General features: G+C 50.3%; 45 protein-coding genes (1 of these 45 running past the window's edge). 36 read left to right on the top strand and 9 right to left on the bottom strand.

Features of this window, described 5'->3' with window-relative positions; translation table 11 throughout:
* The 4 genes from HMPREF9412_RS23285 to HMPREF9412_RS23270 all read left to right on the top strand — a co-directional run.
* Positions 1-801, top strand: the end of a protein-coding gene (locus tag HMPREF9412_RS23285; protein WP_009594245.1) for an IPT/TIG domain-containing protein. 2094 nt of this gene lie to the left of the window's left edge; the window shows 801 of its 2895 coding nt (coding positions 2095-2895); its start codon lies off the left edge, out of view; it ends in the stop codon at positions 799-801.
* Between the two features lie 195 nt (positions 802-996).
* Positions 997-2253, top strand: coding sequence for a flagellin lysine-N-methylase (gene fliB / locus HMPREF9412_RS23280; protein ID WP_036673247.1), 1257 nt, complete (start codon positions 997-999; stop codon positions 2251-2253).
* Positions 2254-2371: 118 nt separating this feature from the next.
* Entirely contained in the window at positions 2372-3469 is a 1098-nt protein-coding gene (locus HMPREF9412_RS23275) for a glycosyltransferase family 2 protein (protein WP_009594288.1), read from the top strand.
* A 35-nt stretch (positions 3470-3504) separates the two neighbouring features.
* A complete protein-coding gene (locus HMPREF9412_RS23270) occupies positions 3505-4497 on the top strand; it encodes a CatB-related O-acetyltransferase (RefSeq protein ID WP_009594215.1) in 993 nt (330 codons plus the stop codon).
* Between the two features lie 32 nt (positions 4498-4529).
* Here HMPREF9412_RS23270 and HMPREF9412_RS31795 read toward each other — a convergent pair whose 3' ends face one another.
* A complete protein-coding gene (locus HMPREF9412_RS31795) occupies positions 4530-6272 on the bottom strand; it encodes a methyltransferase domain-containing protein (protein ID WP_050802847.1) in 1743 nt (580 codons plus the stop codon).
* An 8-nt stretch (positions 6273-6280) separates the two neighbouring features.
* Positions 6281-8248, bottom strand: coding sequence for a glycosyltransferase (locus HMPREF9412_RS23260; protein WP_009594241.1), 1968 nt, complete (start codon positions 8246-8248; stop codon positions 6281-6283).
* A 195-nt stretch (positions 8249-8443) separates the two neighbouring features.
* Between HMPREF9412_RS23260 and HMPREF9412_RS31790 the strand changes: the two genes are divergently transcribed.
* The 7 genes from HMPREF9412_RS31790 (at position 8444) to HMPREF9412_RS23225 (ending at position 17847) form a co-directional block, all read left to right on the top strand.
* Complete coding sequence (locus HMPREF9412_RS31790; RefSeq protein WP_009594282.1) at positions 8444-9754, top strand: class I SAM-dependent methyltransferase; 1311 nt, start codon at positions 8444-8446, stop codon at positions 9752-9754.
* A 7-nt stretch (positions 9755-9761) separates the two neighbouring features.
* Complete coding sequence (locus HMPREF9412_RS23250) at positions 9762-11093, top strand: UDP-glucose dehydrogenase family protein (protein ID WP_009594281.1); 1332 nt, start codon at positions 9762-9764, stop codon at positions 11091-11093.
* A gap of 233 nt (positions 11094-11326) precedes the next feature.
* On the top strand, positions 11327-11524 hold the full coding sequence (locus tag HMPREF9412_RS23245) for a cold shock domain-containing protein (protein WP_009594275.1): 198 nt from the start codon (positions 11327-11329) through the stop codon (positions 11522-11524).
* A gap of 197 nt (positions 11525-11721) precedes the next feature.
* Entirely contained in the window at positions 11722-12288 is a 567-nt protein-coding gene (gene hpf, locus HMPREF9412_RS23240; RefSeq protein WP_009594286.1) for a ribosome hibernation-promoting factor, HPF/YfiA family, read from the top strand.
* Between the two features lie 724 nt (positions 12289-13012).
* Positions 13013-15526 carry a preprotein translocase subunit SecA gene (gene secA, locus HMPREF9412_RS23235; RefSeq protein ID WP_009594271.1) on the top strand — a complete coding sequence of 838 codons (2514 nt, stop codon included), beginning with the start codon at positions 13013-13015 and terminating at the stop codon, positions 15524-15526.
* A 274-nt stretch (positions 15527-15800) separates the two neighbouring features.
* Positions 15801-16914, top strand: a protein-coding gene (gene prfB, locus HMPREF9412_RS23230) for a peptide chain release factor 2 (RefSeq protein WP_139084064.1) whose coding sequence is annotated in 2 segments (ribosomal slippage) — positions 15801-15872 and positions 15874-16914 — 1113 coding nt in all. Because the reading frame shifts where the segments join, the coding sequence is not laid out codon by codon here.
* A gap of 27 nt (positions 16915-16941) precedes the next feature.
* Entirely contained in the window at positions 16942-17847 is a 906-nt protein-coding gene (locus HMPREF9412_RS23225; RefSeq protein WP_009594247.1) for a YitT family protein, read from the top strand.
* A 102-nt stretch (positions 17848-17949) separates the two neighbouring features.
* Here the strand turns inward: HMPREF9412_RS23225 and HMPREF9412_RS23220 are convergent, their stop codons facing one another.
* Entirely contained in the window at positions 17950-18492 is a 543-nt protein-coding gene (locus HMPREF9412_RS23220; RefSeq protein ID WP_009594218.1) for a hypothetical protein, read from the bottom strand.
* 152 nt (positions 18493-18644) lie between these two features.
* Here HMPREF9412_RS23220 and HMPREF9412_RS23215 point away from each other — a divergent pair, with 152 nt between their 5' ends.
* The 8 genes from HMPREF9412_RS23215 (at position 18645) to argH (ending at position 28002) form a co-directional block, all read left to right on the top strand.
* Positions 18645-19214 (top strand): GNAT family N-acetyltransferase, encoded by a 570-nt coding sequence (locus HMPREF9412_RS23215; protein WP_009594244.1) that lies wholly within the window; start codon positions 18645-18647, stop codon positions 19212-19214.
* Between the two features lie 238 nt (positions 19215-19452).
* Positions 19453-20508 carry an N-acetyl-gamma-glutamyl-phosphate reductase gene (gene argC / locus HMPREF9412_RS23210; protein WP_036673269.1) on the top strand — a complete coding sequence of 352 codons (1056 nt, stop codon included), beginning with the start codon at positions 19453-19455 and terminating at the stop codon, positions 20506-20508.
* A 19-nt stretch (positions 20509-20527) separates the two neighbouring features.
* Complete coding sequence (gene argJ / locus HMPREF9412_RS23205) at positions 20528-21754, top strand: bifunctional glutamate N-acetyltransferase/amino-acid acetyltransferase ArgJ (RefSeq protein ID WP_009594216.1); 1227 nt, start codon at positions 20528-20530, stop codon at positions 21752-21754.
* A gap of 32 nt (positions 21755-21786) precedes the next feature.
* Entirely contained in the window at positions 21787-22623 is an 837-nt protein-coding gene (argB, locus tag HMPREF9412_RS23200) for an acetylglutamate kinase (protein ID WP_009594268.1), read from the top strand.
* A 260-nt stretch (positions 22624-22883) separates the two neighbouring features.
* Positions 22884-24101, top strand: a complete 1218-nt coding sequence (locus HMPREF9412_RS23195; RefSeq protein WP_009594252.1) for an acetylornithine transaminase — start codon at positions 22884-22886, stop codon at positions 24099-24101.
* 58 nt (positions 24102-24159) lie between these two features.
* The gene (gene argF, locus HMPREF9412_RS23190) at positions 24160-25116 is read left to right on the top strand and encodes an ornithine carbamoyltransferase (protein WP_009594235.1); all 957 of its coding nucleotides are present in this window, start codon (positions 24160-24162) and stop codon (positions 25114-25116) included.
* Positions 25117-25222: 106 nt separating this feature from the next.
* A complete protein-coding gene (locus tag HMPREF9412_RS23185; protein ID WP_009594207.1) occupies positions 25223-26455 on the top strand; it encodes an argininosuccinate synthase in 1233 nt (410 codons plus the stop codon).
* A gap of 131 nt (positions 26456-26586) precedes the next feature.
* Positions 26587-28002 (top strand): argininosuccinate lyase, encoded by a 1416-nt coding sequence (gene argH, locus HMPREF9412_RS23180; protein WP_009594251.1) that lies wholly within the window; start codon positions 26587-26589, stop codon positions 28000-28002.
* 203 nt (positions 28003-28205) lie between these two features.
* Here argH and HMPREF9412_RS23175 read toward each other — a convergent pair whose 3' ends face one another.
* Entirely contained in the window at positions 28206-28979 is a 774-nt protein-coding gene (locus HMPREF9412_RS23175; protein ID WP_009594263.1) for an alpha/beta hydrolase, read from the bottom strand.
* Positions 28980-29395: 416 nt separating this feature from the next.
* Here HMPREF9412_RS23175 and HMPREF9412_RS23170 point away from each other — a divergent pair, with 416 nt between their 5' ends.
* Together HMPREF9412_RS23170 and HMPREF9412_RS23165 are read left to right on the top strand one after the other, a co-directional pair.
* Entirely contained in the window at positions 29396-30124 is a 729-nt protein-coding gene (locus tag HMPREF9412_RS23170; RefSeq protein WP_009594270.1) for a polymer-forming cytoskeletal protein, read from the top strand.
* Between the two features lie 59 nt (positions 30125-30183).
* Positions 30184-30924, top strand: a complete 741-nt coding sequence (locus HMPREF9412_RS23165) for a hypothetical protein (RefSeq protein ID WP_009594273.1) — start codon at positions 30184-30186, stop codon at positions 30922-30924.
* Positions 30925-30997: 73 nt separating this feature from the next.
* On the opposite strand, the gene HMPREF9412_RS23160 is transcribed toward HMPREF9412_RS23165, so the two are convergent.
* On the bottom strand, positions 30998-32434 hold the full coding sequence (locus HMPREF9412_RS23160; RefSeq protein WP_009594227.1) for a VanW family protein: 1437 nt from the start codon (positions 32432-32434) through the stop codon (positions 30998-31000).
* 206 nt (positions 32435-32640) lie between these two features.
* Here HMPREF9412_RS23160 and ftsE point away from each other — a divergent pair, with 206 nt between their 5' ends.
* The 5 genes from ftsE (at position 32641) to HMPREF9412_RS23135 (ending at position 38538) form a co-directional block, all read left to right on the top strand.
* Complete coding sequence (ftsE, locus tag HMPREF9412_RS23155; protein WP_015737694.1) at positions 32641-33327, top strand: cell division ATP-binding protein FtsE; 687 nt, start codon at positions 32641-32643, stop codon at positions 33325-33327.
* A complete protein-coding gene (gene ftsX, locus HMPREF9412_RS23150) occupies positions 33317-34225 on the top strand; it encodes a permease-like cell division protein FtsX (RefSeq protein WP_009594209.1) in 909 nt (302 codons plus the stop codon). The genes ftsE and ftsX overlap by 11 nt, the downstream gene beginning before the upstream one ends.
* A 27-nt stretch (positions 34226-34252) precedes the next feature.
* Positions 34253-35521, top strand: coding sequence for a murein hydrolase activator EnvC family protein (locus HMPREF9412_RS23145; protein ID WP_009594217.1), 1269 nt, complete (start codon positions 34253-34255; stop codon positions 35519-35521).
* A 130-nt stretch (positions 35522-35651) separates the two neighbouring features.
* Positions 35652-37124, top strand: a complete 1473-nt coding sequence (locus HMPREF9412_RS23140) for a S41 family peptidase (protein ID WP_009594249.1) — start codon at positions 35652-35654, stop codon at positions 37122-37124.
* Between the two features lie 91 nt (positions 37125-37215).
* Positions 37216-38538 carry a PDZ domain-containing protein gene (locus HMPREF9412_RS23135; protein WP_009594260.1) on the top strand — a complete coding sequence of 441 codons (1323 nt, stop codon included), beginning with the start codon at positions 37216-37218 and terminating at the stop codon, positions 38536-38538.
* Positions 38539-38618: 80 nt separating this feature from the next.
* Here HMPREF9412_RS23135 and HMPREF9412_RS23130 read toward each other — a convergent pair whose 3' ends face one another.
* On the bottom strand, positions 38619-39269 hold the full coding sequence (locus HMPREF9412_RS23130) for a response regulator (protein WP_009594224.1): 651 nt from the start codon (positions 39267-39269) through the stop codon (positions 38619-38621).
* Between the two features lie 48 nt (positions 39270-39317).
* Positions 39318-40478, bottom strand: a complete 1161-nt coding sequence (locus tag HMPREF9412_RS23125) for a sensor histidine kinase (protein ID WP_254664103.1) — start codon at positions 40476-40478, stop codon at positions 39318-39320.
* Between the two features lie 182 nt (positions 40479-40660).
* Here HMPREF9412_RS23125 and HMPREF9412_RS23120 point away from each other — a divergent pair, with 182 nt between their 5' ends.
* The 3 genes from HMPREF9412_RS23120 to HMPREF9412_RS23110 are packed head-to-tail and all read left to right on the top strand — an operon-like array spanning position 40661 to position 43993.
* Complete coding sequence (locus tag HMPREF9412_RS23120) at positions 40661-41608, top strand: ABC transporter ATP-binding protein (RefSeq protein WP_083829992.1); 948 nt, start codon at positions 40661-40663, stop codon at positions 41606-41608.
* Between the two features lie 47 nt (positions 41609-41655).
* Positions 41656-42837 (top strand): ABC transporter permease, encoded by a 1182-nt coding sequence (locus HMPREF9412_RS23115; RefSeq protein WP_009594243.1) that lies wholly within the window; start codon positions 41656-41658, stop codon positions 42835-42837.
* Entirely contained in the window at positions 42830-43993 is a 1164-nt protein-coding gene (locus HMPREF9412_RS23110) for an ABC transporter permease (protein WP_009594248.1), read from the top strand. Before HMPREF9412_RS23115 ends, HMPREF9412_RS23110 begins: the two co-directional genes overlap by 8 nt.
* A gap of 261 nt (positions 43994-44254) precedes the next feature.
* Here HMPREF9412_RS23110 and HMPREF9412_RS23105 read toward each other — a convergent pair whose 3' ends face one another.
* Together HMPREF9412_RS23105 and HMPREF9412_RS23100 are read right to left on the bottom strand one after the other, a co-directional pair.
* Positions 44255-45070 (bottom strand): OmpA/MotB family protein, encoded by an 816-nt coding sequence (locus tag HMPREF9412_RS23105; protein WP_009594278.1) that lies wholly within the window; start codon positions 45068-45070, stop codon positions 44255-44257.
* Positions 45054-45848, bottom strand: a complete 795-nt coding sequence (locus tag HMPREF9412_RS23100) for a flagellar motor protein (RefSeq protein ID WP_009594287.1) — start codon at positions 45846-45848, stop codon at positions 45054-45056. The genes HMPREF9412_RS23105 and HMPREF9412_RS23100 overlap by 17 nt, the downstream gene beginning before the upstream one ends.
* Before the next feature lie 303 nt (positions 45849-46151).
* On the opposite strand from HMPREF9412_RS23100, the gene uvrB reads away from it, so the two are divergent.
* The 7 genes from uvrB to HMPREF9412_RS23065 form a co-directional block, all read left to right on the top strand.
* Positions 46152-48143, top strand: coding sequence for an excinuclease ABC subunit UvrB (uvrB, locus tag HMPREF9412_RS23095; RefSeq protein WP_009594250.1), 1992 nt, complete (start codon positions 46152-46154; stop codon positions 48141-48143).
* 100 nt (positions 48144-48243) lie between these two features.
* Positions 48244-51111, top strand: coding sequence for an excinuclease ABC subunit UvrA (gene uvrA, locus HMPREF9412_RS23090; RefSeq protein ID WP_009594289.1), 2868 nt, complete (start codon positions 48244-48246; stop codon positions 51109-51111).
* A 334-nt stretch (positions 51112-51445) separates the two neighbouring features.
* Positions 51446-53023 (top strand): S-layer homology domain-containing protein, encoded by a 1578-nt coding sequence (locus HMPREF9412_RS23085; RefSeq protein WP_009594234.1) that lies wholly within the window; start codon positions 51446-51448, stop codon positions 53021-53023.
* A 218-nt stretch (positions 53024-53241) separates the two neighbouring features.
* Complete coding sequence (locus tag HMPREF9412_RS23080; protein WP_009594213.1) at positions 53242-53451, top strand: hypothetical protein; 210 nt, start codon at positions 53242-53244, stop codon at positions 53449-53451.
* A gap of 244 nt (positions 53452-53695) precedes the next feature.
* Positions 53696-54772, top strand: coding sequence for a S1C family serine protease (locus HMPREF9412_RS23075; RefSeq protein ID WP_009594283.1), 1077 nt, complete (start codon positions 53696-53698; stop codon positions 54770-54772).
* On the top strand, positions 54772-56703 hold the full coding sequence (locus HMPREF9412_RS23070; RefSeq protein ID WP_009594274.1) for a stalk domain-containing protein: 1932 nt from the start codon (positions 54772-54774) through the stop codon (positions 56701-56703). The genes HMPREF9412_RS23075 and HMPREF9412_RS23070 overlap by 1 nt, the downstream gene beginning before the upstream one ends.
* Positions 56704-56950: 247 nt before the next feature.
* Positions 56951-57671: GTP-binding protein (locus HMPREF9412_RS23065; protein ID WP_009594277.1), on the top strand; the 721-nt coding region annotated here is incomplete at its 3' end.

Below are 57671 nucleotides of genomic sequence, written 5' to 3'. Positions count from 1 at the left end.
CCTCCACCAAAGGCGCCGCCAACAATTACAGCTATTACTCCTAATAGTGGTCCGTTCACCGGAGGTACATTGGTATATATTGAAGGAACTGGTATCGACAATGGAGCAATAATTCATATTGGAGATACCCCAGTTGCGATTACCAATTATTATAGTGCTTCTAAGATTCGAGTAGTAGCACCTTCATCCAATGGGTTTATTGGGTCAGTGAATGTAAGTATTACAAATTCTGATGATCAAGAGGCTACTTTAATTGATGGATACACGTACCTGGAACTGACACCTACAATAACGGGAATTACACCTAATAATGGAGCATTAGCAGGTGGGGAAATTATTTATGTAACAGGAACAAATTTTGATCCGACTATGACACTTACTGTCGATGGAGCTGAAGTCGCTATAAATCAATTCTACAGTAACACTCGCTTTAGATTTGTCGTACCGTCAAGAAGTACACCAGGAGTAGTTCCTATTGAAGTTACTCTTCAATCAGGCACACGTGCTTCTACAACTTATACCTATAATGCGCCACCAGCAGCAGCAGCGCCAGTCATTACAGCTATTAGTCCAGCATATGGCCCGCTTAAGGGTGGAACAATAGTCTATCTCGATGGTACTGGTTTTACAGCTACTTCTAAAATTATGCTTGGTACTAGTGAAGTGGCAATTAACAAGCTTTACTCAGCAAATAGATTAAGATTTGTTGTTCCTGCTGGGAATGCGATAGGTTCAGTTGACCTCAAAGTAACTAATGCTGATGGGCAAGAGAGTAATATTGTTACTTACGAGTACCGATAATAAATAATGGCCGAAAAACAGGGTGTTTTAAAAAGACACCCTGTTTTTCATTTTCATGAGAACTAATTTAACTGTTTTTTGTAATATCATCTCCCAAGGTATTCATCTTATCCCGAAGTATGTCGATAAATAAAATGATATGAGAGCTATAGGTTTGTTCTTCAAAATTATAAAATGGACTGGAATGGTAGACGAATGAAGGAAAGAGTGCTTTTGCCATCATATATGAAGACATTTTCTTGTGTTGGAAGTGCATGTGAGGATAGCTGTTGTGTAGGCTGGACTGTGGAATTAGATAAGAGGATATATAAAAAATACAAAAATATTAAACATGCGGAACTAACGAGCAAATTAAACAAAGGGATGAAACGAATAAAAGACGCTTCAGCGAGTAATTCTAAATATGCCTATTTTGTAATGGATCAACAGAAGCGTTGCCCTATGTTGAATGAGGAGAACCTATGTAGTATTCAACTGAATCTAGGTGAGGAAATGCTATCTCCTGTATGTACGACTTATCCTAAAATCCTAAATAGGAAAGGTACAGAATTTGAATTGTCTGCCAAATTGTCTTGTCCCGAAGTCACACGATTAGCTCTATTGAATCCGACAGGAATTGAGTTTGAACAATCTGAGTACGATCTTAATCCTTCATGGGCAATTAATTCTGTGAATGGTGCTCAATCAATAGGTGGAAGTGATATATCCTGGAACTTGCGTGAGTTCTCAATAGATATTATCCAATGTAGAAACCTCTCTGTCAGCGACAGAATGATTTTCTTAGGCCTTTTTATGAACAGACTTCAAGTCCTAGTAGACAAGAAACAATATGAAAGTATCCAGCTATTAATTGATGAATACAGAAGTAAGTTAGGAAACAAGAATTACATTTCGAGCTTGGAGAATATCGCTGATAATCTCCCAATGCAAATTAAAACTCTACTTGAATTAATCATGCTGAGAAGAAAATTGGGGATTAGTAACCAAAGATATTTAGATTGTTTTGAAAGTATGCTTAAAGGACTTGATCTAGATCGTAGTCAAGAAATCGAAATCAGAGATATAGAGGAAAAGTATCTATTTAACTATCAAGAATACTTCGTACCGTTTTTTAGTGATCATGAATATATTTTCGAAAATTATTTAGTTAATTATATCTTCGAAAGTATGTTTCCGAAAATGGATACAAATCAAATTTTTGAACAGTACATTAAAATGTCGGTGATTTACGCTATGTTAAAGATGCATTTTGTTGGAATTTCTGGTCAAGATAAAGGTATTACAATAGATCTTGCAATTAAGCTAATCCAATCCTTCACCCGAGTTATTGATCATTATCCTTCCTATTTAAAAGGATTGGTTGAAATAATTACAAACCATGGTTTTGATACAGTAGCACATATAGCAGCCTTATTAAAGGATAGGAATGTGACTAGCGAAAGAATTCATTAAATGAAGAATAAATAGAATCATGATCTGTCAATGTATAAGGTTGTCTATAGGCAACCTTTTTTAATATACGATTGAACTGAGAGAACACATATAAACTGATGGTGAGGATTTAAATATTATGATAACTAAGTTGCCTATATCTGTCTGCATGATTGTTAAGAATGAAGAGGAATGTGTTGCAAGGTGTGTCCGTTCGTTGAAGTCTGTAGTAAATGAAATTAATGTGGTTGATACAGGATCCACTGATCGCACAATTGCAATAGCTATTGAAGAAGAAGTGAAAATTCATCATTATCAATGGAATGATAACTTTTCGGAAGCCAGAAACTATGCAATGAGTGTTGCCACTCAGCCTTATATATTAATCATGGATGCAGACGAAACATTGGATCATACTACATTAAAGTCTCTGGAACAATATATAAAAAGTTCATCTAATGAACCGGCTACTGTTACTATCCGGAGCGTTATAAATGATCAAACAATAGTGAATTCAAGGCTCACCCGCTTATTTCCTAATTGCTTAGATTATCAATACCATGGGATGATTCATGAGCAATTAACGTATAAAGGCAAGCCTATTGAAATAGTTCAGAATACGAATGTTGTTATACACCATGCTGGATATCAAGAGAATGAAATACAAAAAAAGAACAAAATAGACAGGAATTTAGAGCTGCTTAGAAAACAACAACAACTAGAACCTAACTCGTGCTATTTAAATTTTCAAATTGGACAGACCCTATACGTAAATAGGAATTATGAAGAGGCTATCCAGACTTTTGATGAAACTCTTCAAATGGCTTCGGAGTTGGACTCATTACCACCTTATATATCTACAATATTTTTATCATACGGCTATTGCTTACTCAAAACAGCTCAATTTAATATATTGGACAATCTTATTAATGATGCGATTGAATTCTATCCGGACTTTACAGATTTATATTTTTTATATGGTGTTTCATTAATCGAAAGAAAAGAAATCCAGAAATTTGCAGAAATCAAGGAAATATTTGAATATTGTCTTTACCTAGGAGAAGTTGCGAATCCTTCGTATGAATCGGTTGAAGGAGTTGGCTCTTATAGAGCCCTATATAACCTGGGGGTTTATTACGATGTTATGAACAATAAAGAAGAAGCGCATAGATGTTATTCAAAAAGCGCGGAGTATCAATTTAAACCGGCACTAGCCAAAATACAATCGTATAAATGAGAGAGAACTGCATCATAAGAGGGGGAAAGCCTAAAGTGATAAGGGTAGCAGCGCAGAATGAGCCTCAGACAATCAAACTAAGAAACGGATCTAAAAATCAATTTCCCTTTCTAACAATTGGTATTCAAAGCTATATTAACGAATTAAATATACAACTGGCTGAAAATAATGAAGTGATTAATGTACATATAGGCAATTTTAGTTCAATCGCCTATGGTGTACAATTTCTTGTTGATCGCAATCATGATTATAAATCAATATCTACCTCACCATATTTAGAAGTTGATCGAAAGATACCCAGAAAAGGACAAATCATCATTGGTCACGACGTTTGGATAGGAAATAATGTAACTATTTTATCAGGCGTTGTTATTGGAAATGGTGCTGTCATCGCAGCCAATACAATAGTAACAAAGGATATTCCTCCCTATGCAGTTGTAGGTGGCAATCCGATGAAAGTCATTAAATATAGATTTTCTGATGATCAGATTCAAGAATTACTAAACATTAGATGGTGGGATTGGACATTAGAGAAGATTGATCAAATTAAATCAGATTTTGGAAAAGGAATTGATCAATTTATAGCCAAGTTCAAGATAGAGAAACAACCAAAGAAGCATTCAGTTAGGATGCTTAATGCGAAGTCAACCAGAGTCTTATGTTTTCCTGATTATTTAGAACCCTATAGTATTTGGAAAAAAATCATTAAGGAATATATCGAAAGTTTCGACCGAGATGATGATATCACTCTCATTTTACGCATGGAAGATGGATTGTTCTTTAATGAATTCATCAGAGATATTTTAGAATCCTTTGAAGATATTGATGATAAAGCGGATATATTAATAGTCAATGAACCCCTTGATGAGCAAGACCTATTTAATGAGACTGATTACTATATATCTACTCGTAGTTTATCTACATTTCAGCATATATATTATGCTGAACAAAATAATGTAACTATATTGTCCGGTGTTGATATCCCTATATTTAAGTCAATGAATATAAATAGTAAGCAGGCCGACTAAGGTAAACCCTTGGCCGGCCTGCTTTTTTTGTGCTATATATTAGTCTTTATAAGAGCCTGATTATTTTTTATGTTATAGCATATGGCCATCATATTAGTTGATTTATTTGTAACTCCATCTAATATCTCATAATTTTCTGAAGAGTAAAAATGAATACTATTAAAATAATTTTTGAGAATATCTTGAAATTCGGAATGTGTATATTCTTTTATATGATATGGATTGTTAATGTGTCTTCTATTCTCTACATTCGGTGTGCTTATGATCATTTTTCCCCCGGGCTTTATCACTCGAAGTGCTTCTCTAAAATATTGATCAAGAAGAACTAAGGGTAAATGTTCGATCGTCTCGAAGGACACATATATATCAATGGTAGAATCTTCGACGGGTAGCTTTGTTACATCCCCTTCCATCCATTTAATGTTATTGAACCCGTAAGCACTCTTACCAAATGTAATATTATCGTGTGCGAGATCGACAGCAATAACCTCCGAGGCTATTCTTGAGAAAAAGGCACTACCGTAACCAAAACCACATGCGGCATCAAGCACTACATCTCCCTCACTGATGTACTCAGCAGCTTTATTATATCTTTCAATAATCCTTAAGTAACCGACTGAAGTCATGAATTGGGTTGCCGGTATCCCTCGTTCCCAGCCATAAACGGCAGCATTCCTTTTTACATCTTCCTGCAAGTCAGGATCTAAAATATATCCCCCTATATGATTACGATAATTTAGATTGAACCTAAGAATATAGTTCCTGATTAAGGAAATGAAAATATCCTGTTTACTAGAGCGGTTCAAATAATCCGGTAGAATTAATTCCTCTGTTTTCTTATTAAACCAAATGTTGAAAAGGATAAGTTTATCACCGTTCTTGTTTTGAATAATACATTCAATTAGATCGAGGTCGATTGTAATTTGTTCCCTCTTTCCAATCATAATGAGAATATCTTCAAGGATATAATTCTCAGTAAATTCAACCTGAAACGGAATAAATTCATTAAAACGTTGCTTAAGATAATCTGTCGAAACGCCATTGAAGCTATTCGCATTATAATTTTTATCTTTTTGTTCTACAGATGATAACAGTTCCTTAGTTTTTAGAATTTGTTTATCTAAGGAGTAATTGCTTTGAATATAGTAACGGTACTCAGAAGATTGGTAATTGTTCGTTGTGATGGATCTTACAGCTTCCTCAATCGTGTTGAACAGATACTTTTGAGGCCATATCTCTTTACTATATGGAAAATTATGAATGACCGGCTTTATTCCCATAGCCATTGCTTCAGCAATACCGTATCCAAAACTTTCATGCATTGTAGTGGCAACGATATAGTCTTTATCATCGAGCCATTCCTTCATATTTGTTTGGAACCCATGGAAGAACACATTATTTTCTAGCTGTAACTCTTTTATCTGATAGTTCCAATACAACCTTAACATCTCGTCCTGAAAGTCACCTGCGATAAATATTTTGTATTTTGGATTCTTTTTCGTTAATTCTTTCGCAATTTGAAGAAGTAACATAGGGTTTTTTCTAGAAATCATATATCCAACGAAAGCAATATTATAACCGCGATTTCTATCCTTATAGGGAAAGTGGCTAAGATTAACACCATTATGAATGGTAGAAACCTCGACACGATCCTCTAAATTTGGAACCTGCATTTTAATCAGAGTTTTTAAATGATCGGTAACGACAATTAAATGATCAACATTTTCCCACACAACCAGCTTAGGATGTTCAGTAAACACCTCATATCTATGCAAACGGCATACTACTTTTTACTTCTGGCAATGGATAGATTACTAGCATGAACAATCAATTTATCACACCATTCAAACCAACAAATATCGGCCCACTCCATTGCTGGTTCAATTTGAGAAACATCGGTGATAATAAATTTACGAATATTGTAAAGTGAAGATAAATGGTCAATGATATCATGTAGGAATTTATCGCCATCTTTTATGGAAAAGAATGCGAGTCTTGTTTTAGTGTTAGTTTGCTGTACTGAATCGAGAACTTTCTCGAAGGTGGATGCCAAATTTTTAGTCAGTTCTCTACGTTCAAATTTTACTATTGTCTCATCTAATTTGAATTTTGGTAATTCTTCACGCAACCATCTTTTATAAAAATCTTCTATTATTCTCTCAATTTCAGCAATATCATTAAAATCCGCATTTTTTCCTCGCCCTGTCTCCGTGAGTAATGCTTCGACACCACTATTTATTGGGGAAAGAGAAATAATGGGTTTATTTAAGCGGAAATACTCAAATATTTTTCCAGGATACATTGATTTATTTTTTTCACCTGGACCAACGATAAGGAGAAGTGCTGTTGAAGCTAATGCTTTATTCAAACTCTCTTGATGTGACAAGTAACCGTAAAATTCTATTTGGTCAATCAATCCGAGATCGTTGGCGTACTTACGCCACAGTTCATCATTCTCAGTCCAAGAGAAACCAATATGCAAATGTTCTTTATTAATTAATCCGCGACTAACAAGATTATGAATTGCTTTTAGAAACGTAATTGGTGTACGAATTGAATAAAGTAAGCCATTATGAAATATTGAGAACTTATTAGAAGTTTGTTGTAAGTGAATCAGACCATTAAAGTCGTCTTCATCATATCCGTTTGTAATCGTACTAATTTTATTCGGGTTAACATGGAAGTTTTGAATGTAGTTGTTTGTAGTCAAAGGCGTTGTTGTAACTAAATGATCTGCATATTTCGTAATGTTCTTTTCCATTAGGTACTCAATTTTATAGCGGCTACTTTGAGGGTCATATTCAGCATAAGGGTTGTTTGTCCACTCATCCCTAAAATCGGCAACCCAGGGTTTGTTGAATTCTTTTTTTAGCATATAACCAATTAAATGATCCGAGTAAGGGCCTGAGGTCGTATAAATGATGTCGATATCACTCATATCGACATCATTTTTAATTTTTCTAATTACATGAACTGCCCAATAAATATACGGGTCAGGTGCTACTACAGACAGTTGTTTAGTATTAATTTCACTGATATATTCATCGATAATCTCTTTATTGTTAACTACAGTGTTATACACATTTAATAGTTCTTGTTTGTCCGTTTGTGTGAGATTTGTAGGCTCATTAATACGATGGATAGTAAGGTTTTCGGGTACTTCGCTTAAAAGAGATTGATCGATTAATGGATAACTACTGTCTCCAGTTGTTACTATTATAGGTTTCCATTGAAATTCAGTAAGATATTTAGTGAATTTTAACGTTCTTTGGACGCCTGAACCACCTAGTGGGGGGAAAATATGTGCAATAATTAATACTTTTTTTCTATCTGGTCCTTCATGGGTGTCCATAAGAGGGTGGAACTCTAAATCTGTTAGTATAGTTTCGAGTTCATTTAGTAGTTCCATATCTTCAGTACTGTCTTTAGCTCGTTGATAGTAACGATATGCATTGGGGATATCGTTTAGCCCTTTATAAACCTCTGCCAGATTATATAAAAGGTCGGAATTGCCCGAATCGATAGCTAATCCTGCTTTGAACTCTTTAATGGCCATTTCCTTGTCTTCTTCATACAAGGAGATAATGCCTTTAAACGAGTAAATTTCGGCATCAAGCGGAATATATTTTTCAATGCTTTGAAGAATTAGTTTAGCCTCAGCTAGTTCATTATTCACAATATGTTGTTGCACCTTGCCTTTTAGTTGAGCTGATAACTGATTAAATTCATCTTTATCACTAGTGAAATTCATTGTTGTCCCACTCCTAGCTCGATGATTGATGTTGCAGTAATATTTTGCATTTAATATATTATATCGGTCATTTTTTGTTTGCAGTTAGATTTAGTTTCAACACAAGCGCTCATCCCATTAATCAATTTCTTGCAGTATGCCGATTATGTATTATATAAACAATTATTAGATCTGATGTGAATAGGGGTTTATAGTGTGGACAAAATAACAACTGAAGAAATTAGAGATCTAGTTATATTAATAATTGAAGCTAAAGACTTCCTTGAACTGAAACATGATAATGATGGAAATATCCGAAAAAATATATACTTGCTAAATGATATTAAGGATGCCGTGGAGGTGGTCTTAAATACCATCACTCAAGATAAGTCAAGTTATTTTTTCGCTCTCACTCAGAGATTGATTCAAAAATTGGAGATAGTTTTTAGTGAAGATGATGATTTTAGAATACTCGTTAAACTCTGTGACGAATGGATTGAAATGGCAACATTCGAAATTGCAGAGAAATACTACAGTGAGAAGAACTATAACAAAGCAGCCCATGAATACGATAAATTAATTTCTGCATCATCCAATGAACTTAAAGCCATTTCATTTCATCGATTAGGACAAGTTTACAGCTCGACGAACCCAATGGAGGCATATCATTATTATAAAGAATCATTTAGGGTTAACGATCAAGTAGTCAAGTATTTTGTCGCTAGTGATCATCCATCGTATCATTACGTATATGGTGAGGTAGATGAGAGTTACCAAGAAGTCTGTCATTTTTGCGGAATTGAGTCTAAACCATACTTTTGTGCTGAATCATACAGAGGACTTAGCTTCAATAAAATATATAGTCCAGTCAAGGTATGGATGCGTTGTGAATCTTGTGACCATATTTTCTCTCTCAATAATCCAACTTCTCTAAGACAATTGAAGTACGAGGGTGTTAACTTTCGAATGATGCCCCCCAAGTATGCTTTCCTACCAACAATAGGTGAGATATTAATCCGTTTACAACAATATAGTAAAGGCCAAAAACTTTTGGATGTAGGAATTGGAGGAGGTGAGCTCCTTGCGGTGGCTAAGGAGCTTCAGTTCGATGTTGAAGGGTTAGAAATTGTTGAATTACAAGCAAAGCATGTCTCAACTATTTTGAATATTGAAGTACACGCTTGTGATTTTTTGGAGTATATGACGAATAAAAGATATAATTTGATAACTCTAGGCGATGTTATTGAACATATTGAAGATCCGGTTAAGACAATTCAAAAAGCTTATGAGTTACTTGATGATCAAGGAGTATTTTGGATATCTACGCCTAATTATAATAGCGCTTTTGCTTCATTTGTTAAATTCGAGGATGCGATGTGGAAAGAAGCGGGACATCTACATTATTTTTCGTATACCAGTCTTAGAATGGTTTTGGAAAATAACGGATTTGAAGTGATAGGTTATAATCTATCGAAGAATTACAAGGGATCAATGGAAGTAACAGCATTGAAAAAGACCCGGAGCTGAGATAGAAATGAAAATAGCAGTAATTGGTGCAGGCTATGTAGGTTTGGTAACTGGTGTATGCCTGGCGGAGATTGGTCATGTAGTGACTTGTGTAGATGTTGATGCCGAAAAGATTGCATTACTAAATGCGGGTAAGTCTCCTATATATGAACCAGGATTGCAAGAGCTTATCGTAAAAAATATGAAAGAGGACAGACTTGAATTTACTAACTTATATAATAAAAGTATATCAGGAGCCAAGATAGTATACCTTGCAGTAGGGACACCTTCTAACGAGAATGGGTCAGCAGACCTTACTGCTTTAAGTGAAGCTGCAATCTCTATTGCTAAATTTATAACAGAATATACTGTAATCGTAATAAAAAGTACTGTTCCTGTCGGAACAAACGAGGAAATCCAACAAATTATTCAAAGGAATCTAGTGAAAAACATTGAATTCGACATGGTCTCTAATCCTGAGTTTTTACGTGAGGGAGCTGCTATTAATGATACTTTTCATGGGGATCGAATTGTTATAGGTTCGAGCAATGAAAAGGCTGGTGATTTATTAGAGGAAGTGACAAAACCCTTTAACATTCCAGTTTATAGAACTTCAATTCGTAGTGCTGAACTAATCAAGTATGCATCTAATGCCTTTCTTGCTACAAAAATTAGCTTCATTAATGAAATATCGAATTTATGTGAAAAGTTAGATGCAGATATTGAAGAAGTAGCTTATGGAATGGGGATGGATCAAAGAATTGGTCAGCACTTTTTAAACGCAGGGATTGGATATGGTGGTTCTTGTTTCCCTAAGGATACCAAGGCATTAATGCAAATTGCTGGAAATGCAAATCATGAGTTTAATCTACTGGAGTCTGTCATCGAAGTAAACAGTAAGCAGCAAGGAAAGTTAATTGATAAGGCATTAAAACGATTTGGTTCATTACATGGTTTGAAGGTAGCCGTTCTTGGACTATCATTTAAGCCGAATACAGATGATATGAGAGAAGCGGCGTCGTTGACAGTGGTTACTTCATTAATACAACTAGGAGCTAATGTTACAGCATATGATCCAGTATCAATAGAGAATGCAAGAAAGCTACTGCCTAGTAAAGTTGAATATTCTCATTCAATAGATGAAGCAATTAAGGGAGCCGATTGTGTCTTCATTTTGACGGAATGGAAATCAATCATTGAGTTTCCACTAGATCAATACGTCCTCAATATGAACAAACCTGTTATTTTTGATGGACGTAATTGCTTTAATGTAACAGAAGTATTGAAACATAATATAGAATATCATTCGATAGGAAGACCTACTGTCTATCTCAAGGAAAACTCTCAATTACAAAATTAATAAATAGAGTGTTTCACCCCCTCCCTCCCTGGTTAAATAACCATAAACCTATTTTGTCCGCAAACTATTTTCGCCCGCCAACTCAGTCGTGAAGCCAAGTCGACATTTTTCCCGGTTTTCTGCAAAAGAAAACCTTTTCCTTGGTAATTGACACTGGATAAGTCGGGTGCTATAGTCGGAAATGTGGACAATTAGTGTCACACTTTATTTGACAATGAAGGGAATGTTAGTGCATGCAAGGTAAAGTGAAATGGTTCAACGCAGAGAAAGGTTATGGCTTCATCGAGACTGAGGACGGCGGCGACGTATTCGTACATTTCTCCGCGATCCAATCCGAGGGCTTCAAGACTCTGGAAGAAGGACAATCCGTAGAATTCGAGATCGTTGAAGGCGCTCGTGGCCCGCAAGCAGCTAACGTAATCAAATTATAATCATCCCGGCATAGCCGACCTACATAAACGGTAATCGATGGTTAACAATTGGAGATTCGCTAGCCCAAGACTCCGGAACTTCCGGGGTCTTTTTTTTGTATCCGACCTCCGAAAAATATTGTGCTAAAATTCACAATTCTGTCTTTTACATAGCCATAACAAAATGGTATAATGAGGGTGCAAAGGAGGAGTGCCCAATGCAATTCACTATCCGAGGTCAACAAATTGAAGTGACCGATGCTTTGAAAGACTATGTTGACAAGAAACTCAGCAGGCTAGATAAGTATTTTGATGCACCCCCCACCTCCGAAGGATACGTCACCCTGAGTGTCATTCGAGGATTGCACACGGTGGAAGTGACCATTCCGCTTACCGGTGTGGTACTTCGTGCGGAAGACCGAAGCGATGATATGTACGCTTCCATTGACGCCGTTGTGGACAAGTTGGAACGTCAGATTCGCAAGCACAAAACCAAGCTGAACCGCAAGATCAAGCAAGAGGGCGGACTGAAGACGCTCATTGCGGAGAACGGCGCAGCGGCCACCAGTCAGGTGGATGCAGAGCAAGTGGAGTATGACGAGGACGAATACGAAGTCGTCCGTACGAAACGTTTTACCATGAAGCCGATGGACGTGGAAGAAGCGATCCTGCAGATGAACATGGTAGGCCATAATTTCTTTGTATTTTCCAACATTGACACACAAGAAGTAAATGTCGTCTACAAGCGTGATGACGGCAAGTACGGATTGATCGAGCGGGACTGAGTTTTAAGCGGCAGCATTCCTAAGGGAATGCGGAGGCAGCTGGCCCGGTTCGAATTTTAAAATGAAATCGAAATGTAAGATGAGCCTTCATCCGTGCAAGCGGGTGGGGCTCTTTATTTGGATATACGGCTTCGAGACGCGTAAGGATCGTAAAAAGGATGGCATTTGATGGTAACCGCATCGGAGTATGCCGAATAGTGCAACCTTTTTATCGATGAAATGGGTTCGTAAGGAATTTCATCGGTCCTTCTTACAACAGCCTCAGATGACACAAAGACAGGACTTCCTATATAGCCGGATCGAGGCCCATCTAGCCGCTTATTTAACGCTGGCTTCAGCCGGTGGCTCCAGGCTTCATCCTCAGCTTATTCCCTACAATGGACATCGTTGCTTCTGTCCTCATTAGATGTAGAATTTCACTTCGAGGATGAAGATAATTCCATTGCTGCGCGCTGGGGAAATGCTCCACGCAACTTTTTTGGGCCTCTCCGCGTCTCATAGAGTAAGGCTTCGCGTAACAGACACCTCTTGTAATAGCACATATTGTTGCGGCATCCCTTACAAACTGTTACAATTTATGCAAACCCTCATTTTATGGGACGGGCTTTTTGGCCTGCATGAAATGGGACCATCATAAGGAATCAATGAATCGATTTCATCATTTAACCCTTTGGCATTTAATGAAGTTGATTCTATCACTTGTTTTGCACGAAAGGGGTTAACCATGCTAGGACTTGTCAAAAAGATTTTCGGCGACACCAACGAGCGTGATGTCAAACGTCTCATGAAGACGGTCGATGTAATCAACAAAATGGAACCGGATTTTGAGAAGCTCTCCGATGAGCAGCTGCAAGCCAAAACCGAGGAGTTCCGTGCGCGGATCGAGAAAGGTGAGACGCTGGAGGAATTGCTTCCCGAAGCGTTCGCGACAGTTCGTGAAGCTTCCAGACGGACACTCGGCAAGCGTCACTATGACGTGCAGTTGATCGGGGGAATGGCCCTCCACGAAGGCAGAATTGCAGAGATGAAGACCGGTGAAGGTAAAACCCTTGTAGGTACGCTGCCGGTTTACTTAAATGCCCTGCTTGGCAAAGGGGTTCACGTTGTAACGGTCAATGATTATCTGGCACAGCGTGACAGCCAAGAGATGGCGCAGATATATAACTTCCTGGGAATGACGGTCGGGGTTAACCTGAGCGGTATGGAGCACCCGGATAAACAGCAGGCCTATGCTTGCGATATTACGTATGGAACGAACAATGAGTTCGGCTTTGACTATCTGCGGGACAACATGGTCCTCTACAAAGAGCAGATGGTTCAGCGTCCGCTTTATTTCTGTATCATTGATGAAGTGGATTCGATTCTGGTTGACGAAGCGCGTACACCGCTCATCATCTCGGGACAAGCTCAGAAATCGACCGAGCTGTATTTTGCAGCCGACCGGTTCGTGAAGCGTCTGACGGCAGAAGAGGATTATACGGTAGACATTAAGGTCAAATCCGTAGCCTTGACGGAGAAAGGCGTGGCGCTGGCGGAGCGTTCCTTCGGGATCGAAAACCTGTATGACCACAATCATGTAACATTAAACCACCACATTGTACAAGCGCTGAAAGCGAACGTGATCATGCGCCGCGATGTGGATTATGTTGTTACCGACGATGAAGTGGTCATCGTTGACGAATTTACGGGTCGTCTGATGGCTGGACGCCGCTACAGCGACGGTCTCCACCAGGCGATCGAAGCGAAGGAAGGCATTGAGGTTCAGAACGAGAGCATGACTCTCGCGACGATTACCTTCCAGAACTACTTCCGGATGTATCGCAAGCTGGCGGGCATGACCGGTACGGCGAAGACGGAGGAAGAAGAATTCAAGAAGATCTATGGTCTTGAAGTGCTTCAAATTCCTACGAACAAACCGAATCAGCGTGTCGACATGCCGGATGTGGTTTACAAGAGCGAAGATGGCAAGTTTAAGGCAGTAGTAGCCGAGATCGTGGAACGCCATAAGAAGAACCAGCCGATTCTGGTGGGTACGGTTTCCATCGAGAACTCCGAGCGTTTGTCTGAAATGCTGAAACGCAAAGGCGTCCAGCATAAAGTACTGAATGCGAAATACCATGCGGAGGAAGCGGAAATCATCTCGCGCGCCGGACAGCCGGGATCGGTAACGATCGCGACGAACATGGCGGGACGCGGTACGGATATTTTGCTTGGCGAAGGCGTACAGGATATTGGCGGACTTCACATTATCGGTACGGAGCGTCACGAATCGCGCCGGATCGATAACCAGCTGCGCGGCCGTGCCGGTCGTCAGGGTGACCCGGGGTCTACCCAGTTCTACCTGTCCCTCGGCGATGAGCTGATGAAGCGTTTTGGTACGGACAACGTGCTGAACATGATGGAACGTCTTGGTTTTGAAGAAGACCAGCCGATCGAGAGTAAAATGATTACCCGTGCGGTTGAATCCGCGCAGAAGCGGGTAGAAGGCAACAACTTCGACATGCGTAAAGTCGTTCTCCAATACGATGACGTCATGAACCAGCAGCGCGAAATCATCTACAAGCAGCGCCGCGAGATCTTGGAATCCCAAGACATCAAGCAAATCGTGGTAGAGATGATCAAGCCGGTCATTGACCGCGTCGTGCAGGCGCACTGCAGCGATGACATTCCGGAGAACTGGGAACTGCAGGAAGTGGCAGACTACGTGAACAGCAAGCTGCTGGACGAGGGTGCCGTCACCCGCGAGGATCTGTGGGGCAAAGAAGCCGAAGAGCTTACTGAGTATCTCTTCGATCGCGTGATGAAGAAATATGAAGAGCGCGAGCAAGCCATCGGCGAGGAAATGGTACGCGAGTTCGAGAAGGTTATCGTGCTGCGCGCGGTAGACAGCAAGTGGATGGATCACATCGATGCGATGGACCAGCTGCGTCAAGGTATCCACCTCCGTGCATACGGCGGTACCGATCCGCTTCGCGAATACCAGTTCGAAGGCTTCGAAATGTTTAATGCGATGATCGCTACGATCCAGGAAGAAGTGGCGACGTACATCATGAAGGCTCAAATCGCAACGAACCAGGAGCGTCAAGCGGTTGTGGACGAGAACAAAGTCTCCACGAACAGCAGCAGCGAACCTGCCGAGAAGCGACCGGTCCAGGTGGCTGAACAGATCGGCCGGAACGATCCATGCCCTTGCGGCAGCGGCAAGAAGTACAAGCATTGCCATGGACAGAACGCGTAAGCGATCCGACCCAAAGGCGATGAATCGAATAGAATAGCCCGTCCAGGTGATGGGCGCGGATTTTTCTGGCTCCCTTAAGAGCGGCAGATGAACCGGGTGATGGTGGTCTTTTCCACGGTGATCCGAATACCCCTGCTGCGCTTAAGGGAGTTTATCTGAATAAACAGCGAAATTCCTGGTACAGCAACGTAAAATTCTCTTGAAATGGAACGTTTTCCATGGAGGAGAGGGTATACTGAAATTATTACGTGTAGATAAGAAAGGACGAGGACTCATGATCGATCCAAGTGTGAAGCAGGACCTGCGTGAAATCAGCAAGAAACTAACCAATCTTAGGGGGTCTCTTTGACTTAGATCTCAAACAGGAAATGATTGAGAATTTTGAGGAGAAGATGGCGGCTCCGGATTTCTGGGACGATAATGAGAAGGCTCAGGCGCTAATCGCCGAAATGAATTCCGTGAAGTCATCCGTGGATCAATATCAGAAGCTGCAGGCGGATTACGATGATGCCGTCGTGATGATTGAGCTGGCGGATGAAGAGGGCGATGACTCCCTTGCGGGAGAGATCGGTGAGACGATTAAGGACCTGGTTGGGCGTGTGGAGGAATTTGAGCTTCAGCTGCTGCTGAACCAGCCTTACGATAAAATGAATGCGATTCTTGAGCTGCATCCCGGCGCGGGTGGTACCGAGTCGCAAGACTGGGGCCAAATGCTGCACCGCATGTACACGCGATGGGCCGAGAAGCGCGGCTTCAAGGTGGAGACGCTGGATTATCTCCCTGGCGATGAAGCGGGAATCAAAAGCGTAACCCTGTTGATCAAAGGCTTTAATGCCTACGGATACTTGAAGGCGGAAAAAGGGGTTCATCGACTGGTTCGGATCTCTCCGTTCGATTCTTCGGGCAGACGGCATACGTCCTTCGTGTCCTGTGACGTCGTTCCTGAGATTAACGATGAGGTTGAACTGGACATCCGCACGGAGGACCTGAAGATTGATACTTACCGTGCGAGCGGTGCCGGCGGTCAGCATATCAATACGACGGACTCGGCCGTACGGATCACTCACCTGCCAACGGGTGTGGTCGTAACCTGTCAGAATGAACGGTCCCAGATCAAGAACCGTGAGCGTGCAATGACCATGCTTCGTTCCAAGCTCTATGAGCGCAAGATCGAAGAGCAGCAGAAGGAATTGGCGGAAATCCGCGGCGAGCAGTCCGACATCGCATGGGGCAGCCAGATTCGTTCGTATGTTTTCCATCCGTACAGCATGGTTAAAGACCATCGTACACAGGTGGAGACCGGTAATATTGGAGCCGTCATGGACGGGGATCTGGATGGATTTATCGACGGGTACTTGCGCAGCCAGATCAAGCAAGAAGTCGAGTAAGGACGTTGAGGAGAGATTTATAGAACTATGGCGCAATCCGCTGGCAATCCATCGATCAACAAACGAAAAAGAGAACCCTTGATTCCGATCAACGGTCCGCTTCGGCAGACGGTGGACGCAATCTTTATTATCGTCGGCTCCTTTATTATGGCGCTGTCGTTCAATCTGTTTTTCCTGCCCAATCACATCGCCTCGGGCGGCGTGTCGGGTTTGTCCGTTCTTGCGCAAGCGTGGCTCGGCATTGAACCGGCCTTTACGCAGTGGGCGCTGAACATTCCGTTGTTCGTGCTTGGCTTTTGGCTGCTTGGGCGCGACTACGGCATCCGCTCCCTGCTGGGAAGCGTGATTTTGCCGCTGTTCGTCTTTTTGACCAAGGACTGGCCGATTCCAACCTCTAACCCGCTTCTGGCTTCCATCTATGGCGGTATCGGCGTCGGTATCGGCATGGGGCTGGTCTATCGGGGCAGGGGGTCAACCGGCGGGTTGACCATCGTGGCGCAGCTCCTGCAAAAATACAGCGGTCTGAGCTTTTCCGTCTGCGTCGTACTGCTGGATGCGATCGTAATCTCTTCGGCAGCCCTCGTATTGTCGCTGGAGCAGGCGCTATACGCGCTGATTGGATTGTACGTAACAGGCAAGGTGATTGATGCCATTGAGCTGGGCTTTAGCTTTACCAAGGTGGCCTACATTATATCCGATCATACGGAGCCGATTACCAAGGCCATTCTCGAGGACCTTGACCGCGGTTTAACCAAGCTTACCGCAGAGGGAGGCTATACGGGCGAACACCGGACGGTCCTGATGGTTGTCGTCGGACAGAGCGAAATTCCCCGTCTCAAAACGGTGGTCCAATCGGTGGATCCGAATGCCTTCGTCATCATTAGCAATGCCCATGAGGTATTGGGCGAAGGATTCCGCAATATTAAGGCGTAGTCTCGCGGCTCGTCAGCATACTCTCTATAAAAAAGAAGTAACCCATTCGTCAGACGGCGTAGTCTGAACATGGGTTACTTCTTTTTTTATGTAATGGGATCGTTACCGACTGATCTGAACCAGCGTAATCTTTGCCTTGGCGGTGTCCGCCATGAAGGAGATGCGGGTCTTGCCGAAAGTGTAGACCATCTCGTACGCCTCTTCCATGTCGTTATAATACATTTCGTAGGCGCTGCCTAAATGCTTTTTGACGTCTGCAAAGGTTTGGTTCGGCAAGCCTTCTTTACCTATTAACAAACACCACATGCCGTTAGAGCCTGTATAAGGGTTTTCGAAATTAAATCCGGCATACGAAATATTTTTGAATTTCCAAAACTCGCCGCCGTAGTGGTAGAATGAACTCACAGGTTTTCCCAATTTGGAGGCGATCTGATTTTGGGTCATGCCGAATTGGACGCCGCCAAAGCCTGGAATGACTCCCTTTTTCAAATAAGCCGCCGTGTTTTTATTGAGGATTAACATTGGCGCAGGTTTGGTTTTGGCTTGGGTGGTTGAAGCGGCAGCGAAACTGGGATGAGGAGCCTGCCACGTTAGGCACATCAGCAAGAGAAGACATAATAGGCCCGTCGTTCTTTTGAATATCATGGTTTTACCTCCAGGAATCTAAGTTGTAGGAACATATTTCCTAAAGAGGATTATATCAAAGCATAGTTTAGGTCGATAGCCATATTTATTAGGTTAAAAGTAATAGGGAGCGTGAAGTCTTAGTTTATAGAACAAGTAAGGGGGACTTACGAATGGAAATCGAACAGATCTACGGCAGTTTGCCGGTGCTGGAAACCGACCGCTTGCGCCTTCGCAGAGTATCGATGCAGGATGCCGATCAGATGTATGCCTATGCCTCAGATGACGAGGTGGCGAAATACGTCACTTGGGAGACCCATCGCTCGATCGATGACAGCAAGCGGTTTATTCAATTCATACTGGCTCAGTATGCCAAGCATGATATTGCCCCGTGGGGGATCGAGCTGAAGGAGAGCGGGCGACTGGTCGGGACGGTTGATTTTGTATGGTGGAAGCCCGAGCAGCAGGCCGCGGAGATCGGTTATGTGCTGGCACGGGATTGTTGGGGGCAAGGCATCATGACCGAGGCGGCCTCTGCGCTGCTCAAGCTTGGTTTCGGACGTATGGAGCTTGTACGCGTGCAGGCTCGATGTTTGGTGGAGAATATCGGCTCTCAGCGCGTAATGGAGAAGATCGGCATGTCCTATGAGGGGACGGTGAGGAAGGGGATCAAGGTTAAGGGACAGCATTGGGACCTCAAGCTCTATTCCATTCTGAAAGAAGAATTCGATCCATCTCGATAGACATTGCCTCGGAGCTCGTTAGCAGTTTGGACCAAATTTGAATAATCCATTGTATTTATATGAATACGGTCGTATAATAATACATATTTATGAGACGGATAAAGTCAATGAATACCTTGGAAGCACATATCGCTTTTGACGCAGGAAACGGATGAGCATGGGAATAGAGATGAAGGATGGATGAATGGGACCTTTGCATAAGGTCCTTCAGCTGTTCCTTGGGGAGAGGGATGAGGATATGACGGACACAAATACAGTAAGAGTTGCTATTGTTGGATCTACCGGCTACGGTGGCGTGGAACTGATCCGCTTGCTGCAAGCGCACCCGCGCGTTGAGATTACATCGGTAATCTCTTCATCGACGGCAGGCGTACCGATATCGGACGGATTTCCGCATTTGACCAATATCATCACACGCAACCTGGATGGCGTAAACCCGGCGGAAATCGCCGAGGTGGCCGACTTGGTATTTGCGGCTACGCCTTCGGGCGTCAGTGCCAAGCTGGTACCGGAGCTGCTGGATGCAGGCTTGAAGGTCATTGATCTCTCGGGCGATTTTCGCTTGAAAGATGGAGCCGTATATGAACAGTGGTATAAACACACGGCTCCGAGCGCGGAGCTGTTGGAAAAGGCCGTATACGGCCTTTGCGAAGTGTTTGGCGAAGAGGTCCGCGATGTGGATTTCATCTCCAATCCGGGCTGTTATCCGACCGCGACGCTGCTGGGCCTGATTCCGGCCATCAGCGCGGGCTGGATCGATGCTTCATCCCTTATAATCGACGCCAAATCCGGCGTGTCCGGTGCAGGACGGGGAACGAGCCTGATGACGCATTATGCCGAAATCAACGAGAACTTCAAAGCCTACAAGGTGAATAAGCATCAGCATATTCCCGAGGTCGAGCAGGTATTGACGCAGGTAGCGGGCGAACCGATCACGGTCACCTTTACGACGCATCTGGTACCGATGACGAGGGGGATCATGAGCACCATGTATGCTACGCTGAACGGTCCTTACACGGAAGAGGATTTCATTGAACTGTACCGCCAGTATTTCAAGGATCGTAAATTTGTGAGAATCCGCGACCTGGGCGTATGGCCTGCAACAAAAGAAGTCAGCGGGTCGAACTTCTGCGATATCGGATTTGCGGTGGATGCGCGTACGAACAGAGTGACCATTATATCGGTCATTGATAATGTGGTGAAGGGTGCGGCCGGGCAGGCGATCCAGAACCTGAATTTGATGATGGGATGGGAGGAGAGCCTCGGACTTTCGTTTACGCCGATTTATCCGTAAGCGGCTGGGGGATACAGACATGGGAGAGAATACGTTTGCGATTATCGATGGGGGCAGCATCGTAACGCCGCAAGGCTTCAAGGCTGCCGGGCTCCACTGTGGACTTAAGAAGACCGACCGTAACGACCTGGGCGTCATTGTATGCGATGTACCTGCCGTGGCGGCTGCCGTCTATACGACGAACCTGTTCCAAGCGGCACCGCTGAAGGTAACACGTGAAAGCTTGGAGGACGGTAAACTTCGCGCGATTGTCGTGAACAGCGGGAATGCCAATGCCTGCACGGGCAAGCAGGGCGAAGAGGATGCTTACACCATGCGCGCCGATACGGCTGCGCAATTCGGCCTGGACGTGAACGATGTGGCCGTTGCTTCGACGGGTGTCATCGGGGAGCTGCTGAAGATGGACCGAGTATCCTCCGGTATTGCAGGCTTGCCTGCACGGCTCAGCGGCGAAAGCGAAGGGGCTGAAAGCTTCAGCCAAGCGATTTTGACAACCGATCTGGTAAAAAAGGAAGCCTGCGTTACCGTACAGGTTAACGGCACGAAGGTAACCATCGCCGGCACGGCGAAGGGATCGGGGATGATTCATCCGAACATGGCGACCATGCTCGGATTCATGACGACGGATGCGGTCATTGGTCAGGAAGCGCTGCAGCTGCTGCTGCGCCAAACGACCAACCTGACCTTTAATATGATTACGGTGGACGGCGATACAAGCACCAACGATATGCTGGTTGCGATGGCCAGCGGCCTGGCGGGGCATGACGTGTTAACGCCGGAGCATCCGGATTGGGATGCATTCGCAGCCGGCTTCCACTATGTGTGCCAGCAGCTGGCGAAGGCGATCGCACGTGACGGAGAGGGAGCTTCCCGCTTGATCGAGGTTCGCGTGGACGGCGCCGAAAGCGATGATGACGCGCAAGCGATCGCCAAGACGATCATCGGCTCCAGCCTGGTCAAATCGGCGGTGTTCGGTGCGGATGCCAACTGGGGACGGATCATTGCCGCTGTGGGCCGCGCAGGCCGTCCGGTCAATCCGGAGACGGTGGATATTGCCATTGGTCCGATTTCGGTGCTGGAGCAGTCAAGGCCCGTTGCTTTTGACGAAGATGCGGCGCTGGCTTACCTTCAAGGCGACACCGTGGATATCGACGTGAAGCTGCATATCGGCAGCGGGTCGGCTACGGCTTGGGGCTGTGATTTAACCTATGACTATGTCCGCATTAATGCGGCTTATCGTACTTAGATAACTAAAAAATCAGGACGGAGGAGATGGATATGAAGAGCACGATCGATCAAGAGAATTCGCAGCCGGTTCAAACCTCAAGCGCGGATACGTTTGTGATGAAATGCGGCGGTAGTACGCTCGCTGCGCTTCCTGACAGCTTCTTCGAGGATTTAAAGAATCTGCAGCAAAAGGGGGTTAACCCCGTTATCGTGCACGGCGGCGGTCCCGCAATTTCCGGCAACCTGGAGAAACTCGGCATCGAGACCGAGTTTGTGAACGGGCTGCGCAAGACGACGGAGGATGTGCTGGACGTCGTGGAGATGGTGCTCGCGGGCACCATCAATAAACAGATTGTACGACGGATTCAAAGCGTGGGCGGCTCTGCCATCGGCTTGTCCGGTTCGGACGGCGGGCTGATCGAGGCCAAACCGGTGACGAACCATGCGGAGGTTGGCTGGGTTGGCGATGTTACGCTTGTGAAGTCATCGATCCTGAGCGGCGTGCTGGAGATGGGGTACATGCCGGTGGTTGCGCCGATCGGCGTGGATCCATCCGGTCAGCGCTATAACATCAATGCCGATACGGCGGCTGGTGCCGTGGCTTCTCATCTGGGCGTTAACCGGATGATCGTTGTCACCGACGTGCCGGGGATCATGAAGGGATCGGGCGGCGAGAAGCGGGTGCTTCCGACCGTGACGGTGCAGGAGATCGAGGATATGATCGGAACGGGCGAAATCTATGGCGGCATGATACCGAAGGTAAGAGCAGCCATTAGCTGCATTCACGGCAAAGTGAGCGAGGTCGTCATCGTGGACGGAAGCGAGCCGAACGTGCTGAGCCGAGTCCTTGGAGGCGAAGTACTGGGTACGCGTATCGTCCGGATGTAATCAGGCACGGTTTGATATTCAAACCGGAACTATAAAAAACTTCAACGGAGAAGGCGGAATCATTCCGGAGAAGCGAAGCGGGCCCCTTTGTCCACGGAATTTATCCTTGTTTACATGATTCCAAAAATCTGTGGGCAACAGGGATCGGAGGAATGATCCGAATTCGCAGTGCTGGTTAAGCTTAATGGATGTTCATATCGTAGGATGGTTCAAACGTGAAACACGAAGCAATGCCAAATGCAAAGGAGTGTGTGAAGGCTATGGGAAAAGAAGCAGCAGGCGGCATCAAAGCCGCTAATGAAAGCTCGTTGTTCCAAACGTACGCTAGATACCCAATCGCCCTGGTCAAAGGGGAAGGCAGCTGGCTATGGGATGATCAAGGCAACAAGTATCTTGATTTTATGGCCGGTCTGGCGGTAACGAATCTCGGCCATGCCCCGGTAAAAGTGAAAGAAAAGCTGAAGGCCCAGCTGGATGAATTGTGGCACGTCTCGAACCTGTTCTACATTCCGGGCCAGGAAAAAGCAGCCGAGCTGCTGACAGCCAACACCTGCGCGGATGCGGTCTTCTTCTGCAACAGCGGGGCCGAAGCGAACGAAGCGGCCATTAAGCTGGCACGCCGCTATCATCAGAAGGTGAAGGGAACGGGACGCTACGAAGTCATTACGTTTACCCAGTCCTTCCATGGTCGGACGCTGGCTACGCTGACGGCCACCGGCCAGGATAAGGTGAAGGAAGGCTTCCTTCCGCTTCCTGCAGGCTTCAAAAGCGTTCCCCTGCATGACCTTCCGGCGCTGGAAGCAGCCATTAACGACAATACCGCAGCCATCATGATCGAGATGGTGCAGGCGGAGGGCGGCGTGCATCCGGTGGAACCGGAATTCCTTCAAGCCGTCACCGCGCTGTGCAAGAAGCACGGACTGCTGCTGATCGTGGATGAGGTGCAAACGGGCATGGGCCGGACCGGCAAGCTGTTTGCGCACGAGCATTACGGCATTGAGCCGGACATTTTCACCGTGGCCAAAGGGCTCGGCTCCGGGTTCCCGGTCGGCGCGATGCTGGGCAAAGCTTACTTGCGCGAAGCCTTCACGGCAGGAAGCCATGCTACGACGTTTGGCGGCACGCCGATTGCCAGCGCCGTCATCCAGGCCACCATCGAGACGATGCTGGAGGACAACGTGCCGCAGCGCGCGGCCGAAGCCGGAGAATATTTGATGACGAAGCTGAATGAGAGCCTGGGAAATCATCCTTTTGTGAAGGCGATCCGGGGGAAAGGCCTGCTGATCGGCATCGAATGCGTCGAACCGGTTGGCGAGCTGGTGCTGAAAGGACAGAGCCGCGGGCTGCTCTTCGTAACGGCAGGACCAAACGTGATCCGGCTGCTTCCGAATCTGTACGTCACTAAAGAAGAGATCGACCAGGCAGTATCGATCGTTACGGAACTTATACATGAGCATACGGCGGTTAGCCAAGCATAAAAGATTCGTGCAGCAGCATTATGGACAATAACAGCATGGTTAAGGAGGACTGAAGAATATGGCCGCTAGCGGACAATTGAAGGAATTAAGCCTGAAAGGGCGGGATATGATCGAGCTGGACGAATACTCGACGGAAGAGATTCAGTTCTTGCTCGATTCGGCAATCGAGATCAAGCGCAAGCAGAAGAACGGGGAAGTCTATCAGCCGCTGAAAGGCAAGACGATCGGCTTGATTTTTGAGAAGTCGTCCACGCGGACGCGGGTGTCGTTCGAGGCTGGGATGTTCCAGTTGGGCGGACATGCACTCTTTTTGAGCAAAAACGATATTCAGCTTGGACGCGGCGAGCCGATCAGCGATACGGCGCAGGTGATGTCCCGTTATCTGGACGGCCTGATGATCCGTACCTTCGGGCACGACAACGTGGTCAACCTGGCGAAATATGCTTCGATTCCGGTCATCAACGGCCTGAGCGACATGGCGCATCCATGTCAGGTGCTGGCTGATTTGCAGACGGTGCTGGAGCACAAGGGCAAGCTGAAAGGCCTCAAAATGGCCTTTATCGGCGATGGCAACAACATGGCGCATTCGCTCCTGATCGGCGGTGCCAAGATGGGCATGCATGTGGCCGTAGCCAGTCCAAAGGGCTATGAGGCGGATGCCAGCATCGTGAAGCTGAGCGAGGAAATCGCGGCGCAAACGGGCGGCAAAATCACGATCACCCAAGATCCGCTCGAAGCCGCGAAGGATGCGGACGTGATCTACACGGATGTATGGGCAAGCATGGGCTTTGAAGAGGAGCAGGCACAGCGGGAAGCCGCGTTTGCGGACTACCAGGTAAACGAAGAGCTGGTGAAAGCGGCGAAGCCGGATTATTTGTTCCTGCATTGCCTCCCGGCCCACCGCGGCGAAGAGGTCAGCGAAGGCGTGATCGACGGTGCCAATTCCGTCATTTTCGATCAGGCCGAGAACCGTCTCCATGCCCAGAAGGCCTTGATGGTTGCTTTGATGGCATAGAGCCGCCGATGACCAGCGAACATTCTCTATGAAAATGCGTCAATGGACGTTTTCTTTAGTATAATGAAGGACAGGGTTGTTAGTAACAAAGAGAGGGAGTTTAACCATGGCAAAACAAAAAATCGTACTGGCGTATTCCGGCGGTTTGGATACGTCTGTCATTCTGAAGTGGCTGAAAGAAACCTACGATGCGGAGATCATTGCCTTCACGGCCGATATCGGCCAAAAGGAAGAGCTGGACGGACTTGAGGAAAAAGCGCTGGCGACCGGCGCCTCCAAAGTATACATCGACGATCTGCGCGACGAATTTGCGAATGATTTCATCTTCCCGATGTTCCAGGCGGGTGCCATGTACGAAGGGCAGTACCTGCTCGGCACCAGCATCGCGCGTCCGTTGATCGCGAAACGCATGGTGGATATCGCACGTGCCGAAGGCGCGACGGCGATTGCGCACGGCGCTACGGGTAAAGGGAACGACCAGGTTCGTTTTGAGCTGGGCGTAGCCGGCTTGGCACCGGACATTGAAGTGATCGCGCCTTGGCGCATCGAGGAGTTCCGTAACTCCTTCCCGGGACGCGCGGAGATGATCGCTTACGCGGAAGCGCACGGCATTCCGGTAACGGCATCCGCTGCCAAATCCTACTCCATGGACCGCAACCTGCTCCATATCAGTTACGAGAGCGGCGTGCTGGAGGATCCTTGGTTTGATGCAAGCGCGGAGGACAGCAAGGATATGTACCTGCTCAGCGTATCGCCTGAGGATGCGCCGGATGAGGCGGAATACCTCGAGCTTACGTTCGAGCAAGGGAATGTCGTTGCGCTGAACGGCGAATCGATGAGCCCGCTGCAAGTGATGGAGAAGCTGAACGAGCTGGGCGGCAAGCACGGCATCGGTCGCGTGGATATGGTGGAGAACCGTTTTGTCGGCATGAAGAGCCGCGGCGTCTATGAGACACCGGGCGGCACGATCCTGTTCACCGCTCATCGCAAAATGGAGTCCATTACGATGGACCGTGAAGTGATGAACCTGCGCGACAGCCTGATTACCCGCTACAGCACCTTGGTTTATAACGGCTTCTGGTTTGCGCCGGAGCGTCTGGCATTGCAGGCGCTGGTGACCGAGAGCCAGAGGAACGTTACGGGTACGGTGCGCGTGAAGCTGTACAAAGGCAATGTGATCGGCGCAGGCGTGAAGAGTCCGGTAAGCCTGTACAACCCGGACATCGCCACGATGGAAGCCGATCCAACGCAAGCTTACGATCAAGGCGACGCTACCGGCTTTATCCGCTTGAACGCATTGCGTTTGAAAGTGGCAACCGGCGTGAATCAGAATCAATAAGTTAACAATAATGAACAGGCTGAAGGCCGTTTTCATGCTGGAGAGCTCCGTCGATTCTCGTTGAACGGGACGAACGGAACCTCTTAAGCGGGAAGCGGCCCTCTGCCTTAAATCAGAGAGGGGCAAGTGTTGTGAGCAAGTTATGGGGCGGACGCTTTACGAAGCAGACCAACGCATTGGTAGAGGAATATACGGCATCCATCGGTTTTGACAAGCAGCTGGCCGAGGAGGACATCCAGGGAAGCCTTGCGCATGTGTCCATGCTGGGCAAATGCGGCATCGTGCCGGCGGAGGACGTGGAGACGATCAAAGCCGGCTTGAACAAGGTGCTGGAGCGCATCCGTGAGGGCAGCATCGAGTTCTCCGTATCGGATGAGGATATCCATATGAACATCGAAAAGAATCTGATCGAGGAAATCGGACCTGTCGGCGGCAAGCTCCACACGGGCCGCAGCCGTAACGACCAGGTGGCAACGGACATGCACTTGTATTTGCGCAACCGCGTCGTGGCTTTGACCGGCATGCTGCACGAGCTGCAGACCGCGTTGATTGGGCAAGCCAAGGATAACCTGGATACGATTATTCCAGGGTATACGCATCTGCAGCGTGCGCAGCCGATTCTGTTCGCGCATCATCTGATGGCTTACGTGTCCATGTTCCAGCGGGATATCGACCGTCTGATCGACAGCTATAAGCGCATTAACGTGCTGCCGCTCGGGGCAGGCGCGCTTGCGGGCACAACGTTCCCGATCGACCGCCATTTCGTGGCCGAGCAGCTCGGTTTCGACGGCGTTTACGAGAACAGCCTGGATGCGGTCAGCGACCGCGACTTTATCCTGGAATTCCTCTCGGATGCTTCCATCATCATGATGCACTTGTCCCGCCTGAGCGAGGAGCTGGTGCTTTGGAGCAGCACCGAGTTCAACTTCGTCGAGCTGGATGATGCGTTCTGCACGGGCAGCAGCATTATGCCGCAGAAGAAGAACCCGGACGTGCCCGAGCTTGTCCGCGGCAAAACCGGGCGGGTATACGGCAACCTGATGGGTCTGCTCACCGTGCTGAAGTCGCTGCCGCTTGCTTATAATAAGGACATGCAGGAAGACAAAGAGGGCATGTTCGACACGGTGGCTACGCTGGAAGGCGCATTGCAGCTGTTCGCGCCGATGATTGCCACGATGAAGGTCAACAAAGGCCGCATGCGCGAAGCGGTGAACACCGACTTCTCGAATGCAACGGACATTGCGGACTTCCTGGTCGGCAAAGGTCTTCCGTTCCGCCAGGCGCACGAAGTGATCGGCAAGACCGTATTGTACTGCATTCAGAACAACAAATACCTGCTGGACCTGACGCTGGATGAATTCAAACAGTTCTCCGAGCTGTTCGACGACTCCATCTATGGCGTGCTTCAACCCGAGACGGTGGTCAATGCGCGTAACGTTTACGGCGGCACGGCAACCGAGCAGGTGAAAGCGGCGATCGACCGCAGCGTGCAGACCCTCCAGGTCACGGAAGAATGGCTGGGTCTCCGCCAGGGGAATGTAGAGTAAGGATACAGAAAACCTGACGTAGCAAAAATAAAGGTGGACCGGCAAATGTTACATTTGCTGATCCACCTTTTGTTGTGTAACGATGAGATCCGTTGAATGAGGGATTGCCTAAAATCCTCTCACGAAGAGAAGTACACCCAGTACATCCCATGGAACCGGGAATGTGCCGCCGGCACGTTCATGGCGTGCATATTATGGGTTCATCAGGCTTTCAACGGAAGCCATTTCAGAACATCCTGGATGTGGGTATCCCAATATCCCCAATCATGACCGCCCGGCCCTTCCTGATACGTGAGATCCAGGGAGGTTGCTTCGCAGGCTTTGCGGAACGCTTGATTGTCTTGGTAGAGGAAGTCTTCCGTTCCGCAGCATTGATACAGCAGCGGTTTCGGTCCCTCCGAGCGGTCCACTTCCTGAAGCAGCCACAACAGGTCATTGTCGGTGCCGGTAATGTCCCGATCTCCGTAGACTAAACGATGCTCAAACAAAGCCTCGTTCCTATTAATATGACCCGCCATGTCGAGCGCGCCCGACAGGCTGGCAGCAGCGGCGAAGGATTCGGGACAGCGAAGGGCAAGCTTGAACGCCCCGTAGCCGCCCATGGACAACCCGGCGACGAAGTTATCTTCCCTCGCGTGGGATAACGGGAAGAAGGAACGGGCGATGGCCGGCAGCTCCTGGCTGATAAAGGTCCAGTATTTGCCGCCGTATTCCATGTCGGTATAGAAGCTGCGATGCACTTGCGGCATAACGACGGCAATGCCCATCTCGGCCACGTAGCGTTCGATGGAGGTTCTGCGCAGCCAGATGGAATCGTCGTCGGACAGGCCGTGCAGGAGGAAGAGCGTCGGATGCAGACCGCTTTTGGCATGATTCGTCATGCCGATTTGTGAAGAGGTTTGCTGAGGGAGAATGACGGTCATGGACGTGCTGAGACCGAGCACCTCCGAGTAAAAGTGACATTGCATAAGAGCCATGGATTATGTATCCCCTTTCATTTTTGGAAATGAGAGATCAAAATGACGAGCCTATTAGGATCATATCACAATCGATCTCCCTTGCTCCAAGTAAATCTAAGTCATCGTCTGCGGCGGGCGAGAATGGATTTAAAGTCTGCTGCGTTCGGAAGCTTCGCCATTCTCCAGGAGCATAAAGGCGGTCAGCGACCGAATTGAATCGGATGGAATGAATCGTGCATAAAACGCCTCGGTCTTCAGACCGAGGCGAGGTTCAGCCATCGGGCTGTTCTATGATGCGCTGCGTTGTGTTATCTTAGAGGGAGATTATGGCTCCATCTGGTGGAGGATTCAATAGCATTGATTTAGAAGTTCAGCGAATGTCCAGTTAAGATATAGCATGATGATCCTATTTGTGAATCTGGAGGAGTATGCTCATGATACCACATGACGATAAACTGTCCGATCTGAAGATTACGGGAACCGGCAGCTCAAGCGGCGGCCAATACGGCAAGGTGCGAATCGATGGTGCCGGTCAGGTGAATGGAGATCTGGACTGCCGGGAATTAACAGGCAACGGAACGATGAGTTTGAACGGCGACGTAGCTGCCGACAAGATTCGCGTGAACGGTTCGGGAACCGTTAAGGGGACGGTGGACGCGGAGGAGCTGCATGTAGCCGGCAGCCTGAGCGTGAAGAGAGGCGTGCGCAGCCGGTCCATTTTTATCGGGGGGCATTGCAGCATTCACGGTGATTCCGAATCGAAGAGGCTTGATGTAACCGGAAACCTGAGAAGCCATGGTGACGTGCGGAGTGAAACTGCCACGTTTCATGGGGGCTTCAAGATCGATGGCCGCCTGCATGTAGGAACAGCTGATATTCGGCTGTTGGGCCGCTGCCTTGCGCAGGAAATCGTCGGAGACCGGATCACGATCCGCAAAAAAGGAAAGCGTCTCTGGGAGATGCTGTCCCTGCCATTACGGGGAACGCGGCTGGAGGCACGCATTATTGAGGGCGATGTCCTGGATCTAGAGTATGTCGAAGCCGATATCGTTCGCGGCAACCGGGTGATTCTCGGCCCAGGTTGCGAGATTCGGCAAGTGGAATACCGGGATGAATTGACGCAGCACCCGGAAGCCCAGGTTAGAGCATCCCGGTGGTTTTAAGGGCGACATCGGGTCAAGCATCCGGGCATAGGCCGAATAGATGGCAAGGAGGCAGCGATATGGTGCATAACGGAACAGTCGTAGAAAGACCCGGTGTTTCCATAACGGGTGACGGTGTCGTTGGCGGCGGTATTATCGGCAAGCTTCGGATAAACGGTGAAGGCGTCATTCATGGCGACACGGATTGCCATCTGCTACGCTGCAACGGGAGCGCGGTCATAAACGGAAGCCTGCTCGGAAGGCAGGCTAGAGTGAACGGCCATGTGAAGGTGTCTCATCATGTCCAGATGGAGCAAGTCCGGGTGAATGGAAGCTTGGATGCCGGCGGAAGCGTTAGGATCAGCCGCATCGGAATCAATGGCGGCTTGAGCACGGGAGCCGATCTGTTTGCGGTCAAAGGCGTCGTGAATGGTACCTTGGATGTTGGCGGCAACCTGGAAGCCGAAGAGATGACGGTCCGCGGCATACTACGCGTGAGCGGGTCCGTGATAGCTCGGGAATTGACGCTGAGGCTCGTTACGCAAGCCTCGCGCGTCAACGAACTCCGAAGCCGCACGGTCTTCGTAGCACCAACGTTGCTGGCCAAATGGTTCCGTTCCTCCCGGATCGGATATCTGAACGCCGAGCTGATTGAAGGCGAGGATATCACGCTGGAGAATACGAGAGCGGCCATGGTCAGGGGCAGGAAAGTCCATATCGGAAAGGGCTGCTCGATCGGCCGGGTGGAATATACAGAGACGTTCAGCGCAGATGCCCAGGCAGAAATCGGAAGCTATTATAAAATCGATGCACGGCATTAAAATAACGGCAAGGAAAACAGCCCGTATTCGCGATTCGATTCGCGAATACGGGCTGTTTCGTGTCAGCTTCGATTTACGGAGCGCTGATACCGTCCTCGACGACTTCCTCTTTGGGCATTTCATTCGCATCCGGCAGCGGGACCTCGTTGGTCGGATTGATGGCAACGATGCTGTTCTGGGGACGGTAGGTATCCTTGGATATTTTCACGTTCTCCACGACCTTCCCGTTCACTTTCTTGGTTCGATAGGTTTCTACCACATAACCTGGTTTTCCGTTCTGAACCACCTGCTTCAATCCCGGCGGCAGCGAGTTGTTGTGGATGACCTTTTCCGGGGACGGCAAGGTTTCGATCGTGGTGGATACCAGCTCGTATTCCGTATTCTCCGGGAAGGTGCCGAACATCTTCAGCGTTAAATTGCCGTGCGATACCTCGGACAGGATAAGCAGATGCTTGCCCGTATTGTTTCGGAAGCGAAAGTTGATCGCCCCTTCGGCAAAGGTGGCGTCCTGCCCCTTGGGCAAATAGCTGACCGGAAGGGAATGATTCCGCCTTTCGGTGATCTCGAGCCCCATCAGCAGGGCGGCATGATACACCGTGCTGGATACCTGGCAGATCCCGCCCCCGATACCAGGCACCAGCTTGCCGTTCACGATGACGGGAGCCTCTTTGAAACCGTACTCCTTCTTCGCAACATCTATGATATGAGCATAATTGAACTCATCGCCGGGCTTCAGAATCATGCCGTCCACGGCTTTGGCGGCAGCGGTCACGTTATGTACGCGTCCGGGCCCGCTGGATCCGAGACCGGTGGAGAATTCAATGATTTTTCGCTCAATGCCCTCGTCCTGCAGCGACTTTACGGTAACGGGAGGCTTTTGGCGGATAAGAGGCAGCTGCACCGCAATAGCTTCTTCAGGATTCGGTTCCATGAAGTGGGACTCGTTCGGAAGCGCGGCGCTGAACCCTTCATAGAACGCAGCCCAATCGATGCGGTAAGCGGTTTTCTCCGGGGTATACCGGACCACATCGTCATCGGAAATGCTTCGTACCGCATTGACAGGCTCTCCAAAGCGTTCTTTTTGCCAGTCTTCGTTTAACCGCTCTTTCAATACGTCGCGATCCCACTCCGTGGATATATGCCATTCCAGCTGAAACTGCCGCCGGTAAAGAACCTGTTCCCATAGCGATCCTTCGGACAGCTTGGCGATGGCTTCCTTGAATTCGGCTGCGCTGAACCGAACGCCGGCTTCTTGGAGACTGAAGCTTTCCGTGTGCCCTTTCAGGGCCTCCGACTCCAGCGTCACCTTGATGCTTGTGATGGCTTGAAGCCGCTGTTCCAGCTCGGACAAAACCTCGTCGGCGGGCTGCCCCCCTACCTGCCAGCCGGAGAGAACCATTCCCTTCGGCAGCTCCTTTTGGTTCGCGTACATCGTCAATAAACCGAAACCGACGGAGAGGAGAAGAGCGAAACTGATGACAATGATGAGACCGAGATGAATTTTTTTCATTCGAAACCACCTTCTTAACTTCGTATTGGCCGCAGTTCATGCACTTGTTCATGTATATGTCACGGTGGGCTTAAACTTTCGGGTACTCAAAAGGTAACAAATTTGTTACAATAGACGATGTCGTGAGGATTTTTCTTGGATTTTAAAGGAATTCGATGGAAACTGTCGAAAGTATAATGGCTAATTATGGATTGGGAAGTGATGAAGTGATCGAAATGCAGGACGTATGGAAGACTTATCCGAGCGGCGCCCATGCGCTTCAAGGAGTTTCTGTTACCATTAACCGCAATGAATTCGTGTATGTTGTCGGACCGTCGGGTGCCGGCAAATCGACATTCATGAAACTTATCTATAGAGAAGAAGTGCCGACCAAAGGCCAAATTTCCGTTAACGGATTTAATATCGGGAAGCTGAAGCAGCGCAAAATCCCCTATGTTCGCCGAAATATCGGGGTTATTTTTCAGGACTATCGCCTGCTTCCCAAACTGACTGCTTACGAAAATGTAGCTTTTGCCATGGAGGTTATCGAAGCGCCGCAGCGTCTCATCAAGAGACGGGTTATGGAGGTGCTGGATCTGGTTGGCCTGAAAGCCAAGGCGAACCGCGAGCCATCCCAGCTCTCCGGCGGAGAGCAGCAGCGGATCGCCATCGCCAGGGCGATCGTGAACAACCCGTCCGTCATTATTGCGGACGAGCCTACGGGCAACCTGGACCCCGAAACCTCATGGGGCATCATGCAGCTGCTGGACGAAATCAATTTCAGGGGAACCACCATCGTGATGGCTACCCACAACAGGGATATCGTGAACACGATGCGTAAGCGCGTACTTGCGATTGAGCACGGACAGATCGTCCGCGACCAGCAGAGAGGAGAGTACGGGTATGAATTTTAGAACCTTCTTGCGGCACTTGCGGGAAGGGGCGAAGAGCGTTTTCCGGAATGGATGGATGTCGGTCGCATCGATTACGTCCATCGTGGTGTCATTATTTATACTGGGCGTTTTCATGCTGTTAGTCATGAATGTGAACGCATTAGCCGATAAAGCAGATAGCAATGTGCAAATCAATACGTACTTGAATCTCAATGTGGACGAGAAACTGCGCGAAACCGTCAAAGGCGAGATCGAGGCTATGCCGGAAGTCAGCGCCATCAAATTCGTGTCCAAGGAAGAGGGCATGAAGGAGCTTGAAGAAAGCCTCGGCTCCGAATGGGTGGAAGGCTTCAGCGAAGCGGACCAGAATCCGCTACCGGACGCATTTGAGGTTTCCGTCATCGAACCGACCACGGTCGGCTTTGTTGCCGACAAGATTACCGCGCTGAACGAGAAGTATGTGGAAGAGCCGATCCTGCGCGTCAAGTACGGGGAGGGCACGGTAGAAACCTTGTTCAAGATTACGAAAACGGTGCGGAATATCGGCTTTATTTTCGTTGCGGGACTCGGCTTGATGTCCATGTTTCTGATTTCGAACACCATTCGGGTAACGATTTTGGCCCGTCGCCGCGAGATCGGCATCATGAAGCTTGTCGGCGCGACCAACAACTTCATTCGCTGGCCGTTCTTCGTGGAAGGAGCCATGATCGGCCTCCTGGGCTCGATCATTACGGTTACGCTGCTGTTTATAGGCTACAATCGCCTGTACGCCGCGTCGCAAACGGATTTGACGCTGGCGCAGAGCCTGATTCCATTGGGAGATCTGTGGCTGCTGCTCGGGACCATCATCGTGGCCCTTGGCATTGTCATTGGCATTTGGGGCAGCACCATGTCGATACGTAAATTTTTGAAAGTATAAAACAAGGTAAAGGATGGGGAGCGAAACTTGAAGAAAATCGCCGCAGGAGTAGCAGCCTTATTACTGGCCACTGTTATGATCCAACCGACCGTCGGACAAGCCGAGAAGAAGACCGCAGCCGATGTAGACAAAGAGCTAAGGGTGCTTCAGGAGCAGGTCAAGAAAGCGCGTGCGCAGAAGAGCAAGGCAGCGGAAAATAAACAAGAAGCCCAGCATTATAAGAATAAAACGACGAAGAACCTGAAACTTGTGATGGAGCAAATCAGTATCGTCAGCAATGAATTGACCAAGATTTCCGTCAAGATCGAGGAGACGGAGGATTTGCTGAGAACAACGACCAAGGAGCTTGAAGCGGCGGAGGAGCGCATCGCATCCCGAGAGAAGCTGTTGGAATCCCGGATTCGCCTCATCTATATGGATGGGCAAGTATCGTATCTGGATGTGCTGCTCTCCGCAACCAGCTTCAGCGATTTTATTGAGCGTGCCGATTCCTTGAAGACCATCGTCGACCAGGACCAGGATTTGCTGGTGCAGCATAAGCAGGACAAGCTGCTGGTTATCGACAAGAAGAAAGAGCTTGAGGGGCAATATGCGACCGCCAAGGACCTGTACGGCCAGATGGAGGACCGCAAGAGCATCCTCAACGAGAAGGAACAGGAGAAGCGCGTTCTGCTGGCCCAGTACGATCAAGATATCGAGGATGCGGACATCCTGACCGAAGAGCAGGATAAAATGCTGGTTGCCCTGGCAAGCAAGCGTTCGGACCTGCAGAAGGAAAAGAATAAGCTTGCTGCCGAAGAAGCGGCCCGTAAAGCGGCGGCGGCCAAAGCGGCTGCGGCGAAGAGAGCGAAGGCGACAACCCTCGGCGGCAGCAAAGGCGGCGGCGGGTATACCGGCAACGGCGGACCGTTTGCGATACCGGTCTCCGGGGCCAGACTCTCCTCCGGTTACGGACCGCGCGTCCATCCGGTAACGGGCGAGGTTGGCAAGATGCACACGGGTCAGGATTTCGCCGTTCCGCAAGGGACCGAGATCCGCGCAGCCGAGAGCGGCACGGTCATCTTGGCCGAGTGGTGGAGCGGTTACGGAAACTGTGTTATTGTTGATCATGGGGGCGGCGTATGGACCTTGTATGGGCATATCCGCAACGGCGGCATTAAAGTCAGCGAAGGCGACAAGGTGTCCAGAGGGCAGAAGATTGCCGAAGTAGGCTCCACGGGTCAGAGCACGGGACCGCATCTTCATTTTGAGGTTCGGGTCAACGGATCGCCAGTGAATCCATCGCCTTATCTGTAACAGAAATGATGACGCAAGCCATATAACCTTCAATACCGCTGTATAAATATTCCCGGCAAGCCAATCATATACTAGGTGGACGGGATTCCCCTGTGTGTAGCAGTTGAAACGTACAAAGGCGGTGAAGTACTTGCTGAAAAAACGAACGGCTGTCTTTCTGGTCATCGCTGCCATGCTGTGCGGCGGACTGTTAACGATGGCTTTGACCCAGCTGCCTGCTCCTAGTCAGACCGGAGACGGCGGCGAGGGATTGCTGGCCAGCATCGCGAACAGGAATGGACTGGAGCAGTCCGAAGCGAAGAAACTGGGGACAGCGATTGACCTCATCGAAAGCAATTATTACAAGGATATCGATCGGTCGAAGCTGATCGACGGCGCTATCAACGGGATGATGGAAGCGCTGGAAGATCCGTATTCCAACTATATGGGCAAAGAAACGGCGGCCCAGTTTGAAGAAAGCATTGAGGGCTCTTTCACGGGGATTGGCGCGGAAGTGTCCTCCGTTGACGGCAGCGTCGTCGTTGTATCCCCGATCAAGGGATCGCCTGCGGATAAAGCCGGCATTCGGGCCAAGGATACCATCCTTTCCGTCAATGGCGAATCCTTGCAGGGCCTTGAGCTGAATGCGGCCGTTAACAAGATTCGCGGTCCGAAGGGCTCCAAGGCCGTCCTTCAGATCAAGCGGGCAGGATCCGAGCAGCCGATCGAGTATGTTATCGTTCGGGATGACGTCGATCTGGAAACCGTGTCGGCACGGATGGAGAAGGGCGGAATCGGCGTGATCGAGATTTCCCAATTCTCGCTGAATACGGGCGAACGCTTTAAGGAAGAGCTCAAGAAGCTGGAAAGCCAAGGCATGAAGGGACTGCTGATCGACGTCCGGAACAATCCCGGCGGCGTGCTGTCCGTTGTCATCGACATCGCAGAGCAGTTCGTGCCTAAAGGCGAGCTGATCGTTCAGGTCGAAGACAAGGATAAGAAGCGGGAGAAGCATCCTTCGGGTGGCGTGGCCAAATCGTACCCGATTACGGTGCTGATGAACAAGGGCAGCGCCAGCGCTTCCGAGATTTTGGCAGGCGCATTGCAGCAGTCCGCCGGAGCTACCCTGATGGGCGAGCACTCCTTCGGAAAAGGGACCGTGCAAACGAGCTTTGACAAGCAGTTTGGCGACGGAAGCCTGCTCAAGGTGACCATTGCGAAATGGCTGACGCCAAACGGCACCTGGATCCATGAGAAGGGAATCGAGCCGGATATTAAGGTGTCGCAGCCTGAATACTTTACCGTTGCGCCGATCGATAAGAAGAAAACCTATGCGTACGACACGAACAGCACCGATGTGAAGAACGCGCAGATTATGCTTGAAGCGGTTGGTTACGCGGCAGGACGCACGGACGGTTACTTCGACCGGAATACGGAGAAGGCGGTCAAGAGCTTCCAGAGCAAGCACAAGCTGAAAGCGGACGGCATCATTAACAGCGCTACAGCCGAGGCATTGGAAGCGGCATTGATCGAGAAGATTCAGGATCCGAAAGAGGATAACCAAATGAATCGCGGAATTGCCGAGGTTCGGAAGGAAATCGCCGCTAAGGCGTCGAACAAGTAAGAAGGCTGAACGTTAGCCTTCTTTTTCTTTGGAGATATCAGAAAGCGTAAACTTCGAAGCATCTTGGAACCGAAAGGAGCGTGGCAAGCCGTTGGAGACATTGAAACAACTGCTGATGTATGGGATAGATGCAGGCATACAACTGCTGACGCAGCCCTTTTATTATATTTCGATTTTGTTTGTCATGCTGTTTTACCGAAGGCAGGTGTTGGTGGAGCGCAAGCTGTTCCATGTGAAGCTGCATTCCTGGGGATTGCAGACCTGGCGTACGTTTCTAGGGGGACTGGCGGCAGGCATCGGCGTGTCCATCGTGGTGGCCTTCTTGGGGATATCATTAAGCTTGGAAGCCATTATATGCATATGGGTGACTTCGCTGATCCTGATGCTGTTTCATATCCGGTACTTATGCTTTGCCTATTCCATCGGTCTGCTCGGGATCATTCAGTTTGTGTTGGGCTGGTTTCCGAATTGGCAGCCGGAAGGCTGGATTCATCAGGTAACGGCAACCATCCTTGGTTTGGACATTCCGGCCTTGCTGGCGTTGTCCGCCGTTCTGCATTTTGCTGAAGCTTTGCTGGTAAGGGTACAAGGGTCGGGATTTGCCACACCGCTGTTCCTGGAGGGCAAGCGCGGCAAGCTTGTCGGCGGCTATCATATGCAGAGCTTCTGGCCGCTGCCGTTGTTCCTGCTCGTTCCGGCGGTTGGCGGGGGCAGCGTGCTTCCGTGGACGCCGTTTTTCGGCGGCGATGCCTGGAGTACGGGCTTTACTATGATGGCACTCCCGGTCGTGATCGGCTTCGGTGAGATGACGCAGAGCATGCTCCCGCAGGAGAAGGCAGGGATTACGTCGAAGCGTCTCATATTCTATGGGGCGATTGTGCTGGCATTGAGCCTGCTGGCCGAGTGGTGGTCGCCGCTTACCATTGCGGCCGCATTAGCGGCGCTGCTGCTGCATGAGGGCTTGGTATGGTACAGCAGATACGAGGAACAGCAGCGCAGCCCGATGTTTGTGCATCCGGTACGCGGATTACGCGTTCTCGCCGTGCTGCCGGACAGTCCGGCAAGCGAGCTCGGCATTTTGGCAGGGGAGACGATCCTCAAGGTGAACGGTAAGCTGATTCACAGCAAGGAGCAGCTGCACAGCGCCTTGCGCCAGAATCCGGCCTTCTGCAAGCTGGAGGTTCAGAACCATCAAGGGGAGAGCAAATTTCTGCAGCGCGCGATTTACGCAGGGGATCATCATCAGCTGGGTGCTATCGTGGCGCCCGACCCTATGGATGGCATCGCGGTGGGGTTGAAGCCGGTAAGCTTGATCACGCTGCTGGCGAATAAACTTCATATTCGCAGCAAGCGGGGGGCTTCCGGCAGCAAGACGTCCGGCGGTTCCGAAGAAGCCGGATTCCCTTCATCGTGATACGGCAAACGGGCCTTTGTCCAATATGGACAAGGGCCCGTTTTTTAGCTTCATTCCGTTATGTAAAGGATAAGCGGGGACTAGCCCTGTACCTTTTTTAAATAAAAGATAGCGATTTGCGTCCGGTCCCGAAGATTCAGCTTGCCCAGAATATCGGTGACGTAGTTTTTGACGGTGCCTTCGCTTAGGTAAAGCTGCGCGGCAATTTCCTTATTGGACAGGCCCTCCGCGATAAGGGCGACGACCTTTTTCTCGGCAGGGGTGAGCCCGAACTGTTCCAACTCAGCGGATCTCGGGACTGGCTGCGGGGTTGGACGAAGCATGCCGGTCAGCTTGCGGGCGATATCGGGATGTATCAGCATGTTACCGTCATGCACCGTTTTGATCCCCTGGATGATGCGATCGGGCGGAATGTTCTTCAGCAGATAACCGCTGGCCCCGTTCCGCAGCGCCTCCACGATATAATCATCGTCATCGAAGGTAGTCAGCATCAGCACCCGTACATCAGGGTATCGCTCGCGAATACGCCGGGTTCCTTCCACGCCGTCGCATACCGGCATCCGGATGTCCATGAGCAGGACGTCGGCATGAAGTCCGTCCATCAATAACGATAGAGCCTCCTCCCCGTGTTCCGCGACAGCCGATACTTCGATATCCGGATCCATCCCCACCAACAGTTTCAAGCTTTCCCGAATGAACGGGTCATCATCTGCAATCAATACGGATATCATGGATAGCCACGATCCTTTCTATAAATTAGGGTGCTGCCGTCATGTCAGTTACATAATCTCGCGCTTCCGGTAGACAGGCAGCCGGGTGATGACGGTAAAAGGCACGGATTTTCTTACCTCCAGCGTTCCTCCTACCACTTTGGTTCGCTCGAGCATGCCGCTTATCCCGATGCCATGGCGGTCTGCCGCAGCGATCGGGTTCGCCTCCTCTTGGACCGTTCCATCGTTGGAGACCTCCATTCGAACTTCCTCGTCTCCGTACTGGAGAGTAATTTGGACCCGCTTGGCCTGGCCGTGGCGTATGGCGTTGGTGATGGCTTCACGGGCATTTTTGTATAATACCACCTGTTGGCTTGGATAAAGCGGATAAGGAACCCCCTGCAGCACAAGCTCGGTCTCGATTCCGGTCTCCCTGCCAGTCTCCTCCAGCAGCCGATCCAGGGAATAATCGTCCGTGATCCGCCTTGACGGATTCATCTGTTTCACGGCGGTCCGCATCTGCTCCATGCTCTCCCCCAGCTGGTCGCGGATTTGGTGAAGCATATCCATGCCCCGGGCGGCATCCTGCGGCACGATATGAAGAGCGGCTTCCATCATCATTTTGACGCGAATCAGCCGATGGCCGATATCGTCATGCAGCTGGCGGGAGATGCGGTTACGCTCCTCGGCCTGGGCCGCGCTTTCCACCTGATGGGCGAACTGAAGCAGCTGCCTGCCTGCCTCGTCCTGCTGGAAATGCAGTCTTTTCAGCTCGTCGTATAAATGAATGTGATCCAATTCCTTCTGGTTCATTTCATGGATGCGGTGGAACGTCACAGCCAAGAACAGAAACAGCAGATTGGCTGTCGTATGCAGCAGCGCATCGTAATCGGTAATCGCGATGTTGAGCAGTGCAAGGTGACCGAATGCCAGCCACAGCCTGCCAGGCCGCTCGAACAAGGGCAGATAGACGCATAGGGAGGAGATGGTCAGGAATACCATCATGAAGCCGTATTGGTGGCATAGCCATAGGGACAACGGGATTTCCAGCAGTATGGCTGCTTTCCGGTAAGCAGGCGAAGGGAGGAAGCGGCTCAGTACCGCAATCGCCAGAAATAGCAGGATGTACACCATATACTCCCCGTAATCGTCGAGCTGCTGCAAAAAGATGTCCGCTGCGGCGGGCAGGAGAATGAGGCCGTACCTGAGATAGGCAAGTGGAGATGTCACGTGCGATCCAACCCTTTTCCATTGTAAAGTCAAACCGTTCAAACGATTGGCTTCATTATAGCACATGGATGTTTTCGGCAAGGAGATGACTTTCGTCACCCTATAAGGTGACTTCCTCTACCTTAAAAATCCGGCGATTCCAGATAGAATGTAATCAACAGATGGATACGAGGGAAATGGAGATGATGATGATGACGGTCTTTCTGGAGATGAAGGATGTCGTAAAACGATATGGTAGCAAGCTGTCGGTGGATCATATGAATCTGGAAGTGAACGAAGGCGAGATTTTTGGATTATTGGGACCGAACGGAGCGGGCAAGAGCACGTCCATCAATATGATCTGCGGCCTTCTGGCGAAGGATCAGGGCATCATCAAAATAGACGGTATCTCCATCGAGGAGCAGCCGCTGGAAGTGAAACGGAGAATTGGGCTGGTGCCCCAGGATCTGGCGCTGTACGAAGAGATGCCGGCCTGGGACAATGTCGCTTTTTTCGCGAAATTGTACGGGCTGCGCGGCCAGCTGCTGAAGGAGCGGGTGGAGGAGGCGCTGGCGTTTGTCGGCCTGCAAGATCGGGCGAAAGAAAGGCCGTCCACCTTCTCCGGGGGGATGAAACGAAGACTGAATATTGCATGCTCGATTACGCATCGTCCGAAGCTGATTATTATGGATGAGCCGACGGTGGGGATTGATCCGCAGTCCCGGAATCATATCCTGGAATCGGTGAAGACGTTGAACCGCATGGGTTCTACCGTTATTTATACAAGTCATTACATGGAGGAAGTTGCCGCGATCAGCGACCGGGTGGCCATCATGGATCAAGGTCATGTTATCGCCTGCGGGACGCAGCAGGAGCTTCGGGCACGCGTGGCGCATGAGGAAAAAATCATTCTTACTGCTGATGGGATCACACCGGATCTGGTGGAGGAACTGACCATTCACCCGCGCGTTAGGCGCGTCGCGCAGAATGATAACGAGGTCGAGGTCTATGTACCGTCAGCTCAGGATGAGCTGCAGGATATTTTATTCATTTGCAGTAAACACCATACAACGCTTCGCTCTCTGCAGTGCGAGGAGCCGGGGCTTGAAACGCTGTTTCTCAGCCTGACCGGGCGAACGCTTCGCGATTGATCATAACGGACACGAGCAGAGGAATCCATGAAGGAGGAATACCGAAGATGAATACGATGATTATCGCCTGGTTCGAGCTGAAGCGGATGGCCACCAGCCGATCGGTGCTGATCAACCAATTTTTGCTGCCGCTGATCCTTATTTTCATATTGGGAAACGCGCTGTCGGGCTGGTTTGGTAATGATCAGGAATTTAAACAGCCATCGGTCCGAGTGGGATTGGTGTTAGATGCCGAGGCTGGAGGACAGCTGCCGGGGAGCATGCAGGCACTGACCGGCTTGCCGGAGATTCAGGACCTACTGGAATCCGAGGTGGTATCCAGCCGAGACGAAGCCGAAGAAAAGCTGCGCCGGGGCGAGGTCGATTACGCGGTGGTGGTTCCTGCTTCCTTTGATGAACGAATGAGCCAGGGAGCGGACGTGAAGCTTGAGCTGCTGCCTGGAAGAGACCGTGAACTAAACCTCGTGGCAGACACTGTCTTCAAGACCTTTATCGCCAATGCCAATCACAAACAGGCGGAGGTAGCCGTTATGGGCGGAGACCAAGTTCTTGCGGCCCAAGCGGCAGCGCCTGTCGATGCGTCGGACGGACCCAACGTTACGATCGGTCAGCTGAGCGAGAAAGGAGCGACGTACTCCGCAGCCCAATATTACGCAGCCTCCATGCTGATCATGTTCCTGTTGTATTCCGGCCTGATGGCCAGCAGCAGCCTGCTGGGCGAGCGGGAAAGCCGGACCCTGTATCGCTTGCAAAGCGCGCCCGTTAACCCCGGAACCGTGTTTGCCGGGAAAATTATCGGGTGCAGCCTGATCACGCTGGCACAGGCCGCCGCTATCGTCCTTGGATCCATGTGGCTGTACGGCGTCAAATGGGGGCCGCACCCCTTGCTGCTCATCATGGTCTGCGTATTGATCACGTTATCGTCCATGACCATAGCCACGTTCATTACCCTGGTCTCCTCAACGGCGGCAGCAGCCAGAGGGCTGATGCAGGCGATCATTATCGCCATGACGTTTGTCAGCGGAGGGTTCATGCCGCTGCCCGTGGAGTTCTTCCAGAAGCTCGGCGCCTTCACCGTTAACCATTGGGCAATGCAGAGCATGCTGCGGATGATGCTGGACAGCGACGTGCATTTGATTGTCACTTGCGTGGGCACGCTGGCGGCCATTACCGCGGCCCTGTCGGCTGCAGCCATGATTACGTACAGGAAGGTGGGATACCATGCATAGCTTAACCATTGCCTGGCATATGGTGAGACGCACGCTGGGACGAAAAAGAGGCTGGATCGTCTATCTGTTGGTTCCTTGCGTGGTCGTTACCTTGACGGTGTTCCTTCTGGGGCAGACCACGGCCGCGAGCATTCTGGTCTCTTACGTGAACGAGGATGATGGACCTGCAGGGCGGTACTTGATGAATGAACTGGAGCGAAGCGGCCAATACGTGCTCAAGGAGTCCGGGTCCGAGAATATGCTGAGGGAAGACCTGGTGGAGAATAAAAGCACGGTTGGCGTTTATATTCCGCAGGGGTTCAGCGACGGATTAATAGAAGGCCAACGGCCGGCGGTTAAAATATACGAAGTCTCCACCTCGGAAGCCTCGGTGATGATTCGAATGACGGCGGACTCCGTGGTTACGCGCCTAAGCGGTACGGCTGCCTTGATCCGGGAGACCTCGGAGCCGGACGCGGATCGTATGCCGGCGCTGCAAGAGGTGCTCAAGCAATCCGCGCTGAATCGGGTGGACACCGAAGTCACGGATTTGAATCTGTATGCGAAGCCGGGACTCTCGAACGTAACGGGATTTACCCTGATGTTCATGATGACCCTTATCTCCAGCGTGGTGTCGATGATGATTGATGACCGCAGGCAGCGAACGCTGTCCCGCATGTATACGGCGCCGGTGCGCGCCTATCAGATCGCTTTAGGTAATTTTCTGGGCAGCCTGGTGGTCGGCTCGCTGCAGGTGATCATCGTGCTCGTGCTAAGCCGGTATGTCCTTCGCTACGATTACGGAGTTCCGTTCATGCTGCATTTCCTTATTCTGATGGCCTTCATGCTCGTATCGTTAGGCGTGGCAAGCACGGTCGCCGGGCTGATCCGGAATGGGCAAAATGCGGCCATGATCAATTCCATGATCGTCACGCCGACCTGCATGCTGGGCGGGTGCTTCTGGCCGCTTGCCATCATGCCGGAGTTCATGCAGAAGATCGCTAATTTCATCCCGCAAAAATGGGCCATTGAGGCGGTGGAGACCGCGGCTACGGGCGGCACGTTATCCGATATCGCACTGCCGCTGGCCGTGCTGGGCCTGATGGCGGTCATTCTGCTGGCCGTCGGTTCCGCTGTCCTGCGGCCGAGCGAGAGCGGGGTTGGGCACGGCGCTTAAAATATTCGCTCCAGGATTCCTCCGTAAAAAAGCTCTTGAAGCTTCGATCGGAAGTTGTATATCGAATTTGCCGTAAACCTTGCGACGCTCAGGAATGCCGTCAGTGATCGAACCAGTGTTTATATATGCAAAAGCGCCCGCCAGATCTGAATCCATGCCGATTCAGTCTGCCGGGCGCTTATTGGTTTATGCGGATGTGTTACGGATTGCATTCTTAACGCAAAGCATGGAAGTCCATGGGCCGGTCATTGCGGCAATCGCCTACTCCTTAAGCTGCCGCAACACCGTGATTTCAACCCGGCGGTTCTTCTGCTTGCCTTCGGCGGTCGCGTTGTCCGCGGCCGGCCTCGTATCGGCATAGCCTGCATACTGGAAGCCTCCCGGGTCCAGCTTGCTGTGCTCCAGGAAGAATCGCAGTACTGACATCGCCCGGGCGCCGGAGAGCTCCCAGTTGTCCTTGTAGCTGGAGTAGCGGCCGATCGGCACGTTGTCCGTATGCCCCTCGATGCTCACCGTGGTGTTTAAATCGCCGAACAGGCTGGCTAATTTGCCCAGAACCGGAGCGGCTCCAGGTTTAAGCTCGGCCTTGCCGACATCGAACAGGAAGCGGTCGCTTAACGTAATGGCAATCCCCTGCGGCTCGTCCGAGATGAAGATGTCCTCTTCGAGCTGGTTATCCTTCACGTATTGCTGAATGAGCCCCATAAAGTTCGCCAGCTCTTCCTCCTGGGCACGGAAAGCGAGCTCGCGCTCGGTTAGGGGTTCTTGCCCTGTATCCTTGTCCTCGCCTTCCTCATCGGCAGCAGGCTTCGGCGGAGGATTCTTATGGTTCTCCGTATCGGCAGTGCCGGTAATCCCCGAGCCCATCTCCAGGATGCTGTCCCCGCTCTGGAAGGTAGCCTGCAGGGATTGGGTGACGAGCTTGTATTTTTCCGTGTCGAGCCGGCTCATGGCATACATCACAACAAAAAAGATCAGAAGCAGCGTAATCAGGTCGGCATAAGTGATCATCCAGCGGTCGCGCTGTTCGCCTTCGGCCTGTTTGCGCTGACGCCGCCGTCTATTCGGCTGTCTCATGCGCGATCCCCCTTGAGGACGGAATGTCCGTGGTGCCTGCGGAAGCGAAGGAGGCTAGCTTTTTGCGAACCAACAGCGGGTGCTCTCCGTTCTGAACGGCCATGATTCCTTCGAGCAGCAGCTCCATTTTTACAATTTCTTCTTCGGAACGTGCTTTAATCTTGGACGCAATGGGCAAAAAGATAATATTGGCACTTGCGACGCCGTATAAAGTGGCGGTAAACGCGACAGCGATGGACGGGCCGAGACCGGTCGGGTCCTGCAGGCTGCCCAGCACGTGGATCAATCCCATGACGGTACCGATGATCCCCATGGTAGGGGCATAACCCCCGGCGGACTCGAAAATTTTGGCATAGCCTTCGTGCTTCTGCTCGGCGGCATTGATATCGAGCTCCAGGATTTGACGCACCATTTCCGGGTCGTTGCCGTCCACGACCATCTGCATGCCTTCCCGCAGGAACGGATCCTCGTGTTCGGCCGAGATGCGCTCGAGCGCCAGCACCCCGTCTCTTCTGGCCGTTACCGACATATCGACGATGGCATCAATCAGTTCGTCCGACGAACGGTTGCTGCGGCCGAAGGCCAGCTTGAGCGCAGCGGGGATCGTGCGGAGCCGGGTGGCGGGGAAACTGACGATGACGGCGGCGATGGTCCCGCCGAATACGATGAGCGCAGCCGCGCCTTGCAGCAGGCCGCTCAGATGCCCGCCTTCCCATAAAAACCCTCCGATCAACGCGGCCAGGCCGGCGAGAATGCCAAGAATAATCGTAATATCCATAACGCTGTATCATCTCCTTAAGGAAGTTAATTAAGATCATCGGTTCGTATTCCGCAAGTTCGACATGAACGCTGAAGGCTCCCGAAGTCGTGGAAGCCGGGGACTTAAACATTTGCCCTGGAACTTATTGAAATTTTCATTAAACTGTTTGCATCAAAAAAACGTAAAGGGTATAATGAGACGGGAACAAATATTCTTATTCCTTACGCAGACACCACTAATTTCCCATAGTATATCATCGGGAAGTTTCGACATATCTTTTAGCATGAATTTCATTTTAGAGTATGAGGGTGATGAAGGGCAATGAGCGATTTAGTTGTCAGTACCAAATCCTTTGAGATCCAGTCTGAATTCCAGCCGCAGGGCGATCAGCCCACGGCTATTGATGCGTTGGTCGAAGGACTCCGCCAAGGGAAAAAACATCAGACGCTGCTAGGTGCAACAGGAACGGGTAAGACGTTTACGATCGCGCAGACAATCGCCAAGGTAAACCGTCCCACACTCGTCATCGCGCACAACAAGACGCTGGCTGCGCAGCTGGCCAGCGAGTTTAAGGAATTCTTCCCGAACAACTCGGTGGATTATTTCGTGAGTTATTACGATTACTATCAGCCGGAAGCCTACATTCCTTCCTCCGATACGTATATCGAGAAGGATTCCAGCATTAATGAAGAGATTGATAAGCTCCGCCACTCCGCCACGAGCTCGCTGTTCGAACGGCGCGACGTCATCATCGTGGCAAGCGTATCCTGCATATACGGTTTGGGTTCGCCGCACGAGTACGGGGAAATGCTGCTTTCGCTCCGGGTAGGCATGGAGAAGCCGCGCAACGAGATTCTGTCGCGGCTGGTCGATATCCAATACCAGCGGAACGATATCAACTTCGTGCGCGGCACGTTCCGCGTGCGCGGGGATGTCGTCGAGATCTTCCCGGCCTCGAAGGGAGAGCATGCCGTTCGCGTCGAGCTGTTCGGCGACGAAATCGAACGGATCACAGAGATCGATGTTTTGACGGGCGAGCTGGTTGGGGAACGCGAGCATATCGCCATCTTCCCGGCGTCTCACTTCGTCACCCGCGAAGAGACGATGCGGGTAGCGCTCGTGAATATCGAGCGCGAACTGGAAGAGCGCCTTGAACTGCTGCGCTCGGAAGGCAAGCTGCTGGAGGCTCAGCGGCTGGAGCAGCGCACCCGTTACGACATCGAGATGATGAAGGAAGTCGGATTCTGCTCCGGGATCGAGAACTATTCGGGGCCCCTGACCTTCAGGGAGCCTGGGGCTACGCCATATACGCTTCTCGACTACTTCCCGGACGATATGCTGTTCGTCATTGATGAGTCGCACGTTACGCTGCCGCAAATCCGCGCGATGTACAACGGTGACCGGGCACGTAAAACGGTGCTGGTCGATCATGGCTTCCGCTTGCCGTCCGCGCTCGATAACCGGCCGCTGAAGTTCGAGGAATTCGAGGAGAAGGTGAACCAGATCATCTATGTATCGGCCACGCCGGGACCGTATGAGATGGAGCACTGCGATACGATGGTCGAACAGATCATCCGGCCGACAGGCCTGCTTGATCCGATCATCGACGTGCGCCCGACCGAAGGGCAGATCGATGACCTGATCGGCGAGATCCATGATCGCGTGGACCGGGACGAGCGCGTGCTCGTGACCACGCTCACGAAGAAAATGGCCGAGGATCTGACCGATTACCTGAAGGAAATCGGAATCAAGGTCCGTTACATGCACTCCGATATCAAGACGCTGGAGCGGATGCAGATCCTGCGCGATCTGCGGCTTGGTACATTCCACGTGCTGGTGGGTATTAACCTTCTACGGGAGGGACTCGACCTGCCGGAGGTTTCCCTCGTAGCGATTCTGGATGCGGACAAGGAAGGGTTCCTGCGCTCCGACCGCTCGCTCATCCAGACGATCGGACGGGCGGCCCGGAACTCGGAAGGCAAGGTTATCATGTACGGCGACAAGATCACCGATTCGATGGATCGGGCGATCAAGGAAACCGAGCGCCGCCGCAGCATCCAGGTTGCTTACAACGAGGAGCACGGCATCACGCCGCAGACGATCCGCAAGAAGGTGCGCGATGTCATCGAAGCGACAAAGGTCGCCGAGGGCAAGGCGGATTACCTGGTGGGCGAAGGACAGAAGATGTCGAAGAAAGAGCGTCAGAAGCTGATCCAACGCCTCGAGGCCGAGATGAAGGAAGCGGCGAAGAATTTGCAATTCGAGCGTGCGGCCGAGCTTCGTGACGCGCTGCTGGAACTGCAGGCCGAGTAATATGGAGAGACGAATGACAAGGGGGACGGCCTATGCGGTCGTTCTCTTTGTGAAATATAAGCACCACATGCATGCCATATGGAGTAGGAGATGATATCGTTTGGCCAGTGAAAAAATTGTGATCAAAGGCGCCCGCGCACACAATCTGAAAAATATCGACGTCACGATACCGCGTGACAAGTTTGTCGTTCTGACGGGGCTTAGCGGCTCGGGGAAATCCTCCCTCGCATTCGATACGATTTATGCCGAGGGGCAGCGCCGTTACGTGGAATCCTTATCCGCTTATGCGCGCCAATTCCTCGGACAGATGGAGAAGCCGGATGTCGATTCCATTGAAGGCCTGTCGCCGGCGATATCGATTGACCAGAAAACCACGAGCCGCAATCCGCGTTCGACGGTAGGCACCGTGACGGAAATTTACGATTATTTGCGTCTGCTGTTCGCCCGGGTCGGACACCCGCACTGTCCGGAGCATGGCGTGGAGATTACCTCCCAGACAGTCGAGCAAATGGTAGACCGCATCATGCAGTATCCCGAGAAGACGAGACTGCAAATTCTCGCCCCGGTCATTTCCGGCCGCAAGGGCGAGCACAAGAATCTGTTTGCCGACATTGCGAAGCAGGGCTTCGTTCGGGTGCGCGTCGATGGGGAGCTTCGCGATCTGTCGGAGAACATCGAGCTCGAGAAGAATAAAAAGCATACGATCGAGGTGGTTGTGGACCGGATCGTGGTGAAGGATGATATCGAAGCACGCCTCGCCGATTCGATCGAAACGGCATTGAACCTGTCAGGGGGCCAGCTCCTGGTCGATATCATGGGTCAGGAGGAGCTGCGGTTCAGCTCCAACTTTGCCTGTCCGATCTGCGGCTTCAGCATGGAAGAGCTGACACCGAGAATGTTCTCCTTCAATACGCCATTCGGTGCTTGCCCGGATTGCGACGGCTTGGGCGTGGAGATGATCGTGGATCCAGAGCTGCTTGTGCCGGATATGAGCAAAAGCGTCGAGGAAGGCGCCTTTGCCGCATGGAGCGGGGGCACATCCACGTATTATCCGCAGTTTCTGAAATCGGTCTGCGCGCATTTCGGCATTCCGCTGGACAAGCCGGTCAGTACCTTTAGCCAGGAACAGATGAATAAACTGTTGTACGGAACGGGCAAAGAGAAGGTTCACTTCCGTTATGAGAATGACTTCGGTCAGCGGAAGGAAGCGCACGTCACCTTCGAGGGCATCATTCCGAATCTGGAACGCCGCTACCGCGATACGAACTCCGAGGGCATACGCGAATACATCGAAGGCTATATGAGCAGCAAGCCCTGCGATGTGTGCAAAGGCCATCGTCTCCGTAAGGAAAGCTTGGCCGTTACGATTAATGATCGCAACATGGCCTATGTTACCAGCTTGTCGATCGGAGAATCCCTGAAATTCTTCGATCATCTGGAGCTTAGCGAGAAAGAAAAACAGATTGCCAATCTCATTCTGAAGGAGATTCACAGCCGTTTGGGTTTCCTCGTTAATGTCGGGCTGGATTACCTGACCCTCAGCCGTTCGGCGGGAACGCTGTCCGGCGGCGAAGCGCAGCGGATCCGGTTAGCCACGCAGATCGGGTCGAGCCTCATGGGCGTGCTCTACATTCTGGACGAGCCCAGCATCGGGCTGCATCAGCGGGATAACGACCGCCTGATCTCGACGCTGGAGCATATGCGGAATTTGGGCAACACGCTGATTGTGGTCGAGCATGACGAAGACACGATGATGGCCGCGGACTATATCATCGACATCGGCCCGGGCGCGGGCATTCATGGCGGCCAGGTCATTGCGGAAGGAACGCCGAAGGAGATTATGAACGACCCCAACTCGCTGACGGGCCAATATCTGAGCGGCCGTAAGTTCATTCCGGTCAGCAGCAAGCGCCGCAAGACCGATGGACGCTGGCTGGAGATCAAGGGCGCGAAGGAAAACAATCTGAAAAATATTAACGTGAAAATTCCGATTGGCGTCTTCACGGCGGTAACGGGCGTGTCCGGATCCGGCAAGTCGACGCTGGTCAACGAGATCCTGTACAAGACGCTCGCTCGGGATTTGAACAGGGCGAAGGTACGTCCGGGGCAATACCGTGAAATGAAAGGTCTGGAGCACATCGAGAAGGTCATCGATATCGACCAGTCACCGATCGGCCGTACGCCGCGTTCCAACCCGGCAACCTATACAGGCGTCTTCGACGATATCCGGGATATCTATTCCCAGACGAATGAAGCGAAGATTCGCGGATACAAGAAGGGCCGCTTCAGCTTTAACGTGAAGGGCGGACGCTGCGAGGCCTGCCGCGGAGACGGCATTATCAAGATTGAGATGCACTTCCTGCCGGATATCTACGTGCCTTGCGAAGTGTGCAAGGGCAAGCGTTATAACCGCGAAACGCTGGAAGTCAAATATAAAGGCAAGAACATCGCCGAAGTCCTGGAGATGACGGTGGAGAATGCAACGGACTTCTTCCAGAACATTCCGAAAATTCACCGTAAGATGCAGACGCTGATGGATGTGGGCCTGGGCTACATTACGCTGGGTCAGCCTGCCACCACGCTGTCCGGCGGCGAGGCGCAGCGCGTGAAGCTGGCTTCCGAGCTGTACCGCCGCAGCACAGGCAAAACGATGTATATCCTGGATGAGCCGACCACCGGCCTGCACGTGGACGATATCGATCGTCTGCTCGTCGTGCTTCACCGCCTGGTGGAATCCGGGGAGTCCGTCCTTGTCATCGAGCATAATCTCGATGTCATTAAGACAGCGGACTATCTGATCGACCTGGGTCCGGAGGGCGGCAGCGGCGGCGGTACCATTATCGCTACGGGAACGCCTGAGGATCTGGTCAAGGTGCCAGAGTCTTACACAGGCAAATATCTGAAGCCGATTCTGGAACGCGATACGAAGCGAACCGAGGAATTGAACAAGGTGGAAGCAGCCCGCTAATAAACGTTAGCGGACGTAAAGTTGTTCTTTGTCGGCATAGGAATTGCCTGACCATGAAATGACCGCCTCGCGATTTTCAATCCCGGGGTTAGTAGAAAAAGGAGAGGAGTCCCTGGTGGAATTGCCAGGGACTCTTTTTTTGTGATGGTCGACAGCCATCGAAGCATGCCCCGGACCACGAGCCCTCCGGACAGGGAGCGGTGCGAGCAAGTCATTTAGAGAAACCTTCAAGGAATGCACCTATGTCCGGCGTTATTTTCATGCTATCCTCCAATATCTTCGCATTCCAGGATATGGTATGATCTTGGTGATTTCGTTAAAACGGAGGGATTGTATGAAGAGGATCACCTGTTCCATTCTGATCGTTTTGGCAGCAAGTGCTTTATACATAAACTCAACCGACGGCGTACAGGCAGAGGTAGGGGTACCCGTTTCGGATCGCGTGCAGGCAGAGATGGGGGTATCCGTTTCGGATGTGAAACACTTCGATGCACAGGAAGCCCTTACCCGATTAAATAAAGGGTTCCTTCCCCTAGACGGGCAGGGGGAGTCTAGCTCGACAGAGGCTATAAGCCGGCAGGATTTTGTCATATTCATCGTCCATACGTTAAACCTGAATGCGGATAGTCCTCCGGAAGTCATTACCTTTAAGGATGTGCCTAAGGATCATTATGCCTTCACGGCGATCGAAACTGCGGTTCAGGAAGGGCTGGTAAAAGGGGTCGGCAGCGGGAGATTCGGGCTTGGATTGCCGCTGACGCGTCAGGATATGGCTATGCTGTATCAAAGAGCTCTGCAAGGGATTTCCGATAAGATCGGATCCGGCGCGGAACCTTCACAGCAGAATTTAGAGGAGGGATCCTCCAGCAATGATGCCAAGGAAGCTATGGCACTGGCCTTGGAATTAGGACTGTTTCGGGTATCCGGCATTGACGTTTTGAAACCCAAGGGCACCGTCACTCGGGAAGAAGCTGTCTGGGCTACAGCCAAATGGCTGGAATCCGTGGCGTCAATCGATTTGAATGCTGACGTGGGCGAAACGGAAACACCGCTGAAAAGCCCTCTTCCGGTCATACATGGCGTCGTTGCTACTTCATCGGGATCAACCTCGGCAACTCCTGATCATTCCGGACCAACGCAAGCTCCGACAGAGAAGGGACCTTCAGCTACCGTATCGGAGGCTTTGCCAACAGCGGCACCATCAGCTCCGAACGATCTGAGGTTCCACCATGTGAAGGGGCAGGCTCAATTAAGCTGGACGCATCAGCAGGGCGTAACCTACAATATCTATTCCAGCGGACAATCGGGAGCGGGGTATGCCTTATTAGCTGGCGGAGCGAATGTGAACGCAGGTTCTTATGCCATATCGGATGTACGTTTTCAAGAGCCCTCTTACTATGTGATCGAGGCTGTGAACAGCGTCGGCAAGAGCGGTTACTCTAACGAAGTTTCGAGCCGCCCGAATAAAGTATCCGGCCTTCAGGCCATCCTAAATGAGGAAGATGAATCCATTGCTTTAACCTGGTCAGATGCACAGGAAGGCGTAACCTATCATGTATACTACACAGGACCCGACGGAGCTGGGGCGCGTTTGAACGATGAACCGTTAGAGAGTCCGGCCTATCTCATTCCGAATCTCCATATGCTGGCAGGTCTGCCCGGCCGGTATACGATCCATGTGGTCGCCGTGAACGAATGGCATATCCGCAGCGAACCGTCCAACGAGGTAACTTTGGATGTCAGAAAGGACCCCGTGGATCGGATTACGATCATGGATCCTTCCGTGGCTTTGCCAAGCGAGGATCTGGCGGAGGAGACTGTAACCGAGCAGGGGTCGGCTCCAGAGGAACCCGAGGACCAGGAGGAGTATGAGGATCCCTTTCTCGATCCAACCCGGGTACCTCTCGGATAACGGAACAACCTGTGCAAGGCTCCATTTCGTTAGCTTGATCTAGTCCCTGCCATGATGAAAGTCATGCTAATGTCTGACAATTTGGTTAAAAATGAGAAATTTCTATGACTTTTTTTCATTTTTCGGGGCGGAGGGCTTGCATCTGGACGGGCACATGGATAACATAGAAGAAGATATGTAAATTTGCCCGAGAAGAAACCCACGAGGAGGTACGTTTCATGATCCTTGCAGCAGCATCGGATGCGACCGCGACATTTAAGACATTTGACATTTTCATGATTTTGTTTACGATTCTGATCTTTGTTGGCGTGGTTCGCCTGTTGATGGCCCGTCAAAAAAATAAATTCGCAATCGCTTTCGGTCTCGTCAGCTTATTTGTGTTCTTGTATTCTGACTATGCCATGATTACAGGATGGTTTAACAATTAGGTTGGCGTGATGCACGCTATTAAAGCGGCTTCATGACGAATGGAATGAAATACATACAAACAAGACGCCCTTCTGCTACCTGCAGTGTGAAGGCGTCTTTTTGTTTCTTCGAGGGCAAGTTACACGATCCGCAGGAAAAACGTAAAAGAAATAGGTGTATCAGCAATGGTTACAAATGGAAAAACATGATAAATTGAGGAGTACAAGTTGGGTAGAGGATGGAACCGGGGGAGGAACATACCAATTGAAAAACGTACAATGGCAAAAAAGATCCGCGGCCATGCTGCTAGGGACCGTCATTTTGGCAGGAAGCAGCGGCATGCTCACACAGGCAGAGGTTGCGGATGCAACAAGCGCGAAGCCTAAGAATACATATGAGCAAAACGAAGTGCCTCAAGTCATCAGCCGGATGTCGCCGTCGGTGGTCGGCATTATCGGGAAGGCCGCTCAAGGAAGCGGCGAAGTGGACGACAGATACAACCTGGCGCATGGCACAGGAGTCATCTGGAAGTCGGACGGCTGGATCGTGACGAACGCCCATGTGGTGGACGGGCTTACCGGAATCACGGTCGTGACCGCAGATGGCAAATCCTATAAAGCCAAGGGCGTATACAGCGATCCGAAGAGCGATATTGCGTTGGTCAAAATCAATGCCAAGTCCCTGAAGCCGGCCAAATTTGCGGCAACAGCGCAGCATGCGCTTGTCGGAGAAACGGTTGTTGCCATTGGCACGCCGATCTCGTTCTCGCTGCGAAACTCGGCCTCGGTGGGCGTGGTAAGCGGGCTAAACCGGAGCGTAGACGGCTCTTATCGCCTGATTCAAACCGATACCGCCATTAATCCTGGCAACAGCGGGGGCCCGCTCGTCAACTTGAAGGGCGAGGTTATCGGGATCAACAGCAAGAAGTTCGCCGCCGTCGGCATTGAAAATATGGGCTTCTCCATACCTGCGGAAACGGTCCGCTACGTTGTGGGGCATTTATTGGAATACGGCGAGGTGATTAGAGCCGGACTCGGATTGGAGCTGGAAGAGAGCTGGTCCGCCATCGTGGGTCTCCCTTCGGACGATCCGTTGACCGTTACAAAGGTGTTGTCCGAGCAGGCCAAGCAGGCCGGCATTCAGGAGGATGACGTATTATATGCGATTAACGGCAAGCGCATTTATTCCGTTGTTGATATCAACGAACGGTTAAAGCCCTATATGCCCGGTCAGCAGGTTCAGCTGCTGATGCAGCGGGATGGGGATATCGTGAACGTAAAACTGACGCTCAGCCAGGACGGTAACGGAGCTGCTTCGTCAAGCGTTGGGGAGGCCGAGTAATGGAAAAGAGAGAAAGAACGGAAACTAGCCGGCGCCTGCGTCAGGTGACAGCCGGAACCTTATCGGCGCTGATGTTATTTATGACGTTGTCGCTTCCCGTATGGGGAGATGAAGCGATTGTGCCGGAGAAGCGCATACTGACCGTGCAAAACGGCAGCAGCACAGCCTCGGTCAATGACACTTCCTACACGATTGCCAAGCCGCAGCTGAAGCAGGGTGTTTTGATGGTACCGCTGGGCGTATTCAAGAAAGCGTTTGGCAGCGAGATCAGGCTGGAGGGCGAGAACCGGATACGGCTGCTGCAAGGGCCGCATACGGTCGTGCTCGTGATGGATAACAAGACGGCATGGATCGACGGGAAAAAGGTGCAGCTGCCGGTGGAACCGACCATGGTGTCCGGTACGCTGATGGTGCCGCTGCGCCCGGTTGCGGCGGGAATCGGCGCCAAGGTAAGCTCCTCCCAGGGCAAGCTGGCCATCAGCCTCATGGTCACGGATAAGGAAGAGAAGCAGGATGAAAGCGAAATCAACAACACGACCGGGAAGACCCGAATCGGGAACAGCTATTATGATTGGAGTTTGAATTATCCCTCCTGGATGATGGTTGGAAGAGGCACGGACGATGAGAGCGGTTCGGCTTTCAATGATGCTACGGGCCGCTATTACCTGGAGGTGCACGCATTCTCCCACAAGGTGAAGCTGAGTCCCGATGATCTGCTGGAACGGCTCCTGAAGGAAGTGGGCGACTCCGGAGATGTTGTGCTGCACCAAGAGACGGTCACAAGCGCAGCGGTTCCGTATGCCAGAGTGATCTCCCGCGATGTCGACGGCGTCTTGTGGGAAGGTCGGCAGTATTATGCCAACGACCGCGTCTATGAACTGTATTTTGCCGATGCCGAAGCGGTTCACTATAAAGATATGGACCAACACGCGAGCTTGCTGGGCTCTTTCAGAACAGCCTATCGGGCAGGAGACAAATCGGTAAAAGACGTATCCTCCATCGTGGATGGGTTCCGCGAGGCAGGAAACGAAGAATACGGCATATGGTTCGGCATTCCGGCAGGCTGGGAAATCAACAACAAGGACATGTTATACGGCAGCGAAGGAGAGGGCTATCTGTCCGTCTCGGTGACATCCGCTCCTACGGGGGCCGATGGTACCCTCGCCGCTTGGGGGCAGCGCCTCAAAGACTGGCTGACGGAATCCTTCGTCGAGGAATCGTACGAATACGTCGGACTTACGCCTGTGGAGATTTCCGGCGTCAAAGGGCAGATTCAAGAGGTTCGGTACAACTTCGGGAATAAATGGATAACGGAATATGAAGTGATGGTCCAGAAGAACGGCTACCGCTATTATCTGGAGTATGTGGTACCGGATGGGCAGGAACGGACGGCTTCCAACTGGAAAAAGGTTCTCGAATCAATCGAGATCGATTACGATGTGGTGCCGGCAAATTTCGGCCGCATCGGCGAAGAGGGCTACCTGACCGATAAAACCCAGATGAGAAGCAAAAGCTCCGAGAGGTACCGCTATCATATCGATATTCCAAGGTACTGGGAGCCGCTGAACGATCAGTTCGAGCAGGGAATCGTGGAGTACGGCTTTGCCGGGGGCGGTTTTGAAATTACTGCCCAAAAGGATACAGCAGCTGAAGTCATCGTCAGCAATCTGAAACGGTATTATAACGAAGCCAGCGCGGCTTCGTCGGTGAAATTGCTGGGCGTCGATAAGATCACGTTTGCCGGCGTGCCTGCCGTGTCGTTCAAGGTGCATCAGGTGAAGAACGGCGTGGGTTATACGACCGAGGAAATCGTCTTTGAAAGCGGAGATATCGCGTACACGATCATGACAACGCTGAATGATGCCAATGCAACGGAAGTGCAGCAAGCGGCGCTGGCGCGCACGCTCTCCTCGTTTAAGCTGGTGAAATAATCCGCAGAATGGAATTATGAACTCATATCATATGGATTAAAGCGAATGTTTGATAACACCGACAGCTGTCCTGCTGCACTCATGGGGTGCGGATGGGCAGCTATTTTGGTTTAGTCAGCGGAATGACGGGCCCCCATCCGAATAATGTAGAACATATGTGCCGATCAGGCGGCCTGATATGTTAAAATTAAAAAGTGAGAGCAAATGGATCATTCATGAAACCGGCTTGTAGAAGAGGGATAAGCGGATGAAAAAAACGATAGGCATGTTCGCCCACGTGGATGCGGGCAAGACCACGCTGGCGGAGCAATTGTTATATACGACCCATACGATTCAGGAGCGCGGCCGGGTGGATCACCAGAGCGCATATCTTGATCGTCATGACATTGAAAAAGAACGGGGCATTACCGTATTTGCCGATCAGGCAACCATGCATTTTAACGGTTCCACGTATTATTTAATCGATACGCCGGGTCACGTCGACTTCTCGCCGGAAATGGAGCGGGCCATACAAGTCATGGATGCCGCCGTTGTCGTGATCAGCGCCGTGGAAGGTGTCGAGGGGCATACGGAGACGGTGTGGCAGTTACTGCGCAAGCATGGCGTGCCGACGTTCCTGTTTATCAATAAAATCGACCGGGTAGGCGCAGACGTGCCGCGCGTGCTGGCGGAGATTCGCAGCGAGCTTGCCGAAGACGTCTGTTGGATCACCGAGGAGGATGTGCTGCAGGAAGGCCTGATGCAGTCTTCGCTCATTGAGTTTATTGCGGAGCGGGACGAGAAGCTGCTGGAGCTCTATATGGAAGAAGGGTATGAGGCTTCTCGGTGGCTGGATGCGATGATAGCAATGATGCGGAAGGGGGAGCTGTTTCCGTGCTTCAGCGGATCTGCCCTGCAGAACGTGGGCGTAACCCATTTCATGCATCAGTTGGATCTGCTGACGGTAACGGATTACGATCCCGAGGCGG

This window comes from Paenibacillus sp. HGF5 (assembly GCF_000204455.1).
In the GTDB taxonomy this organism is placed as follows: Bacteria; Bacillota; Bacilli; order Paenibacillales; family Paenibacillaceae; genus Paenibacillus_AQ; species Paenibacillus_AQ lautus_A.
The sequence above is the reverse complement of the archived record's forward strand: the minus strand, read 5'-3'. Positions and strand labels throughout refer to the sequence as shown.

Coding starts and splice junctions, on each gene's coding strand:
- HMPREF9412_RS23110 (WP_009594248.1), top strand. CDS start 42,830: ATGCATAGCTTAACCATTGCCTGGCATATGGTGAGACGCACGCTGGGA.
- HMPREF9412_RS23070 (WP_009594274.1), top strand. CDS start 54,772: ATGGAAAAGAGAGAAAGAACGGAAACTAGCCGGCGCCTGCGTCAGGTG.
- uvrB (WP_009594250.1), top strand. CDS start 46,152: ATGAGCGATTTAGTTGTCAGTACCAAATCCTTTGAGATCCAGTCTGAA.
- argJ (WP_009594216.1), top strand. CDS start 20,528: ATGGGAGAGAATACGTTTGCGATTATCGATGGGGGCAGCATCGTAACG.
- HMPREF9412_RS23160 (WP_009594227.1), bottom strand. CDS start 32,434: ATGAAAAAAATTCATCTCGGTCTCATCATTGTCATCAGTTTCGCTCTT.
- secA (WP_009594271.1), top strand. CDS start 13,013: ATGCTAGGACTTGTCAAAAAGATTTTCGGCGACACCAACGAGCGTGAT.
- HMPREF9412_RS23100 (WP_009594287.1), bottom strand. CDS start 45,848: ATGGATATTACGATTATTCTTGGCATTCTCGCCGGCCTGGCCGCGTTG.
- HMPREF9412_RS23185 (WP_009594207.1), top strand. CDS start 25,223: ATGGCAAAACAAAAAATCGTACTGGCGTATTCCGGCGGTTTGGATACG.
- HMPREF9412_RS23115 (WP_009594243.1), top strand. CDS start 41,656: ATGAATACGATGATTATCGCCTGGTTCGAGCTGAAGCGGATGGCCACC.
- HMPREF9412_RS23260 (WP_009594241.1), bottom strand. CDS start 8,248: ATGAATTTCACTAGTGATAAAGATGAATTTAATCAGTTATCAGCTCAA.
- HMPREF9412_RS23195 (WP_009594252.1), top strand. CDS start 22,884: ATGGGAAAAGAAGCAGCAGGCGGCATCAAAGCCGCTAATGAAAGCTCG.
- HMPREF9412_RS23250 (WP_009594281.1), top strand. CDS start 9,762: ATGAAAATAGCAGTAATTGGTGCAGGCTATGTAGGTTTGGTAACTGGT.
- HMPREF9412_RS23175 (WP_009594263.1), bottom strand. CDS start 28,979: ATGGCTCTTATGCAATGTCACTTTTACTCGGAGGTGCTCGGTCTCAGC.
- HMPREF9412_RS23120 (WP_083829992.1), top strand. CDS start 40,661: ATGATGATGATGACGGTCTTTCTGGAGATGAAGGATGTCGTAAAACGA.
- HMPREF9412_RS23130 (WP_009594224.1), bottom strand. CDS start 39,269: ATGATATCCGTATTGATTGCAGATGATGACCCGTTCATTCGGGAAAGC.
- argB (WP_009594268.1), top strand. CDS start 21,787: ATGAAGAGCACGATCGATCAAGAGAATTCGCAGCCGGTTCAAACCTCA.
- HMPREF9412_RS23245 (WP_009594275.1), top strand. CDS start 11,327: ATGCAAGGTAAAGTGAAATGGTTCAACGCAGAGAAAGGTTATGGCTTC.
- HMPREF9412_RS23080 (WP_009594213.1), top strand. CDS start 53,242: ATGATCCTTGCAGCAGCATCGGATGCGACCGCGACATTTAAGACATTT.
- fliB (WP_036673247.1), top strand. CDS start 997: ATGAAGGAAAGAGTGCTTTTGCCATCATATATGAAGACATTTTCTTGT.
- HMPREF9412_RS23085 (WP_009594234.1), top strand. CDS start 51,446: ATGAAGAGGATCACCTGTTCCATTCTGATCGTTTTGGCAGCAAGTGCT.
- HMPREF9412_RS23165 (WP_009594273.1), top strand. CDS start 30,184: ATGGTGCATAACGGAACAGTCGTAGAAAGACCCGGTGTTTCCATAACG.
- HMPREF9412_RS23105 (WP_009594278.1), bottom strand. CDS start 45,070: ATGAGACAGCCGAATAGACGGCGGCGTCAGCGCAAACAGGCCGAAGGC.
- HMPREF9412_RS23225 (WP_009594247.1), top strand. CDS start 16,942: ATGGCGCAATCCGCTGGCAATCCATCGATCAACAAACGAAAAAGAGAA.
- hpf (WP_009594286.1), top strand. CDS start 11,722: ATGCAATTCACTATCCGAGGTCAACAAATTGAAGTGACCGATGCTTTG.
- argF (WP_009594235.1), top strand. CDS start 24,160: ATGGCCGCTAGCGGACAATTGAAGGAATTAAGCCTGAAAGGGCGGGAT.
- HMPREF9412_RS23220 (WP_009594218.1), bottom strand. CDS start 18,492: ATGATATTCAAAAGAACGACGGGCCTATTATGTCTTCTCTTGCTGATG.
- HMPREF9412_RS23275 (WP_009594288.1), top strand. CDS start 2,372: ATGATAACTAAGTTGCCTATATCTGTCTGCATGATTGTTAAGAATGAA.
- HMPREF9412_RS23170 (WP_009594270.1), top strand. CDS start 29,396: ATGATACCACATGACGATAAACTGTCCGATCTGAAGATTACGGGAACC.
- argC (WP_036673269.1), top strand. CDS start 19,453: ATGACGGACACAAATACAGTAAGAGTTGCTATTGTTGGATCTACCGGC.
- ftsX (WP_009594209.1), top strand. CDS start 33,317: ATGAATTTTAGAACCTTCTTGCGGCACTTGCGGGAAGGGGCGAAGAGC.
- HMPREF9412_RS23215 (WP_009594244.1), top strand. CDS start 18,645: ATGGAAATCGAACAGATCTACGGCAGTTTGCCGGTGCTGGAAACCGAC.